Origin of the sequence: Pseudomonas sp. ES3-33 (assembly GCF_000952175.1) — a bacterium.
Lineage (GTDB): Bacteria > Pseudomonadota > Gammaproteobacteria > Pseudomonadales > Pseudomonadaceae > Aquipseudomonas > Aquipseudomonas gregormendelii.
On record NZ_JZRI01000074.1, the window covers coordinates 228,674 to 286,344 of the forward strand.

The 57,671-nt window shown below is 60.2% G+C and carries 48 protein-coding genes and 1 tRNA gene (2 of these 49 running past the window's edge); 20 read left to right on the plus strand and 29 right to left on the minus strand.

What is annotated here, in order from left to right; all coding sequences use genetic code 11:
* The 10 genes from bioB to UB23_RS14190 form a co-directional block, all read left to right on the plus strand.
* Positions 1-812, plus strand: partial view of a biotin synthase BioB gene (gene bioB, locus UB23_RS14145; protein ID WP_045059934.1) — the 3' portion only. It extends 244 nt beyond the left edge of the window; the window shows 812 of its 1,056 coding nt (coding positions 245-1,056); its start codon lies off the left edge, out of view; it ends in the stop codon at positions 810-812.
* A gap of 169 nt (positions 813-981) precedes the next feature.
* Entirely contained in the window at positions 982-2,160 is a 1,179-nt protein-coding gene (gene bioF / locus UB23_RS14150) for an 8-amino-7-oxononanoate synthase (RefSeq protein ID WP_045059935.1), read from the plus strand.
* Entirely contained in the window at positions 2,153-2,884 is a 732-nt protein-coding gene (locus tag UB23_RS14155; RefSeq protein ID WP_045059936.1) for an alpha/beta fold hydrolase, read from the plus strand. The genes bioF and UB23_RS14155 overlap by 8 nt, the downstream gene beginning before the upstream one ends.
* Positions 2,877-3,689, plus strand: coding sequence for a malonyl-ACP O-methyltransferase BioC (bioC, locus tag UB23_RS14160; RefSeq protein WP_045059937.1), 813 nt, complete (start codon positions 2,877-2,879; stop codon positions 3,687-3,689). Before UB23_RS14155 ends, bioC begins: the two co-directional genes overlap by 8 nt.
* A complete protein-coding gene (bioD, locus tag UB23_RS14165; RefSeq protein ID WP_045059938.1) occupies positions 3,686-4,366 on the plus strand; it encodes a dethiobiotin synthase in 681 nt (226 codons plus the stop codon). Before bioC ends, bioD begins: the two co-directional genes overlap by 4 nt.
* Positions 4,367-4,473: 107 nt before the next feature.
* Positions 4,474-4,770 (plus strand): hypothetical protein, encoded by a 297-nt coding sequence (locus UB23_RS14170; RefSeq protein WP_045059939.1) that lies wholly within the window; start codon positions 4,474-4,476, stop codon positions 4,768-4,770.
* A gap of 276 nt (positions 4,771-5,046) precedes the next feature.
* Positions 5,047-6,852: a phenylacyl-CoA dehydrogenase gene (locus tag UB23_RS14175; protein WP_045059940.1), complete on the plus strand. Its 1,806-nt coding sequence runs from the start codon at positions 5,047-5,049 to the stop codon at positions 6,850-6,852.
* 230 nt (positions 6,853-7,082) lie between these two features.
* Positions 7,083-8,372, plus strand: a complete 1,290-nt coding sequence (locus UB23_RS14180; protein ID WP_045059941.1) for a GGDEF domain-containing protein — start codon at positions 7,083-7,085, stop codon at positions 8,370-8,372.
* A 90-nt stretch (positions 8,373-8,462) separates the two neighbouring features.
* Complete coding sequence (locus tag UB23_RS14185) at positions 8,463-10,259, plus strand: acyl-CoA dehydrogenase C-terminal domain-containing protein (RefSeq protein ID WP_045059942.1); 1,797 nt, start codon at positions 8,463-8,465, stop codon at positions 10,257-10,259.
* 188 nt (positions 10,260-10,447) lie between these two features.
* On the plus strand, positions 10,448-12,226 hold the full coding sequence (locus UB23_RS14190; RefSeq protein WP_045059943.1) for an acyl-CoA dehydrogenase C-terminal domain-containing protein: 1,779 nt from the start codon (positions 10,448-10,450) through the stop codon (positions 12,224-12,226).
* A 238-nt stretch (positions 12,227-12,464) separates the two neighbouring features.
* Here the strand turns inward: UB23_RS14190 and UB23_RS14195 are convergent, their stop codons facing one another.
* A complete protein-coding gene (locus UB23_RS14195) occupies positions 12,465-13,361 on the minus strand; it encodes a LysR family transcriptional regulator (RefSeq protein WP_045059944.1) in 897 nt (298 codons plus the stop codon).
* 169 nt (positions 13,362-13,530) lie between these two features.
* Between UB23_RS14195 and UB23_RS14200 the strand changes: the two genes are divergently transcribed.
* Together UB23_RS14200 and UB23_RS28560 are read left to right on the plus strand one after the other, a co-directional pair.
* Positions 13,531-14,814: an aspartate aminotransferase family protein gene (locus tag UB23_RS14200; protein ID WP_045059945.1), complete on the plus strand. Its 1,284-nt coding sequence runs from the start codon at positions 13,531-13,533 to the stop codon at positions 14,812-14,814.
* Positions 14,815-15,008: 194 nt separating this feature from the next.
* A complete protein-coding gene (locus UB23_RS28560) occupies positions 15,009-15,167 on the plus strand; it encodes a YqaE/Pmp3 family membrane protein (RefSeq protein ID WP_033050408.1) in 159 nt (52 codons plus the stop codon).
* A gap of 90 nt (positions 15,168-15,257) precedes the next feature.
* On the opposite strand, the gene UB23_RS14210 is transcribed toward UB23_RS28560, so the two are convergent.
* From UB23_RS14210 to UB23_RS14250, 10 genes are all read right to left on the minus strand, one after another.
* Positions 15,258-17,087, minus strand: coding sequence for a S9 family peptidase (locus UB23_RS14210; RefSeq protein ID WP_045059946.1), 1,830 nt, complete (start codon positions 17,085-17,087; stop codon positions 15,258-15,260).
* The gene (gene pqqE, locus UB23_RS14215) at positions 17,053-18,195 is read right to left on the minus strand and encodes a pyrroloquinoline quinone biosynthesis protein PqqE (RefSeq protein ID WP_163019526.1); all 1,143 of its coding nucleotides are present in this window, start codon (positions 18,193-18,195) and stop codon (positions 17,053-17,055) included. The genes UB23_RS14210 and pqqE overlap by 35 nt, the downstream gene beginning before the upstream one ends.
* Positions 18,196-18,199: 4 nt before the next feature.
* Positions 18,200-18,475 carry a pyrroloquinoline quinone biosynthesis peptide chaperone PqqD gene (gene pqqD / locus UB23_RS14220; RefSeq protein ID WP_045059948.1) on the minus strand — a complete coding sequence of 92 codons (276 nt, stop codon included), beginning with the start codon at positions 18,473-18,475 and terminating at the stop codon, positions 18,200-18,202.
* Positions 18,472-19,224: a pyrroloquinoline-quinone synthase PqqC gene (gene pqqC, locus UB23_RS14225; RefSeq protein ID WP_045059949.1), complete on the minus strand. Its 753-nt coding sequence runs from the start codon at positions 19,222-19,224 to the stop codon at positions 18,472-18,474. Before pqqC ends, pqqD begins: the two co-directional genes overlap by 4 nt.
* Positions 19,225-19,325: 101 nt before the next feature.
* Positions 19,326-20,237 carry a pyrroloquinoline quinone biosynthesis protein PqqB gene (pqqB, locus tag UB23_RS14230; protein ID WP_045059950.1) on the minus strand — a complete coding sequence of 304 codons (912 nt, stop codon included), beginning with the start codon at positions 20,235-20,237 and terminating at the stop codon, positions 19,326-19,328.
* A gap of 76 nt (positions 20,238-20,313) precedes the next feature.
* Positions 20,314-20,388 carry a pyrroloquinoline quinone precursor peptide PqqA gene (gene pqqA / locus UB23_RS28565; RefSeq protein ID WP_009045898.1) on the minus strand — a complete coding sequence of 25 codons (75 nt, stop codon included), beginning with the start codon at positions 20,386-20,388 and terminating at the stop codon, positions 20,314-20,316.
* A 156-nt stretch (positions 20,389-20,544) separates the two neighbouring features.
* On the minus strand, positions 20,545-22,971 hold the full coding sequence (gene pqqF, locus UB23_RS14235) for a pyrroloquinoline quinone biosynthesis protein PqqF (protein WP_045059951.1): 2,427 nt from the start codon (positions 22,969-22,971) through the stop codon (positions 20,545-20,547).
* A gap of 48 nt (positions 22,972-23,019) precedes the next feature.
* Positions 23,020-23,814, minus strand: coding sequence for a carbon-nitrogen hydrolase family protein (locus UB23_RS14240; protein ID WP_045059952.1), 795 nt, complete (start codon positions 23,812-23,814; stop codon positions 23,020-23,022).
* Positions 23,815-23,825: 11 nt separating this feature from the next.
* Positions 23,826-25,523, minus strand: coding sequence for a flavin monoamine oxidase family protein (locus tag UB23_RS14245; protein WP_045059953.1), 1,698 nt, complete (start codon positions 25,521-25,523; stop codon positions 23,826-23,828).
* Between the two features lie 214 nt (positions 25,524-25,737).
* Positions 25,738-26,199 (minus strand): Lrp/AsnC family transcriptional regulator, encoded by a 462-nt coding sequence (locus UB23_RS14250; protein WP_045059954.1) that lies wholly within the window; start codon positions 26,197-26,199, stop codon positions 25,738-25,740.
* Between the two features lie 259 nt (positions 26,200-26,458).
* On the opposite strand from UB23_RS14250, the gene UB23_RS14255 reads away from it, so the two are divergent.
* Positions 26,459-27,112: a hypothetical protein gene (locus tag UB23_RS14255; protein WP_045060011.1), complete on the plus strand. Its 654-nt coding sequence runs from the start codon at positions 26,459-26,461 to the stop codon at positions 27,110-27,112.
* A gap of 79 nt (positions 27,113-27,191) precedes the next feature.
* Here the strand turns inward: UB23_RS14255 and UB23_RS14260 are convergent.
* The 5 genes from UB23_RS14260 to rpsU all read right to left on the minus strand — a co-directional run bounded on the left by UB23_RS14260 (position 27,192) and on the right by rpsU (position 35,743).
* Positions 27,192-27,268: transfer RNA gene (locus tag UB23_RS14260), tRNA-Ile, on the minus strand.
* A gap of 15 nt (positions 27,269-27,283) precedes the next feature.
* Positions 27,284-31,030, minus strand: coding sequence for an EAL domain-containing protein (locus UB23_RS14265; protein WP_045059955.1), 3,747 nt, complete (start codon positions 31,028-31,030; stop codon positions 27,284-27,286).
* Between the two features lie 122 nt (positions 31,031-31,152).
* On the minus strand, positions 31,153-33,000 hold the full coding sequence (rpoD, locus tag UB23_RS14270; protein WP_045059956.1) for an RNA polymerase sigma factor RpoD: 1,848 nt from the start codon (positions 32,998-33,000) through the stop codon (positions 31,153-31,155).
* Positions 33,001-33,067: 67 nt separating this feature from the next.
* Entirely contained in the window at positions 33,068-35,047 is a 1,980-nt protein-coding gene (gene dnaG, locus UB23_RS14275; protein ID WP_045059957.1) for a DNA primase, read from the minus strand.
* 480 nt (positions 35,048-35,527) lie between these two features.
* Complete coding sequence (gene rpsU / locus UB23_RS28570; RefSeq protein WP_002551877.1) at positions 35,528-35,743, minus strand: 30S ribosomal protein S21; 216 nt, start codon at positions 35,741-35,743, stop codon at positions 35,528-35,530.
* A 199-nt stretch (positions 35,744-35,942) separates the two neighbouring features.
* Between rpsU and tsaD the strand changes: the two genes are divergently transcribed.
* Positions 35,943-36,968, plus strand: a complete 1,026-nt coding sequence (tsaD, locus tag UB23_RS14285; RefSeq protein WP_045059958.1) for a tRNA (adenosine(37)-N6)-threonylcarbamoyltransferase complex transferase subunit TsaD — start codon at positions 35,943-35,945, stop codon at positions 36,966-36,968.
* Positions 36,969-37,002: 34 nt separating this feature from the next.
* Here tsaD and plsY read toward each other — a convergent pair whose 3' ends face one another.
* Positions 37,003-37,572, minus strand: coding sequence for a glycerol-3-phosphate 1-O-acyltransferase PlsY (plsY, locus tag UB23_RS14290; RefSeq protein WP_045059959.1), 570 nt, complete (start codon positions 37,570-37,572; stop codon positions 37,003-37,005).
* Between the two features lie 74 nt (positions 37,573-37,646).
* On the opposite strand from plsY, the gene folB reads away from it, so the two are divergent.
* Together folB and folK are read left to right on the plus strand one after the other, a co-directional pair.
* The gene (folB, locus tag UB23_RS14295) at positions 37,647-38,003 is read left to right on the plus strand and encodes a dihydroneopterin aldolase (protein WP_045059960.1); all 357 of its coding nucleotides are present in this window, start codon (positions 37,647-37,649) and stop codon (positions 38,001-38,003) included.
* On the plus strand, positions 37,994-38,512 hold the full coding sequence (gene folK, locus UB23_RS14300) for a 2-amino-4-hydroxy-6-hydroxymethyldihydropteridine diphosphokinase (protein ID WP_045059961.1): 519 nt from the start codon (positions 37,994-37,996) through the stop codon (positions 38,510-38,512). Before folB ends, folK begins: the two co-directional genes overlap by 10 nt.
* 89 nt (positions 38,513-38,601) lie before the next feature.
* Here folK and UB23_RS14305 read toward each other — a convergent pair whose 3' ends face one another.
* The 11 genes from UB23_RS14305 to UB23_RS14355 all read right to left on the minus strand — a co-directional run bounded on the left by UB23_RS14305 (position 38,602) and on the right by UB23_RS14355 (position 52,718).
* The gene (locus UB23_RS14305) at positions 38,602-39,825 is read right to left on the minus strand and encodes a multifunctional CCA addition/repair protein (RefSeq protein WP_045059962.1); all 1,224 of its coding nucleotides are present in this window, start codon (positions 39,823-39,825) and stop codon (positions 38,602-38,604) included.
* 63 nt (positions 39,826-39,888) lie between these two features.
* Positions 39,889-41,451, minus strand: coding sequence for a SpoVR family protein (locus UB23_RS14310; protein ID WP_045059963.1), 1,563 nt, complete (start codon positions 41,449-41,451; stop codon positions 39,889-39,891).
* Positions 41,448-42,719 carry a YeaH/YhbH family protein gene (locus UB23_RS14315; protein ID WP_045059964.1) on the minus strand — a complete coding sequence of 424 codons (1,272 nt, stop codon included), beginning with the start codon at positions 42,717-42,719 and terminating at the stop codon, positions 41,448-41,450. Before UB23_RS14315 ends, UB23_RS14310 begins: the two co-directional genes overlap by 4 nt.
* Positions 42,720-42,860: 141 nt before the next feature.
* Positions 42,861-44,783, minus strand: a complete 1,923-nt coding sequence (locus tag UB23_RS14320) for a PrkA family serine protein kinase (RefSeq protein ID WP_045059965.1) — start codon at positions 44,781-44,783, stop codon at positions 42,861-42,863.
* 296 nt (positions 44,784-45,079) lie between these two features.
* Positions 45,080-45,409, minus strand: a complete 330-nt coding sequence (gene glpE / locus UB23_RS14325; RefSeq protein WP_045059966.1) for a thiosulfate sulfurtransferase GlpE — start codon at positions 45,407-45,409, stop codon at positions 45,080-45,082.
* Between the two features lie 33 nt (positions 45,410-45,442).
* The gene (locus tag UB23_RS14330; protein WP_045059967.1) at positions 45,443-46,327 is read right to left on the minus strand and encodes a symmetrical bis(5'-nucleosyl)-tetraphosphatase; all 885 of its coding nucleotides are present in this window, start codon (positions 46,325-46,327) and stop codon (positions 45,443-45,445) included.
* Positions 46,327-46,707, minus strand: coding sequence for a Co2+/Mg2+ efflux protein ApaG (gene apaG / locus UB23_RS14335; protein ID WP_045059968.1), 381 nt, complete (start codon positions 46,705-46,707; stop codon positions 46,327-46,329). Before apaG ends, UB23_RS14330 begins: the two co-directional genes overlap by 1 nt.
* Positions 46,708-46,821: 114 nt before the next feature.
* On the minus strand, positions 46,822-47,640 hold the full coding sequence (gene rsmA, locus UB23_RS14340) for a 16S rRNA (adenine(1518)-N(6)/adenine(1519)-N(6))-dimethyltransferase RsmA (protein ID WP_045059969.1): 819 nt from the start codon (positions 47,638-47,640) through the stop codon (positions 46,822-46,824).
* Complete coding sequence (gene pdxA / locus UB23_RS14345; RefSeq protein ID WP_045059970.1) at positions 47,637-48,626, minus strand: 4-hydroxythreonine-4-phosphate dehydrogenase PdxA; 990 nt, start codon at positions 48,624-48,626, stop codon at positions 47,637-47,639. Before pdxA ends, rsmA begins: the two co-directional genes overlap by 4 nt.
* Positions 48,623-49,939 carry a peptidylprolyl isomerase SurA gene (gene surA, locus UB23_RS14350; RefSeq protein WP_045059971.1) on the minus strand — a complete coding sequence of 439 codons (1,317 nt, stop codon included), beginning with the start codon at positions 49,937-49,939 and terminating at the stop codon, positions 48,623-48,625. The genes pdxA and surA overlap by 4 nt, the downstream gene beginning before the upstream one ends.
* Positions 49,920-52,718, minus strand: a complete 2,799-nt coding sequence (locus tag UB23_RS14355) for an LPS-assembly protein LptD (protein ID WP_045059972.1) — start codon at positions 52,716-52,718, stop codon at positions 49,920-49,922. The genes surA and UB23_RS14355 overlap by 20 nt, the downstream gene beginning before the upstream one ends.
* Before the next feature lie 130 nt (positions 52,719-52,848).
* On the opposite strand from UB23_RS14355, the gene UB23_RS14360 reads away from it, so the two are divergent.
* From UB23_RS14360 to UB23_RS14370, 3 genes are read left to right on the plus strand one after another with little or no spacing between them, the layout of a single operon-like run.
* Entirely contained in the window at positions 52,849-53,868 is a 1,020-nt protein-coding gene (locus UB23_RS14360; protein ID WP_045059973.1) for an aminoglycoside phosphotransferase family protein, read from the plus strand.
* Positions 53,865-54,536: an N-acetylmuramate alpha-1-phosphate uridylyltransferase MurU gene (gene murU, locus UB23_RS14365; protein WP_045059974.1), complete on the plus strand. Its 672-nt coding sequence runs from the start codon at positions 53,865-53,867 to the stop codon at positions 54,534-54,536. The genes UB23_RS14360 and murU overlap by 4 nt, the downstream gene beginning before the upstream one ends.
* Position 54,537: 1 nt before the next feature.
* Entirely contained in the window at positions 54,538-55,305 is a 768-nt protein-coding gene (locus tag UB23_RS14370; protein ID WP_045059975.1) for a DnaJ domain-containing protein, read from the plus strand.
* 5 nt (positions 55,306-55,310) lie between these two features.
* Here UB23_RS14370 and UB23_RS14375 read toward each other — a convergent pair whose 3' ends face one another.
* Positions 55,311-56,297, minus strand: a complete 987-nt coding sequence (locus UB23_RS14375; RefSeq protein WP_045059976.1) for an alpha/beta hydrolase family protein — start codon at positions 56,295-56,297, stop codon at positions 55,311-55,313.
* Positions 56,298-56,370: 73 nt separating this feature from the next.
* Here UB23_RS14375 and UB23_RS14380 point away from each other — a divergent pair, with 73 nt between their 5' ends.
* Positions 56,371-57,671 carry the 5' portion of a PAS domain-containing sensor histidine kinase gene (locus tag UB23_RS14380; RefSeq protein ID WP_045059977.1) on the plus strand. The gene runs 1,096 nt beyond the window's last position, so 1,301 of the gene's 2,397 nt are visible here — the first part of the coding sequence; the start codon lies at positions 56,371-56,373; its stop codon lies off the right edge, out of view.

Genomic DNA, 57,671 nt, shown 5'->3' on the forward strand with positions numbered 1-57,671 from the left:
TGGAAGTGCAGAAGGTCCTCGAAGAGGCCGCTCGCGCCAAGGCCATCGGATCGACGCGATTCTGCATGGGCGCGGCCTGGAAGCATCCTTCGGCCAAGGACATGCCCTATGTGCTGGAGATGGTCAAAGGTGTGAAAGCCATGGGCCTGGAAACCTGCATGACCCTGGGACGTCTCGATCAGGACCAGACCGAGGCGCTGGCCCAGGCGGGCCTGGACTATTACAACCACAACCTCGACACGTCGCCGGAGTTCTACGGCAGCATCATCACCACCCGCACCTACGGCGAGCGCCTGCAAACCCTGGCCTATGTGCGTGATTCGGGGATGAAGATCTGTTCCGGCGGAATCCTGGGCATGGGCGAGTCCCTCGATGACCGCGCCAACCTGCTGATCCAGCTGGCCAACCTGCCGGAGCATCCGGAGTCGGTGCCGATCAACATGCTGGTGAAAGTTGCCGGCACGCCGCTGGAAAATGCCGAGGACATCGACCCCTTTGACTTCATCCGCATGTTGGCGGTCGCGCGCATCCTCATGCCGCAATCCCACGTGCGCCTGTCTGCGGGCCGTGAGGCGATGAACGAGCAGATGCAGGCCCTGGCATTTTTCGCCGGCGCCAACTCGATTTTCTACGGCGACAAGCTGCTGACCACTGCCAACCCGCAGGCTGACAAGGACATGCAGTTGTTCTCGCGCCTGGGGATACTGCCGGAAGCACGTGAAGAACATGCCGATGAGGTGCATCAGGCGGCGATCGAGCAGGCGCTGGTGGAGCAGAAAAGTAGCGAGCAGTTCTATAACGCGGCCGTTTGAAGATCCCGCTGCCGCTGATTGGAATACAAACCCTGTGGGAGTGAGCCTGCTCGCGATACGTTAGACCAGTCGGCATCGATATTGAGTGTTCTGGCCTCATCGCGAGCAGGCTCGCTCCCACAGGGGGCGTGCTCACATTGTTTTATGGGATTTGACCTTCGAGGCCTGCATGTCTTTTGATCTCGCCGCACGCCTGGCAGCCCGTCGTGCCGAAAACCTCTACCGCCACCGCCCGCTGCTCGAAAGTCCCCAGGGCCCGCAAGTGGTGGTCGATGGTCAGCCGTTGCTCGCCTTCTGCAACAACGACTACCTTGGCCTGGCCAATCACCCCCAAGTGATTGAAGCCTGGCGTGCTGGCGCGTCCAAGTGGGGCGTGGGGGGTGGGGCCTCGCATCTGGTGATCGGCCATAGCGGGCCGCACCACGCACTCGAAGAAGCCTTGGCTGACCTGACTGGTCGCCCCCGCGCCTTGTTGTTCACCACCGGTTACATGGCCAACCTGGGCGCAGTGACCGCGTTGGTGGGGCAGGGCGATACAGTGCTGCAAGACCGCCTCAATCATGCGTCATTGCTGGACGCCGGCCTGCTGTCCGGCGCGCGCTTCAATCGTTACCTGCATAACGACCCGACAAGCCTGGCCAAGCGGCTCGAAAAAGCCACCGGCAATACCCTGGTGGTTACCGACGGCGTGTTCAGCATGGACGGCGATATCGCCGACCTGCCCGCCCTGGCGCGTGAAGCCCGGGCCAAGGGCGCGTGGTTGATGGTCGACGATGCCCACGGTTTTGGGGCGATGGGTGCCAACGGCGGTGGGATCGTCGAGCATTTCGGCCTGAGCCAGGAGGATGTTCCGGTGCTCGTCGGCACGCTGGGCAAGGCCTTCGGCACAGCGGGAGCCTTTGTTGCCGGCAGCGAAGAGCTCATCGAAAGCCTGATCCAGTTCGCGCGCCCCTATATTTACACCACCAGTCAGCCTCCCGCCCTGGCATGCGCCACCCTCAAAAGCCTCGAGCTGCTGCGCAGCGAACACTGGCGGCGGGCGCACTTGAAGACGTTGATCGGCCAGTTCCGCCAGGGGGCGCAGCAGATCGGCCTGGAGTTGATGGACAGCTTCACGCCGATCCAGCCGATCATGATCGGTGACGCCGGGCGTGCGGTTCGCCTGTCACAGATGCTGCGCGAGCGCGGCCTGATGGTGACTGCAATTCGCCCACCCACTGTGCCTGCCGGCAGCGCCCGGTTGCGCGTGACCCTGACCGCTGCGCACAGCGAAGCGCAGGTGCAGCTATTGTTAAACGCACTGGCAGATTGTTTTCAACAATTGGGAGCTGAGCCAAGCCATGCGTAATCGACTGATTCTGCTGCCAGGCTGGGGCCTCGGAATTTCGCCCCTGGAACCGTTGGCTGCGGCGTTGCACGGGCTGGATGAACACCTGAATGTCGAGATCGAGCCGCTGCCGGAGCTGGAGTCGAGTGATCTCGACGACTGGCTGGATGAACTCGACTCCACCGTACCTCAAGACGCCTGGCTGGGCGGCTGGTCGCTGGGCGGCATGCTGGCGGCCGAGTTGGCCGCCAGGCGCGGTGATCGCTGTTGCGGCCTGCTGACGCTGGCAAGCAATCCTTCGTTCGTTGCCCATGAACAATGGCCCAGTGCGATGCCCGGTGAGACTTTTGATGCTTTTTTGGCCGGTTGCCGCGACGATCCGCGAACGACCCTCAAGCGTTTTTCGCTGCTGTGCGCCCAGGGCGCCGAGGACTCGCGCGGTCTGTCACGGCTTTTGCTGGGCGGTGCTCCGCACAGCTCGCCAGCAGTGTTGATGAGCGGCCTGGAGTTGCTGGCGCAACTGGATACCCGCCAGGCATTGCAAGCTTTTCGCGGTCCGCAGTTGCACCTGTTCGCCGGCCTGGACGGGCTGGTACCCGCTGAAGCGGCAGGCGACTTGCTGGCGCTGCTGCCGGATGTCGAAATCGGTCTGATTGAACAGGCCGGTCACGCTTTTCTTCTGGAGGACCCGCACGGAGTGGCCGGGGCGATCCAGGCCTTTTTGCATGAGAGCGGCGATGACTGATTTGTCCCTTCCCAACCTGTCTGGCGGTTTGCCGGACAAGCGCCAGGTGGCGGCCTCCTTTTCCAGGGCCGCGGGCACCTACGACAGCGTGGCCGAATTGCAGCGCGATGTTGGCAGCGAGTTATTGCGTCGCTTGCCGGAAGATTTTTCTGCGGGTCGCTGGCTGGACCTGGGCTGTGGCACTGGCTACTTCAGTCGTGCACTGGGCGAACGCTTTACCGGCGCGCAGGGTGTGGCGCTGGACATCGCCGAGGGCATGCTCGCGCACGCTCGGCCTCTGGGTGGTGCAACGCATTTCATCGCCGGGGACGCAGAGTGCCTGCCGCTGCAGGATGCGAGCTGTGACCTGATCTTCTCCAGCCTGGCGGTGCAGTGGTGCGCAGACTTCGCCTCGGTGCTCAGTGAAGCGCGGCGGGTGCTCAAACCGGGGGGTGTTTTCGCGTTTGCTAGTCTGTGTGTGGGCACGTTGTTCGAGTTGCGCGACAGCTGGCGCCGGGTGGACGGCATGGTGCACGTCAATCGCTTCCGCGAGCTGGGCATCTATCAGCATTTGTGCGCCGACAGTGGATTGCGTGTCGCGAGCTTGCAAACCCGTGCGCATGTACTGCATTACCCGGATGTGCGCAGCTTGACCCATGAGCTCAAGGCGTTGGGTGCACACAATATCAATCCGGGTCGGCCCGGTGGTCTGACCGGTCGGGCGCGGATCCTCGGCTTGATCGAGGCTTATGAGCAGTTTCGTCAGGCCGAAGGTCTGCCGGCGACTTATCAAGTGGTCTACGCGGTGCTGGAGAAACCCTTATGAGTGCAGCCTATTTCATTACCGGTACGGACACCGATGTGGGCAAGACCACCGTAGCCGCAGGCTTGCTGCATGCCGCGCGGTCGGCGGGCATGAGCACGGCAGCGGGCAAGCCGGTGGCCTCCGGCTGTGATGTGACACCCAAGGGGTTGCGCAATGCCGATGCCCTGGCATTGCTGGCAGAATGTTCCTTGCCGTTGACCTATGTGCAGGTCAATCCGGTCGCGTTCGAGCCCGCCATTGCCCCCCACCTGGCCGCCCGCGAAGCGGGCGTGGCGTTGACCGTGCAATCGCTGTTCATTCCCATGCAGCAGATTCTGGACATGCAGGCGGACTTCACATTGATCGAAGGCGCCGGCGGCTGGCGGGTGCCGCTAGCGGACCAGGATAATCTGTCGGACCTGGCGAAGGCGCTGAACCTGCCGGTGATCCTGGTGGTGGGTGTGCGCCTGGGCTGCATCAATCACGCGCTTTTGACAGCCGAAGCGATCGCCCGCGACGGCCTGCAGCTGGCGGGCTGGGTGGCCAATATCATCGATCCGAAGACTTCGCGCCTGGAGGAAAATCTCGCGACACTGGCCGAGCGAATCCCTGCGCCTTGCCTCGGCCGGGTCCCAAAACTCAAGCTGGTGAGCGCTGAAGCCGTGGCCGAGCATCTGCAGCTGGATCTGCTGGACTAGGTTTTGCCTATGACAAGGCACTGTGCCATTAGTGTTTTTGTCGGGTCTTTTGCCGGCAGGTCTGCTTCAATGAGGGTTGTTGATCCTTCACAAGGACGGATTCTGCGATGGAAATCTCAGGTAACAGCGCTTTTTATGCCGGGCTGGGTACGGTTCAAGCCGGGCAGAACCGCATCGACCAGGCTGCCGGGCAAATTGCCAACACCAGCCTCGAGCGGTCGGCGCTCAGTCAGTCTTCCGAACTCCAGGCCGGGCGCCTGCGTTCGGTCGATAGCAGTCAGCAGTCGGATGTGGCCAGCAACCTGATCGAAATGTCCCAGGGCAGGCTTCAAGCTGAGCTGGGTGTGAAGGTGGCCAAGGCTTCCGATGAAATGCTCGGAACGTTGATCGATACTTACGCCTGAATCGCCTCTCCTGCTACAAGCCTGACGCCGCGCCTCCGTGCGGCGTTTTTGTGCGTAAGTCCTTCTCCCTCAACTAATCTTTCATGTACCCCGCTGCATGCGCCAGCGGCCGGATTCGGCTGCGTGTTGAAAATGTCGCAGCCATGATGACGAACGGAAAAAGATCGGCGCTTGACAAGTTTTGGTCGTAAACGTATGTTTCAAACAACTGTTTGACCGCCACAAGAAATCAACGCGGTCGTTCATCCCCGGTTACATCAGCAGAGGTTTATCGCTATGCCTGACTACAAGGCCCCCTTGCGTGATATTCGCTTCGTTCGTGACGAGCTGCTCGGCTACGAAGCGCACTATTCGAGCCTTCCGGCTTGCGCAGACGCGACTCCGGACATGGTTGACGCCATTCTCGAAGAGGGCGCCAAGTTTTGTGAGCAGGTATTGGCTCCGCTGAACCGCGTGGGTGACACCGAAGGCTGCACCTGGAGCGAGTCTGGCGTTAAGACCCCGACTGGCTTCAAAGAGGCTTACAAGCAATTCGTCGAAGGCGGCTGGCCGAGCCTGGCTCACGACGTGGCGCACGGCGGCCAAGGCTTGCCGGAGTCACTGGGCCTGGCAGTCAGCGAAATGGTCGGTGAAGCGAACTGGTCGTGGGGCATGTACCCGGGCCTGTCCCATGGCGCGATGAACACCATTTCCGAGCACGGCACGCCTGAGCAGCAAGAGGCTTACCTGACCAAGCTGGTGTCTGGCGAGTGGACCGGTACCATGTGCCTGACCGAACCACACTGCGGTACCGACCTGGGCATGCTGCGCACCAAGGCCGAACCTCAGGCCGACGGTTCCTACAAAGTCTCCGGCACCAAGATCTTCATCTCGGCCGGCGAACACGACATGGCCGACAACATCGTCCACATCGTGTTGGCACGCCTGCCGGATGCACCGGCTGGCACCAAGGGCATTTCGCTGTTCATCGTTCCCAAGTTCATGCCGAACGCTGACGGTTCGATCGGCGAACGCAATGCTGTGACCTGTGGTTCCCTGGAACACAAGATGGGCATCCACGGTAACGCCACCTGCGTGATGAACTTCGACGCGGCCACCGGCTTCCTGATCGGCCCGGCGAACAAAGGCCTGAACTGCATGTTCACCTTTATGAACACCGCACGCCTGGGTACCGCGCTGCAAGGTCTGGCACATGCCGAGATCGGCTTCCAGGGCGGCCTGAAATACGCTCGCGATCGCTTGCAAATGCGCTCGCTGACTGGCCCGAAAGCACCGGAAAAAGCTGCGGACCCGATCATCGTGCACCCTGACGTGCGTCGCATGCTGTTGACCATGAAGGCCTTCGCTGAAGGTAACCGTGCAATGGTTTACTTCACTGCCAAACAGGTCGACATCGTCAAATACGGCGTAGACGAAGAAGAGAAGAAGAAAGCCGACGCACTGCTGGCGTTCATGACCCCGATTGCCAAGGCCTTCATGACTGAAGTCGGTTTTGAATCGGCCAACCACGGCGTACAGATCTATGGCGGCCACGGCTTCATCGCCGAGTGGGGCATGGAGCAGAACGTTCGCGACAGCCGCATTTCGATGCTGTACGAAGGCACCACCGGTATCCAGGCCCTCGACCTGCTGGGCCGTAAAGTGCTGATGACCCAAGGCGAAGCCCTCAAAGGTTTCACCAAGATTGTCCACAAGTTCTGCCAGACCAACGAAGGCAACGAAGCCGTCCAGGAGTTTGTCACCCCGTTGGCTGCGCTGAACAAAGAGTGGGGCGAGTTGACCATGAAGGTCGGCATGGCCGCCATGAAGGACCGCGAAGAAGTCGGCGCTGCTTCGGTGGATTACCTGATGTACTCCGGTTACGCCTGCCTGGCCTACTTCTGGGCTGACATGGCGCGCCTGGCTGCCGAAAAACTGGCTGCCGGCACGTCCGACGAGGCGTTCTACACCGCCAAGCTGCAGACCGCGCGCTTCTACTTCCAGCGCATCCTGCCGCGTACTCGTACGCACGTGGCAACCATGCTGTCGGGTGCTGGCAACCTGATGGACATGAAAGAAGAGAACTTCGCACTGGGCTACTAAGCCTCGGGCGGGTCCGACAAAACCGCTGCTTCCTCGGGAGCAGCGGTTTTTTTGTGCCTGTCATTTGCCGGGAGCAGCCAGGCGACGCATAAATATTTGCCCCGATCCATCAAGAAATGCACCTTTGGAGCCGTTATAGAAGATGGCCATATGACATCCCTTTCGGCGCTGTGTTTTACTGCAATCATTCACGCGCACTGCCATCAACCTTAACAGGCTGGAACTTACCCTTGCCGCGTCCATCCGCTGTACGTCTCAGCCATTTCCTGCCTTCATTGCTGCTCTTGATTGCGGGGCTCTCGGCTGCTTACGTCAAGGATCTCAACGTCTTTTTCACTTCGCTGTTCAATGTGTTGCCAACCCTGGTATTGCTGCTCGGCGGCGCCTATTGCGCGGTCTATCGGCGCCAGCGCGAATTGTTCCTGATGTTGACGGTGTACATCGCCTACTATCTGCTCGACACCCAGACCGACTTCTACCGCGACAACGGCAAAGTCCGCGATGATGCGGCGGTGGTGTTTCATCTGTGCTGCCTGTTACTGCCGCTGCTGTTCGCAGTATTCGCCGCCTGGCAGGAGCGCACTCATCTGTTCCAGGACATGCTGGCGCGCTTCGCGGTGTTACTGGCCGTTGGCAGTGTCGCGCTGGCGCTGGAGCAAAGTTATCCCCAGGCCCTGCTAATGTGGCTGGCGGAAATTCGCTGGCCCGCCGTGCACGGCGCCTGGATGAGCCTGATCCAGTTGGCCTATCCGGTGTTTATCGCGGCTTTCCTGCTGCTGGCGTGGCAATACTGGCGTCATCCCAGGCCTCTGCATGCCGCGCAATTGGTCGGCCTGCTCGGCCTGTTCTGGATGTTGCCGGAGACGTTCATCCTGCCGTTCACCCTGAACATCATGTGCAGCCAGGTGATGCTGATGATCGCGACGGCGGTGGCCCATGAAGCCTATCAAATGGCCTTTCGCGACGAGCTCACCGGCCTGCCGGGTCGGCGCGCCCTGAACGAACGCATGCAACGCCTGGGGCGCAATTATGTGCTGGCGATGAGCGACGTCGATCACTTCAAGAAATTCAACGATACCCATGGCCACGATGTCGGCGATCAGGTGCTGCGGCTGGTGGCCAGCAAGCTGTCCAGGGTCGGCGGAGGCGGGCGGGCGTATCGTTATGGTGGAGAGGAATTTGCCGTGGTGTTCGCCGGGAAAACCCTGGAGGAATGTTTGCCGCATCTGGAGTTCATCCGCGAATCCATCGCCACCTACAATATCCATCTGCGTAACCAGGACAGCCGCCCCCAGGATGATCAACAAGGACGCCAGCGGCGTGCGGGGGCGAGCGCGTCGAGTGTGTCGGTGACGGTCAGCATCGGCGTGGCCGAACGGCTGGAGCAGCGCACGCCAGATCGCGTGCTCAAGTCGGCGGACGAAGCGCTTTACAGCGCCAAGGGCGCGGGACGCAACTGCGTCGTGGTCTTTGGGCAGAACCGCCGGGGCGCGGTGCGCATGGAAGCCGCTACGGATTGAGTGATGATGGCGCATTCAGCGTCTGGACTGTGATTGTCCAGCGGGTTCGGCGGCAGTAGGTTGCAATGATCTGCTGCCGGAGAAATGACCATGCCCGAGTACAAAGCTCCCCTGCGCGACATGCGCTTTCTGATCGACCACGTCTTCGACTTTCACAGCAACTACGCGGCCCTCGGCGCCACTGACGCCAGCCCGGACATGGTCAGTGCGATCCTCGAAGAGGGCGCGAAGTTCTGCGAGAACGTGCTCGCACCGCTCAACCGCAGCGGTGACGAAGAAGGCTGTCATTTCGACAAGGGTGTGGTGACTACGCCGGCAGGCTTCAAGCAAGCCTTCGCGCAATACGTTGAAGGTGGCTGGCACGGCCTGGCGGCGGATCCGGCGTATGGTGGCCAGGGTTTGCCCAGCTCCCTGGGGCTGGTGATCAGCGAGATGGTCGGTTCCAGCAATACGTCCTGGGGCATGTACCCGGGGCTGACGCACGGCGCCATGTCGGCGATTCACGCCCACGGCACTCAAGAGCAGAAACAGACCTACCTGAGCAAACTCACCGCAGGCCAGTGGACCGGCACCATGTGCCTGACCGAAGCCCACTGCGGCACGGACCTGGGCATCATCAAGACCCGCGCCGTGCCTGCAGAGGATGGCGGCTATGCAGTCTCTGGCAGCAAGATCTTCATTTCGGCCGGCGAGCATGACCTGAGTGACAACATCATTCACCTGGTACTGGCGAAGCTGCCGGATGCACCCGCCGGCACCAAAGGGATCTCGCTGTTCATCGTGCCCAAGTTCCTCCCCGATAGCCAAGGTGAAGCCGGCGAGCGCAACGGCGTCACCTGCGGTTCTATCGAGCACAAGATGGGCATCAAGGCCTCGGCCACCTGCGTGCTGAACTTCGATGGCGCCACGGGTTACCTGATCGGCGAGCCGAACAAGGGCCTCAACTGCATGTTCACCATGATGAACCACGCCCGTCTAGGCACTGGCATGCAGGGGTTATGCCTGGGAGAAGCGAGTTTTCAGGGCGCCATCAAGTACGCCAACGATCGCCTGCAGATGCGCTCGCTGACCGGACCGAAAGCACCGGACAAGCCCGCCGATCCGATTATCGTGCACCCCGATGTGCGCCGCATGCTGCTGACCATGAAAGCCTTCAACGAAGGCAATCGGGCACTCACCTATTTCACCGCGCAGTTGCTGGACGCCGCGCACTTGAGCGCGGACGCAACGGCGCGACAGGACGCCGAGGACTTGCTGGCGTTCCTGACACCCATCTGCAAAGCCTTCATGACCGATACCGGCCTGGAGGTGACTAACCTCGGCATGCAGGTGTACGGCGGCCACGGGTTTATCCGCGAGTGGGGAATGGAGCAGTTGGTGCGGGACTGCCGCATTGCGCCGATCTATGAAGGCACCAACGGCATCCAGGCGCTGGACCTGCTGGGGCGCAAAGTGCTCGGCAGCCAGGGCAAGTTGCTGCGGGGCTTCACCAAGGTCGTGCACAAGTTCTGCGTCGCCAACGCCGCGCATCCTCAGTTGTCCAGCTACGTGGCGCAGTTGAACGATTTGAACCGGCAATGGGGCGAGGTGACCACCCAGGTGGGCATGGCCGCCATGAAAAACCCCGACGAAGTCGGCGCCGCCTCTGTGGATTACCTGATGTACAGCGGCTACATCATCCTTGGCTATCTGTGGTTGCGCATGGCGCTGGTCGCGCAGGCGCAGCTGGACGAGGGCGGCGGCGATGCCGATTACTGCCGGGCTAAACTGGCCACCAGCGAGTTCTACTTCAAGCGCCTGCTGCCACGAACAACGGCTCACCGGGCGGCTATCGAGGCGGGTAGCGACTGCCTGATGAAATTGCCGGCGCAATTGTTTGCGCTATAAGTCGTAAAGATCGCAGTCTTCGGTAGCTCCTGCGGGGGCCGGGTGGTGGCTGCGACGTGGTTTTCGGTGACCAAAAATTACAAAATAGTCACAAGCTGACGCTATGTGTCGTAAAAGTTGTTGGGGTACACTCGATTCAACCGAAATACTTTCCGTGAATCAACTGTAAAGATCCTGCGAGGTTTGCCATGGCTGACTACAAAGCGCCCCTGCGCGATATGCGCTTCGTTCTCAATGAAGTGTTCGAGGTCGCCAAACTCTGGGCCGAGTTGCCTGCGCTGGCCGACACCGTCGACGCGCAAACCGTAGAGGCCATTCTCGAGGAAGCCGGCAAGGTCACCAGCAAAAGTATCGCACCGCTCAGTCGTGCGGCCGATGAAGAAGGTTGCCATTGGGCGGACGGTGCTGTCACCACGCCGGTAGGTTTCCCCCAGGCTTATCAGACTTACGCAGAAGGCGGTTGGGTCGGTGTAGGCGGTGATCCGGCCTACGGTGGCATGGGCATGCCCAAGGCGGTGTCTGCTCAGGTCGAAGAGATGGTCAACTCTGCCAGCCTGTCTTTCGGCCTGTACCCGATGCTGACCGCCGGCGCCTGCCTGTCGATCAATGCCCATGCCAGCGAAGAGCTCAAGGCCGCCTACCTGCCGAACATGTACTCCGGTGTCTGGGCAGGCTCGATGTGCCTGACCGAACCGCACGCCGGTACCGACCTGGGGATCATCCGCACCAAGGCAGAGCCTCAGGCCGACGGTTCATACAAGGTCAGCGGCACCAAGATCTTCATCACCGGCGGCGAACACGACCTGACCGAGAACATCATCCACCTGGTGCTGGCCAAACTGCCAGACGCACCTGCGGGGCCCAAGGGTATTTCCCTGTTCCTGGTGCCCAAGTTCATGGTCAATGCCGATGGCAGCCTGGGCGCGCGCAACCCGGCCAATTGTGGGTCGATCGAACACAAGATGGGTATCCAGGCCTCCGCGACCTGCGTGATGAACTTCGACGAAGCCGTGGGTTATCTGGTCGGGGAGCCGAACAAAGGCCTGGCTGCGATGTTTACCATGATGAACTACGAGCGCCTGGGCGTCGGCATTCAAGGGCTGGCCACTGGCGAACGCTCTTACCAGAACGCCGTTGAATACGCTCGCGACCGCCTGCAGAGCCGCTCGCCGACAGGTGCGCAAAACAAGGACAAGGTGGCTGACCCGATCATCGTCCACCCGGACGTGCGGCGCATGCTGCTGACCATGAAAGCCTCGAACGAAGGCGGCCGTGCGTTCTCCACCTATGTGGCCATGCAGCTCGACACCGCCAAGTTCAGCGAGGAGGCGGTCACCCGCAAGCGCGCAGAAGACCTGGTGGCGCTGCTGACCCCGGTCGCCAAGGCGTTCCTGACCGACCTGGGGCTGGAGACTACCGTGCACGGCCAGCAGGTCTTTGGTGGCCATGGCTACATTCGCGAATGGGGCCAGGAGCAACTGGTGCGCGACGTGCGCATCACGCAGATCTACGAAGGCACTAACGGCATCCAGGCACTGGATCTGGTCGGCCGCAAGATCGTCGGCAGCGGCGGGGCGTTTTATAACCTGTTCGCTGACGAGATCCGTCACTTCACCGCGACGGCAAGCGCCGACCTTTCGGAGTTCACCAAGCCGCTCAACGATGCTGTGACAACGCTCGACGAGCTGACTGCCTGGCTGCTGGATCGTGCCAAAAGCAACCCGAATGAAATTGGCGCCGCCTCGGTCGAGTACCTGCAGGCATTTGGTTATGTGGCCTACGCCTATATGTGGGCGCTGATGGCCAAGGCCGCGTTCGGCAAGGAAAACCAGGATGATTTCTACGCGAGCAAACTGGGCACTGCGCGTTTCTACTTCGCACGTCTGCTGCCGCGTATTCATTCGTTGAGCGCTTCGGTGCAGGCGGGCAGCGAGTCGCTGTTCCTGCTGGATGCAGCACAATTTTAAAGATGTAACGTCATGTAAGCATTTGCTTACACGACGTGCTGCCGATCTGCCCTATGCGAAAATTGGATCCAGAGCTAATCTACTTCACATGGACGTCGCGCAGGAAGCGCAAAGCAACAACACGGACACGTAGGATTCTGCCAGGACGGCGGAGCGAAATGGATGTCAGGGAAACAGTCTGCAAAGCCCCGCTTCGGCGGGGTTTTCTTTGTCCGCAAGAAAATGCCGGCCTGCGCGCCTAACGCTCGGCCGGACCATTGATGACCTCTTCCAGCAGTGTACGCAACAAGGCCAGCGAGGCTTGTTGACGCTGCACATCGCGACACACCAAGCCTACTTTCAACGGCACCCGCGGCTCGGTCAACGGTTTCCATAGCAGTTCGTCGTTGCCCAGGGCCTTCTGTGAGCGTCCCGGAAGTACCGTGGCCAGGCGGGTGTGCGGCAGACTGTCGAGAATCCCCGCCATATTATTCAGTTCCGCCTGCACTTGCGGACGCCGCCCGAGATTGGCTAGCTGTGTCTGCCAGATCTGCCGCACCTGAAACTCCTCCCCCAGCAACAACATTGGCAGTTCGGCGGCCTGGCTCATCGAGACTTTCTTGAATTCACGCAACGGGTGATCCGCCGGGATGACCAGCGTCAGTTCATCTTCGTACAGCAATACCCCGTGCAAACCAGGCTGGCGGGGCGGCAGGTAGCTGATGCCGATATCCAGCGATCCATTGAGCAACCGTCGTTCTATTTCCAGGCCGGTCAATTCATAGATCTGCACCACCAGGTGCGGTTGGGCCTTGCGCACCCGTTCGAGCATCTGCGGCACGAGGCTGGTGTGGACGGTCTGCAATACGCCGATGGCCAGGGTACGCAGGGCCTGGCCCTTGAAGTTGCCCAACGCTTCGCGCGCGCGCTGCAAGCCATCGAGCAAGGGCAAAGCGTGGTTGTACAAGGTATGAGCGGCCAGGGTCGGCAGCAGGCGCTTGCTGCTGCGTTCGAAGAGGCTGACGTCGAGGTTTTCCTCAAGGTGACGGATCTGCTGCGACAGGGCGGGTTGGGAGATGGCCAGTCGCTCCGCCGCCCGGCCCACATGACCTTCTTCGTAGACCGCGACGAAATAGCGCAGTTGCTTGAAATCCATAAGTAACTCTTATCGAAAGTACTGCTAAATCGAAATGGTCGAATGTCGCCCATCCGCCTAGTCTAACCGCAATGAGAGGGCTTACAGGGCCAACGCGGACGATGAACACCGATTACATTGAAGTCATTTACATAGGCAATGCAAAAAACCTCCACCGAGGTGAAATCTGATGAATCTGTTCAAAATGCGTCGTGGTCTCCCGGACCTTGACGACCTCGCCCTGGACGCGATTGCGCCATCTACAACGGTTAACCCCTCCCGCGAGTACCTGATGCCCAGCGTCGAGCGCCCTCAGCAAGTATTCGTGCGCGGCCAGGGCTCCTGGCTGTGGGACAGCGCCGACCGTGCGTATCTGGATTTCACCCAGGGGCGAGGTGCCAACAGCTTGGGGCATAGCCCTTCAGCGCTTGTAAGTGCGATTGCCGAGCAGGCGCAGGCGCTGATCAACCCCGGCTTTGCTTTGCACAACCGCGGCATGCTCAGCCTGGCCGCACGACTGTGCCAGCTCACCGGTAGCGACCAGGCGTACTTGCTCAACACCGGCACCGAAGCCTGCGAAGCGGCAATCAAGCTGGCGCGTAAATGGGGGCAGCGGCACCGTGCCGGAGCCTCGCGCATCATCGTGGCCAGCAATGCTTGCCATGGCCGCAGTCTCGCGACTATTTCGGCGTCGGACAGCTCGACGCTGACCAATCGGTTCGAACCGCAACTTCCAGGCTTCAGTCACGTTCCGTTCAACGACCTCGCGGCTCTGCATGCGGCTGTCGACGCCAGAACGGTGGCGGTTATGCTTGAGCCGATCCAGAGCGAAGCAGGCGTCATCCCGGCCACCGCGAATTACCTCAAGGGCGTCGAGCGTTTGTGCCGCGAGCTGGGTATTTTGCTGATCTTCGATGAAGTGCAGACCGGTCTAGGCCGATGCGGCCAGCTACTCGTGGAACAATCCTGTGATGTCCGTGCCGATATCGTCGTGCTGGGCAAAGGCTTGGGCGGGGGAGTACCGCTGGCCGCTTTACTCGCCCGAGGTACTGCCTGTTGTTTCGACCGGGGTGAGCTGACGGGGACCCATCATGGTAATGCGCTGATGAGCGCTGCGGGCCTGGCAGTAATGGATGCGCTGCAGGAACGTGGATTTCTCGAGCATGTCGTCACGGTCGGCCAGCACTTGCGCGAAGGCCTGGCGCGTCTGGCGCACCGTTACGGCCACGGCGAACTGCGCGGGCAAGGGCTGCTTTGGGGGTTGGATCTGTCCGACGACTCGGCCGAGGCAGTGGTCAAAGCCGCGCTGTACGAAGGCTTGCTGATCGACGCCCCGCAACCGGCTTGCCTGCGCTTCACCCCGGCACTCACGGTGAGCAAAGCCAACGTTGACGAGATGCTCCTGCGCCTGGCCCGTGCGTTCTCTCGCGTGCGCACCGCGCAACTGCAGTGCCGCAAAGGGATTGCCGTCTGACCAGACCCTTCCTGCAGGAATTTCCGAACCGTCTCGCGGTATAACGCATCGCCCCAGGCCTGATTTTTTTGGCGTGGGGCGTTTTTTTTGCCTGTATGGATGCGCTAAGCGTGGGAAGCAGTGAACCCTGACGAACGGCGCGGGTCGATTAGGTGTGCGGCTCACCGGAGCCTACTTCAATCAGGAGCTGACCCATGGATATCATTCGAATCATCATCGCCATTCTGTTGCCGCCACTGGGTGTGTTCCTGCAGGTGGGTTTTGGCGGGGCATTCTGGCTGAACATTCTGCTGACGCTGTGCGGGTATATTCCAGGGATCGTGCATGCGGTTTATATCATCGCCAAGCGTTGAGATGTGTTGCGTCAGTTATATTGCAATCGCCAGTCAGCTAGCGCCTACAGGTGTAGGCGCTAGCTGGCTGGCGATGCTGGCACTGCGGTGTCAGCACTTGTCCAGCCCCAGCACCCGCCGATAGAACAACCACTCCTGCTCCAGCGCGTGCGCCTGGTTGCTCGCCTTGCGAAAGCCGTGGCGCTCGTCCGCGTAGTAATGCGCTTGCACCACAATGCCGTTGTCCTGCAACGCCTTGACCATGTCACGGGTCTGCTGCGGTACCACCACGGCATCCAGTTCACCCTGGAAAAAAATCATCGGCACACCAATGTTGCTCGCATGCAGCAAAGGGGTTCGTGCGGCGTAGCGTTCGGCATCCTGCACCGGGTCGCCAATCAGCCAATCCAGGTAGTCACCTTCGAACTTGTGAGTGGCGCGGCCAAGGGCCACCGGGTCGCTCACGCCGTAAAGACTGGCGCCTGCGCGGAAGACGTGGTGAAAAGCCAGCGCACACAGGGTGGTGTAGCCACCGGCGCTGCCGCCGCGGATGAATGCCTGGTCACCGTCAATCAACCCGCTGTCGGCCAGATGGGAAACGACGGCACAGGCGTCTTCGACGTCCACTTCGCCCCACTTCAAATGCAGCGCCTGACGATAGGCTCGTCCATAACCGCTGCTGCCACGATAATTCAGATCGGCCACGGCGAAGCCGCGTTGCGTCCAATACTGGATTCGCGGATCGAGCATCGGATAGCAGGCGGAGGTTGGGCCACCGTGGATGAACACTACCAGCGGCGGCTTCGCCTCAGCCCTCATCGCCGGATAGAAGAAGCCATGGGCTTCACCCGTTCCGCTGGGGTAACGCAGGGTTTGCGCAGTGCTGATCTGATCGGCAGGCAGTGGCGCGATGCCACCGGCCAGCACGTTGAACTCGCCGGTGGCGCGATCGATGGCAATCACGGCTGATGGGCTGACCGGCGAAGCCGCGATGCAATAGATGAATTGCTCATCAAGGGCGAGATGCCGAAAGCGACTGTAGCCGCCCGTGAAATCTTTATCTTGATTGCCTGCCAGGCCCAGTTTGCCAAAACCTTCTTCGGTCCAGCTTGCCAGGTAGCTGTCGTCGGCCAGGGGCAGCCATGTACAGCCACCGAGCTGCCACGGCGCGGGGGCGTGATCGGCAGCGGCTGCGGGAAGTGGGTGAAGCCCGTCTTCGGCCTCGACCCAGGGCTGCCAGTAGCCGGCGCGATCGGTCAGGCAGGACAGGCGACCACGGGTATCGAAGCGCGGTTGCTGGAGTGATTCGTCGTTGCGCTGACCAGCCACGCAGCGCGGGCTGTTGAAACCGCCATCACTGTCGCGCTCGGCGACCATCAATCGGGTAGCGGTCCAGGGTTGATGCGGTCGGCTCCATTCGATCCACGCCAGGCGCCGGGCGCCTTTGCTCAGAGTTGGCGCGGCGTAGAAGTCGGCACCTTCTGCCAGCAGGTGACGGCTGCCGTTGGCAATATCGATGGCGACCAGTCGATGGCGGTCCCGGTGCTCCTCGACGGCCAGGACCTGGCCATCGGCGAACTGCAGGTCACCGTAACGGCATTCACCTGAAGTCAGCCCAACCGGGGTTTCACCGGCCAGCGACTGTCGATACAGTTGCTGGTCAGCCTCGTTGACGAAAACAATCCCGTCATCGGTCAGGCAGAACGCGCCGCCGCCATATTCGTAGACACGACTGCGCACGCTGAACCCGGCAGGCGTCAGGCAGCGGGCCTGACTATTGCGCCAATGCCAAATGCGACACGCGCCATCCTCAGGACGGTACTCGTTCCAGAACAAACCCTGGGAGCCGAGCTGCAGCTCCGCAAAGTCGACACCGGCGGCGACGGCCCTGGCGGCGCTGAAAGGCTCAGCTTTTGGCGATGAGGCGTGAGTTTCGTTCATTGCGAAAGGCCAGTTGTTCAATGGTTTGGGTCGCGTGCTCGGCTTCTTCGCGGGCCTTGAGAATCACGCCGTGGTGTTGCGACTTGCTGCAAACCGGGTCGGCATTGCTCGCGTCTCCGGTGAGCATGAAGGCCTGGCAGCGGCAGCCGCCGAAGTCCTTTTCTTTCTCGTCGCACGAGCGGCACGGTTCAGGCATCCAGTCGTAACCGCGAAAACGGTTGAAGCCGAACGAGTCGTACCAGATGTGCTGCATGCTGTGATCGCGCACGTTGGGGAACTGTACAGGCATTTGTCGCGCGCCGTGACAGGGCAGGGCGGTGCCGTCCGGGGTGACCGTCAGGAAGATACTGCCCCAGCCGTTCATGCAGGCTTTCGGACGTTCTTCGTAGTAGTCCGGCGTGACGAAGATCAGCTTGCACGGATGCCCTTCGGCCTCCAGTTTGGCCCGGTATTCGTTGGTGATGCGCTCGGCACGCACCAGTTGTTCCCTGGTTGGCAACAGGCCGACCCGATTGAGCTGCGCCCAGCCGTAGAACTGGCACGTTGCGAGCTCGACGAAATCGGCCTCGAGGGCGATGCACAGCTCGATGATGCGGTCGATCTTGTCGATGTTGTGCCGATGGGTCACGAAGTTCAGCACCATCGGGTAGCCATGGGCTTTCACTGCCCGGGCCATTTCCAGCTTCTGCGCGAAGGCCTTTTTCGAGCCGGCCAGCAAGTTGTTCACTTGCTCGTCGCTGGCTTGGAAACTGATCTGAATGTGGTCCAGTCCAGCCTTCTTGAAGTCGCTGATTTTCTGCTCGGTAAGCCCGATGCCTGAGGTAATCAGGTTGGTGTAAAAGCCCAGTTTGCGCGCTTCGGCGATCAGTTCGGCGAGGTCCTGGCGCACCAGGGGTTCACCCCCGGAAAAGCCCAGCTGCGCGGCGCCCATTTCCCGCGCCTCGCGAAATACCTTGATCCACTGTTCGGTGCTCAGCTCTTTGCCCTGCTCGGCGAAATCCAGGGGATTGGAGCAGTAGGGGCATTGCAGGGGGCAGCGATAGGTCAGCTCGGCCAGGAGCCAGAGAGGCAAGCCGATTTCAGGCTTGGGCGGTAACTTGTCCGACACGCTGTCAGGCAAGTTCGATCCAGTGCTGAGCACGGGCGACCTCCATGAATTGCTCAATGTCTTCACTAAGCTCGGGCACACCCGGGAACTGTGCGTCCAGCTCGGCGATGATCGTTGCCACGTCGCGCTCGCCGTCGATCAGGCCGCCAATCAGGGCGGCGCTGTCGTTGAGTTTGATCATGCCTTCGGGGTAAAGCAGCACGTGGCCTTTCTGCGCGGGTTCATATTGGAAACGGTAGCCCGGGCGCCAGGTGGGGGTTTTGCTGCGATCAAAACTCATAAGATGATTCCTTTATGCCAGACCCGTTGTGCGGTCACGCTGTGATACGGCGGGCGGTTCAGTTCGTAGGCCATGCTCATGGCATCGAGCATGCTCCAAAGAATGTCCAGTTTGAACTGGAGAATTTCCAGCATGCGCTCCTGGCCTTCCCGCGTCGTGTAGTGCTGCAGAGTAATCGCCATCCCGTGCTCGACATCGCGGCGTGCCTGGCCCAGGCGGGTACGGAAATATTCGTAGCCGGCAGGGTCGATCCACGGGTAGTGCTGCGGCCAGCTGTCGAGGCGCGACTGGTGGATCTGCGGTGCGAACAGTTCAGTCAAGGAACTGCTGGCGGCTTCCTGCCAACTGGCTCGGCGGGCGAAATTGACGTAAGCGTCCACGGCGAAGCGCACGCCGGGCAACACCAGTTCCTGGGAGCGCAGCTGGTCCGGATCGAGGCCAACGGCCTGGCCCAGGCGCAACCAGGCTTCGATCCCGCCGTCTTCACCGGGGGCGCCGTCGTGGTCGAGCAGGCGTTGTATCCACTCGCGGCGGATTTCGCGGTCCGGGCAGTTGGCGAGGATCGCCGCATCTTTGAGGGGGATGTTCACCTGATAGTAGAAGCGGTTGGCGACCCAGCCCTGAATCTGCTCGCGGCTGGCGCGACCTTCGTACATCGCCACGTGGTAGGGGTGGTAGATGTGGTAGTAGGCGCCCTTGGCGCGCAGGGCGGCTTCGAATTCGGTGGGGGACATCGGGGTGTCGGGCATTTCGGTTCTCCGGTGTTCGGTGGTGTCCGGGCTGGCCTCATCGCGGGCAAGCCTTGCTCATCCACTGTGGGAGCAAGGCTTGCCCGCGATGGGGCCGTCAGCTACAGCACAATACTCATGCCGTCATAGGCCACTTCAACCTTGCGCCGAACCAGCTCGGCACGCTGCGGCGAATCTTCATCGAGAATCGGGTTGGTGTTGTTGATGTGAATAAGCACCTTGCGCTGATCAGGCAGCTGTTCCAGCACTTCGAGCATGCCCCCCGGGCCGTTTTGCGCCAGATGGCCCATTTCCCGACCGGTGCGAGTACCAACGCCGCGACGCTGCATCTCGTCGTCATCCCACATCGTGCCATCGACCAGCACGCAGTCGCTGGAGGCCATGATCTCCAGCAACGGCGCGTCGACCTTGCCCAGGCCTGGTGCATAGAACAGCTTGCCGCCGGTGTTCAGGTCTTCGACGATAAGGCCGATGTTGTCACCCGGATGCGGGTCGAAGCGGTGTGGCGAGTAAGGCGGTGCCGCACTGCGCAAAGGCAGCGGAGTGAAGCGCAGGTTCGGGCTGGAGGGGATACTGAAGCTGTGGTCGAGCTCGATGCGGTTCCAGCTCAACCCGCCGTTCCAGTGGGTCAGCATGGTGAACAACGGAAAACCTGTGCTCAGGTCCTCATGAACCATGTCCGTGCACCACACCTGGTGCGGGCAACCTTCGCGCAGGCTGAGCAGGCCGGTGGTGTGGTCGATCTGGCTGTCCATCAGGATGATCGCGCTGATGCCCGTATCGCGCAGTGCGCGGCCCGGTTGCATCGGGGCGAAGCTCTGGAGCTGGGCGCGGATGTCCGGCGAGGCATTGCACAGCACCCAATTGACGCCGTCATCGGATATCGCGATGGACGACTGGGTACGCGCGGTGGCCTTCAGGCTGCCGTCGCGAAAGCCTGCGCAGTTCGCGCAGTTGCAGTTCCACTGGGGGAAACCACCGCCAGCGGCGGAACCTAGAATCTGGACAAACATGGCCGCTCCAACATTTCAAATCCGAAAAATAAAAACGCCCCGGTGAACCGAGGCGCTGAACCGCGAGAACAACTTATTAGCGGCTGGCGAAGTACATGGTGACTTCAAAGCCGATACGCAGGTCGGTGTAAGCAGGTTTGGACCAGGACATGGGAGTGCTCCTTCAGGTGGTTGGGACAGTTGAGATCTATACATATAGTCCACCTCCAGCTGGAGATGTTCAGATAGTTAGGTGGCTATGTTACTCAAAATTACAGAACTCTTGCCCGTGAAACTTTGAGAAAGCTCTTTGCAGCCTCGGTAATGATCATTTTGCCACTTGCCAGGGCAGGCCGGGAGACACAGCGCTGGCCAGGCAGCGCCCCCCGCCGGTGGCCTCATCAACACTGCGGGCTGCATCTAGCAGGGCCTGTGAGTCTGTCGTTAAAAGTGCCCGCTGCAACTGCTCCAGGTAATCCGACGAGCGGCCGCCCAGTTTGCCCTGCCACAACAGTTCGCTGGCCTGGGACTGCTCCAGTGCAGTGATGTCGAACTGAGCCGCCAAGGCCTGGCGCTGGGTGTCGATGACTGCCTCGTCGATGCCCTCAAGCATCGCCGGCAGGTCGCTGATGAAGGCCTCGATGTGCTTGAGCAGCTCATGCGCAACGACGCTCGGCGATTGCACCCCGAAGACGATGCCCACCTGGCCATGCAGCTGCCGCAGCGCACTGAACACCGCATAACCCAGCTGCTGTTCCACGCGAAGGCGCTGGTAGAAGGGCGTCTGGCACAGGTGCGCGAGCAGGCGCCAGGCCGCCTCGTCAGCAATCTGCCGGGTAGCGACCGGACAGAACAGCAGCAGAGCGTGTTCACTGGAGGCTGTATCTATCTTCGTCCACAGGTGCTGGGTATTGATCGAAGCGGGTGCGGTCAATTGGGTGTCCGCCACGCCTGGCACGCGACTCAAGGGCAGGCCCATTGCCGCCTGGGTCTGGCTGGAAAGACCGGTGGCCAGCCCGTCCCAGCGCGCTCCCGCCCAGAGGTGCTGCAGGTCTGCCGATTCCTCGACTGGCTCCAGGCATTGCCCGGGCAACGCCTCGAGCAACTGTCGAATAGGCATCAGCGCCAGGCGCTTGGGCGGTTCCCGTGGAACATCGGTCTCGGCCTTTGTCAGCTCTTTTAGCGCATGCTCGAGGATGATCGGCATGGGGTCCTGCAGGCCGGTCATTTTCAGTAGCCATTGATTGCCGCAGGCACTGAAGGAGCAATCCACACCCGCCTGGCGCGCGTCTTCACGCAAGGTCAGAAGACGCTGTTCCAGGTTTGCCTGAAGCTCAGGCCGAGGGCTGGCTGCCAGCCGCCAGCGCAGATGGATCGCGCCTTCATCCGTATTGTCCGGCAACGCCTGGCTGAACTGCATGGGCGATTGTTCGCGGCGACTGCGCAAGCGATCCTGGGCAAAGGTACGCAGGCCGCGATGCTTGCTGGTCTGCCCACGAATCAGTCCGGCGCTGGGCGCTGCAGTTTCTGTTTGCAGGAACGGGTTGGGAAGTGGCAGTTGCCATGGCCCGCTGAACTTATCCACAGCGCCGATTTGAGCGAGGATTTGCTCAAGCGCGAGCGCTTCGTGGTCGCTTGTCCCGGCCTGTTCGCTGTCCAGTTGCGCCAGGCGCAGGGCGCTGCTGATTCGCTGCTGGCGTTGCAGCAGGGCGCTGAATTCGTCGCGCCATTGCGGCTGATGCTGCTGGGCGGCAAAAAAGCCCAGCCAGTTCTGCAGTTGCTCGCGAAGCACGAGCACCTGGTGCGGTTGAGTGGTCGTGAAGCCCAGGTGCAGCAACGCTTGTCCGGCGAATTGATACAGCGGCCTGGCGGTCAATTGTTCCGCCAGCCCAGCCTTGCGCAACTCTGCGAGGAACCCTGCGGGTTTGACCGCGTTTAACCAGTGACACAGGAACGCCAGCGCTTCGCGGGACGAACCAGGCAGTGCCTCGAGCGCGAACAGCAGATCCACACGTCCTTCACCGGCCTGTTGATAACTGTTGCTTGCTGATTGCATCAGGGCGGCAGGCGCTGTTTGCGGGGCTTTTTCACCTTTGGCAACAGGTTGGGCGAACACCTCGGCCAACGCCTTCAAATCCTCGAGACTTTGCGGCCCCGCCAGGCTCAATGTCATTTGCCCGGCTTGATAGAAATGCTGATGGAAGTCCTGCAGGGCGCGCTGAAACTCAGGCCGCTCGACCGCCAGGCTGTCGCGATTGCCCGCATGGAATCCCCGCAACGGGTGAGTGGCCGACAGTCCTTCGAACAGCGCATGTTGTTGTTGCGCCGTCGCGTCCTGGGACCAGGCGACATATTCCGCGTGCAGCACTTCGCGTTCGCGCAACTGTTCGTCCAGGTTCATACGCGGGTGAGCGAGCATGTCCGACAGGCGCTCCAGCCCACCGCTGAAAAGTGCTGGCGGCAGTTCGACGAAAAAGTCGGTGGTACGTTCGTTGGTGCGCGCATTGACCTGGCCGCCATGCCCTTGCACGTAGGCCATCAAGCCCTGGCCTGCGGGAAAACGCTCGGTGCCCAGAAAAAGCAGGTGTTCGAGAAAATGCGCCAGCCCAGGCCACGCCAGAGGCACGTCGTGACTGCCCGCATTCACCCGCAGCACAGCGGCGCAGCGCTTGAGATGCGGCGCGTGGCGCAGCGTCACCCGCAGGCCGTTGGCCAGGGTTTCAGTGTGGGGACGGGAGGGAGTCGACGCAGGCATGAGCACTTCCAGTACAGAGAAGCGCTAATGCTAGCGGATAACGGTGGATCAGCGCTTGTTCAGGTCGCCATAAAGCTCGGGACGACGATCGATCAGGTAACGATTGGCCGCCCGGGATTGGAGCATCAACTGGCGATCCAGCTCGCCGACGATCAAGGCTTCATCCAGACCGGCCTGGGCTACGCGGCTACCATCCGGTGCGGCAATGCTGCTCTGGCCGCAGTAGTGGATGTCGCCTTCTGCCCCGCAGTAATTGGCATAGGCCACGTAGCACTGGTTCTCGTAGGCCCGGGAGCGGACCGTGACGTCGGCGATGAAGTCGTAAGGAATCATGTTCGCCGTCGGTACCAGGATCAACTCGGCACCTGCCAGGGCCAGGCGTCGAGCATTTTCCGGGAACTCCAGGTCGTAGCAGATCAGAAAGCCGAGCTTCCAGCCGTTGAGCTCCACCACCGGGAAGTCGTTGCCGCCGGCATTGAACATCGAGTGATCGAGGTCGCCGAACAGGTGCGTCTTGCGGTAGTTGCACAGGCGCTCACCGTGGGCGTCGATCAATTGCACCGAGTTGTAGATCTGCCCGTCCTCGGTGCGCTCGGGATAGCCATACAGGATGGCAATGCCGGCGGTTTTAGCGATGCGCGCGATTTGCTGCGCCGATTCACCGTTGTGCACTTCGGCCAGTACGCTGACGGCATCGATGCCAATGTTGTAGCCGGTCAGGAACATCTCCGGCAATACCAGCAAATCTGCACCCTTGGCCTCCAGTGCCAGTTGATGCAGACGCTGCAGGTTGCCGGCGACATCCAGTGGCAGTGGCGGGCATTGGTATAGAGCTACGCGCATTTGAACTCCTTTTACTCGGGCAGGGCGATCGGACCGATCTCGTTGAACACATCTCCTGGACCCGGGTTCTCGGCGTGAGTTTCACCGCCGAAGTGTTTCATGATGCCCCACACCGCATTGAGCGAGGTCTGCACTGCCCCTTCGACCCACGCCGGCGTCCACGACACGTCATCACCGGCGATGAAGATTCCGCGCTGCTCAGGGGGCATGTCGTCCTGCATGAAATGGGCATACATGCGCTGGTTGTAGCGGTAGTGACCGGGCAGGGCGCCTTTGAATGCGCCGAGGAAATGCGGGTCGGCTTCCCAGGACACGGTAATCGGGTCGCCAATGATGCGCGCGGCAATGTCGACTTTCGGGTAGATCTTCTTCAGGGAGTCCAGCGCCAGCTTCACGCGCTTCTCCACCGGGTGCGGGAGCATCTTCAGGGCATCGCTCATCCATGAGTACGAGAGGCAAATCACCCCAGGCTTGTCGACGCCATTTTCATACTGGCCGTTGTCGAACAGGTAGGTGCCGCGGGTCAGGCGGTCGGTGAGCGTCATGCTCATCAGGTCGCGACCGGTCTGCGGGTCCTTGTCCTTCCAGAATGGCCGGTCGACCATCACAAAGGTTTTCGAGGATTGCATGTAGCGGGTGCGGTCCAGGGCCATCCACATTTTCTGCGAGAACAGGCTTTCGTCGCACTCGATCTGGGTGGTCAGCAGCCAGCTCTGGCAGGTGGTCAGCACCGCTGCGTACTCGCGGGAGTCGCCATAATTGTCGGTGACGGTGAAGCGCCCGTTCGGCGCGTGGGCAATCTTCTTCACCCCCGAACGCGGAGCGCCGCTGTGCAGTGAACTGAGGCTGGTGCCCTGGGGCCAGTGCACGCAGCGTTCCGGCACATGGCGCCAGATGCCCAGCGGTACCTGTTCCACGCCGCCGACTACCAGGTGCTGGTGGTCGTCGCAGTTGGTCATGACCACGCGGAAGATTTCCAGCATCGAGTTGGGGAAGTCCGAATCCCAGCCGCCTGTCCCGAAGCCGACCTGGCCAAACACTTCCCGGTGGTGGAACGACAGTTTGGCGAATGCCTTGGAAGTGGCGACGAAGTCGTAGAAGGTCCGGTCATCCCACAGCGGCACCAGGGTGTTCCACAGCTCCTTGAGGCGCGGTACGTCGCGGTCGCGGATGGCTTGCTGGATATCTGAAAACTGCGAGCCGGCTTCCAGCGCATCCGCCCAGGCGTCAGCCACTTCCTGGAACAGTGCAGGAAGGTCCGCGAGTTTCTGCGCGTAATGAGTTTTGCCTTCCAGATCGATCACCGTGCTGCCTGACGCCGGGGTCAGCGGGTTCGGGAACGGTTTGGTCTGCAGGCCGAGCTTGTCGACATAGTGGTAGAACGCCGTGGACGACACGGGAAAACGCATGCCGCCCAGCTCGGCCACGATGCCGTCAGCGCCGTTGAAAGCCTGGGAGCGCAAACGCCCGCCCATTTTCGAGGCTTCATAGACAACGGGCTTGAGGCCCAGCTTCATCAGCTCATAGGCCGCCACCAGGCCGGCGATGCCCGCACCGACGATCGCTACCTCGGCACCGTGATTGTCTTCAGGAATACTGCCCAGGCCGGCCGGATGTTCGATCCAGTCGTCAAAGGCAAACGGGAAGTCCGGGCCAAAGATGGTGACTGGTTTCTTACCGTCTGCAGGATGGCGATTGTTCTTGTTCATGGCTGACCTTGCTGGCGACCCGACGCGGAATGCGCATCTGAGTATAGGAAAAGATGCCGGCCATTCTAGAGCGCGTCGAATACGTTAATAAGACGCAATGTGTCGTCGTTTTGCTGGTTTACCGATCAGAATGACGAATTAAATAGGCATATCGACCATCGGTGCGGCAAAGATTGCCGGCGATGAGGCCAGCAGGATCACCCCTGTCCGAAACTCATACCGGCTGCCCGCGATCAATCTTGCTGCTCAAAATGATTGAAGTCGTGGTTTTCTCCACCCCATCCACACTGCCGATCTGATCCAGCAACTGATCCAGCTGCTCCGGCGAATCCGTCCGCAACCAGGCGACATAATCAAATTCACCACTGACCGCACACAGTTGCTGGACCTGCGCCATCGCACTGAGACGGCGCAGCACTTCCTTGCCCGAACGCGGTTGCACGGTGATCCCCACATACGCCTGAAGCCCGCCGTCAACCAATCGCTGGCCCAGACGCACGCCATAGCCGGTGATGACCTTGGCCTTCTCCAGCCGTGCCAGCCTTGAAGTCACTGTAGTGCGGGCAATGCCCAGTTGCCTGGCGAGCATGGCCACGCTTTCGCGGGCGTTGATCTGCAGCGCGGCGATCAATTGGCGGTCGATTTCGTCAAGGACAGGCGGGCGAATGTCGGGCAAGGGGCGTCTCCAGCGGCATGGATCATTGGGGCTGCATGTTACAGGCCCGCCACACATCGCGGATGTTTGATCCAGGCTCAACACTGTTCCGATGAAGACGGTGCAGCACACCGGCCCGCTGGTCATTCGCATGCAACTGCCGATCCCGCTCGGCGTGCCCACTCTGGGCGCCTCCCTGGCTACCCAATCCGGCCTGCTGGATGGACAGCTGCCGCCGCTCGTAGTCGAATGCACTGTCCAGGGATGCGAGGCGATGAAAATGACCAGCAAGTTGCCCCCGGTCATCCGGGAACGCGCACTGCAGATTGCGCATCACGAAATGGGGCACTACGTGGTGGCCCAAGCGTTGGGGTTTGCAACAGGTGGAGTGACCTTGTCCGTGACCATGGACTTGCGCCACCAAGGCGGTGCTTCGATCACCCTGGCGCGCCCGATTGCCTCCATGGAGGCGATGAAGACGCATCTGGAGGCCAGGGTGATGGTGCTTCTGGCTGGGGCCATGGGACAGACCCTGTCTTCAACTCATTCGATTGCCAGGCGGGTCGACAAGGCGCAAGCCGTAGGCATTCTCAAGGGTGCGCAGGGCGCTGAGCAGGACTACGCAAAAGTCAAAGAGCTTCAGCATCTGCTGCGCAATATAGCCTGCCCTGACACCCATCCAGCGTCATCCGACCAGGTAGCGGCGCAGCTCAAGGTGATAACAGACGACTTGTGGGTCCGGACTCAGAAGATCGTCGAAGAACGGGCCGAAACGATTTCCGGGTTAGCAAGCGTGCTGGTGGATGGCATGGCTATCGTGGAGCAGTGGGGCCGGTCGGCGGATACGTATGAGGTGGTGTTGCCTGCGGCGACGCTGGAGCGTTTGGGGTTGGTGCGGGGCATTCCATTGGTTCGGGTGGCACCACCACACTGACGTGTGCGGTGAGGTTCTGACTGGAATCAAGCCAGGAAGAGAAAAACGCAAAAGCCGCGCAAAGCGCGGCTTTTATGTTTGGTGGGCCCACACGGACTTGAACCGTGGACCAAAGGATTATGAGTCCTCTGCTCTAACCAACTGAGCTATAGGCCCTCAGTAGGTCGCGGATTATAACGATGGTTTCTCGGCTGTGCTATCCGAAAAGCTCGAAACTGTTGTACGAAGAAATGTCGCGGCGAATTCGTCGGGTGGCAGGGGCAGGCTGACGATGTAACCCTGGATCTGGTCGCAGCCTTCGGCAGCGAGGAATTGTTGCTGGGCCTGGGTCTCGACGCCTTCGGCGATCACGGTGAATTGCATGCTGCGGCCCAGGGCGATGATTGCGCGAACGATGGCCACGTCGTGCGGGTCGTCCGGCAGGCCGCGGACGAAAGACTGGTCGATTTTGAGGATGTCCAGCGGGAGCCGCTTGAGGTAGCTCAGGGATGAATAGCCTGTACCGAAGTCATCGATTGCCAGTTGCACGCCCAGGTTTTTGAGCTGGTGCAGCACTGCCAGCGCTTCTTCCGCCTGGCTCATGATGAAGTTTTCGGTAATTTCCAGTTGCAGTAGATCCGGTCTGAGACGGTTGTCCTTGAGCAGTTGTTCGATGCGCCCGAGCAGGTTGGGCTGGCGCAGCTGGGCGCCTGCCAGGTTTACCGACAGCGGGCCCATGCTTTGATAGAGCTGATTCCACTCCAGCATCTGGCGGCAGGCGGTTTCCAGTACCCAGTCGCCGATCTGCAGGATCATGCCGTTTTCTTCGGCCAGGGCAATGAAGTTCTCTGGTGGCACATCACCGAAAGTCGGATGGCGCCAGCGGATCAGTGCTTCGGCGCCGACCAGGCGATGGTCGTCGAGGCTGATCTTCGGCTGGTAGTGCAGGTGTAGTTCATTGCGCTCGATGGCGCGGCGCAACTCGTGTTCCAGCGCTACCCGCTCACTGGCCTGGGCGGTCAGGTCGCGGGTGTAGCTTTCGACGCGGTTGCGGCCCTTGGCCTTGGAGCGGTACATCGCGGCGTCGGCATTCTTGACCAGTGTGGCCACGTCACCGCCGTCACGGGGATAGAGGCTGGTGCCAATGCTGGCGCTGATGAAGAACTCATGTTCACCGGCCTGGAACGGCGCCGAGAAGCAATTGAGCAACTTGTTGGCGATGTAGTCGGCATCGCTGGGTTGTTGAAGGCCTGGAAGCAAAATGATGAATTCATCGCCGCCGAGTCGTGCCACGGTGTCGATGTCCCGCAGCTGCTCTTTGAGGCGCACGGCAATGCCCTTGAGCAGCAGGTCGCCGACCGGATGGCCGAGGCTGTCGTTGATGTGTTTAAAGCGGTCCAGGTCGAGAAACAGTACTGCGCCCTGGCCGCCGTTTTCCTGCTGGTTGTTCAGCGCAGTCAGCAGCCGGTTTTCGAACAATGTGCGGTTTGGCAAGCCGGTCAGTGGATCGTGGTGCGCCTGGTAGTCGAGCTTGGCCTGGGCGTGCTTGAGGCTGGAAATGTCGGCGAACACGGCAACAAAGTGGGTAATGAATCGGTCGCGGTTGCGCACTGCGCTGATGGTCAGCCAGCTGGGGTACAGCTCTCCGTTTTTACGGCGGTTGGAAATCTCCCCTTGCCAATGGCCTTCGGCGGTCAGTTGATGCCACATGGCGGCATAAAACGCGCTGTCATGCAGGCCTGATGCGAGCAGGCGAGGGGTGTGACCCAGTGCTTCGCTTTCGCTGTAACCGGTGATTTCGGTGAACGCGCGATTAACCGCGCTGATGTGCTGCTGGGTGTCGGTGATCAACACGCCCTCGGCGGTGCTCTCGAACACGGTAGCGGCCTGTTGCAGCTTCTCCTGCATCAGGTGGCGTTCGGTAATGTCCCGGGCGATGGTCAACATGCAATCTTCATTGCCGATTGGCAGCGGCCGGCTGGACACTTCGCAAAGGCGAATCTGCCCGTCGCTGCGGCGGATGTGGCAACTGAAGTCGCGAACAAAACCATCGCGGTTGAGCAGGTCGAGCATCTGCTTGCGCTCGTTGAGGTTGACCCAGATGCCCAGTTCCAGGGAGGAGCGGTCGACCGACATCGCGCTGTTGAAGCCGGTGATGCGGCTGAAGCCATCGTTGACCTCCATCAACAGGCCATCGCTTTGGCGCGACAGCAACAAGCCGTCCGGGGAAGCGTGGAACGCCTTGGCGAATTTCTCCTCGGAGATTTGCAGCTGCTGTTGGGTCTCCTTGAGCTGGCTGATGTCACGAACGACAACGACCAGCGCCGGGGTGGCATCCAGGTCGAAGGGTTCGGCGGAGATCAGGCCGGTGAACACTTGGCCGTTGTTGCGGCGAAAGGGCATCTCGAGGTTGCGGATGCTGCCTGCCTGCAAGCGCTGCAGCAGGCCCGGGCCGACGCCGGGGATGCCCCAGATGTTCAGGTCAGTGGCGGTTTGGCCGATGACTTCCTCGGAGCCGAGGCCGATCTGCTCCTCAAACGCTTCGTTGACCTCCAGCAGGCAGCCATCGGACAACCGCGCAATCACCAGAATGTCAGGGCACTGCTGGAAGACCGAGGCGAACTTCTGCTCGGACAGGCGTAGCGCTTCTTCCGTGCGTTTGGCGTCGCTGATGTCGATCATCAGGCCGCGCAGCACCGGCTCGTGCCCATGCTCGATCAGGCTGACGATGTCGCGTACCCACAGGCACCGACCGTCGGCGGTGATCACGCGGTAATCGACCGTGTGATCACGCCCGGCCAGGACTTCGTGGTCGCAGAAGGTTTGGGCTCGGGTCAGGTCTGCAGGGTGAATGATGTTGCGCCAGAACCCCGGGATCAGCCAATGGGAGAGCGGGTAGCCGAGCAGTTCTTCGGCATGCGGCGACACGTAGCTGTAGGTGAAGTCGCTGATACGCGCTTCCCAGGCAATGGCCGAAAGGCTCTCGACCAGGCCGCGGTAGTGATACTCGCTGCTGCGCAATTCCTGTTCGAGATCGACCCGGCGGGAAATTTCCGAGCTCAGTCGGCGATTGATCCTGATGACGACCGCCAGCACGGTGATCAGCAGCAATAATCCCGGCAGGCCGTAAACCAGCAGGTCGGACCAGAATGTACGGTGATCCAGCACGTTGCCGACCCAATGCTCCTGAATGGCGCTGATTTCAGCCGGGCTCATGTCCGCCAGGACCTTGTCCAGGATGCCAACCAGTATTTTGTTGTCCTTGGGCACGGCCATGGCCAGTTGATAGCGGTAGGGCGTCTCGCCGCTCACATACAGGCCGTCGAGCTTCAATTGGCGCAGGCTCCAGACGCTGGAGGCGAGATCGCCGACCACGGCGTCCACTTCATCCGTCGCCAGCGCCTGCAGCGCCGAGCTGACGTTGGGCATGGCCACCAGGTTCAGGTCGGGATGATGGGTGCGCAGCAGTTCATGGGGGGCGTAGTTGTCCACCACAGCGATTTTCAGCCCGTACAAGTCCGCGATTTTGCGCGGCTGGGCGCCCCCCACGTGGGCGAGGATGACGATCGGAAAGTCCAGGTAAGGGCGCGTGAAGGATAAATAAGATTGGCGTTCCGGGGTCGACATGATGCCCGGCAGCAGATCCAGCTTGCCTTGTTTGACCTGCTCCAGGACCACCGTCCAGCTGACGGGCTCGACCGGTTTGAGGTCGACCGACAGGCGTTGCCGAATCACGTCGATATAGTCTGCGGCAAGACCCTGGTAGCGGCCCTGATCGTCCCGAAACTCGAAAGGTGGCCAGGACGCATCGACACCCAGGCGCAGGTGCGGATGGGCGTCCAGCCAGCTACGTTCTTCGTCGGTTAGAGTCAGAGCGCCAGCCGTTGTGGTCCAGGTGATCAGCGACAGTAAAAAAAGCACGGTCGGCAGTCTGGGCATAACGCTCTCGTTATGGCTCGGGGGAATGTTTCGAGTGTAGACGGGCAATTCGGCGGGAGGGAAGTGCGGGGGATTTAATCTACATAAAGCAAAACCCCCGGCCTGGGCCGGGGGTTTTGTGATCACTCGTCGAGGAAGGAGCGCAGATGCTCGCTTCTCGTCGGGTGGCGCAGCTTGCGCAGCGCCTTGGCTTCGATCTGACGAATCCGTTCACGGGTTACGTCGAACTGCTTACCAACCTCCTCGAGGGTGTGGTCGGTATTCATGTCGATACCGAAGCGCATGCGCAGTACCTTGGCTTCACGGGCAGTGAGGCCGGATAGTACTTCGCGAGTCGCTTCTTTAAGGCTCTCAACGGTAGCTACATCGATTGGCGACTGCATGGTCGAGTCTTCGATGAAGTCACCCAGGTGGGAGTCTTCGTCATCACCGATCGGGGTTTCCATGGAGATCGGCTCTTTAGCGATCTTCAATACCTTGCGGATCTTGTCCTCAGGCATTTCCATGCGTTCGCCCAGCTCTTCCGGAGTCGGTTCGCGACCCATTTCCTGCAACATCTGTCGGGAAATACGGTTGAGCTTGTTGATCGTCTCGATCATGTGCACCGGAATACGGATGGTGCGGGCCTGGTCGGCGATCGAGCGAGTGATCGCCTGACGGATCCACCAGGTGGCATAAGTCGAGAATTTGTAGCCGCGACGGTATTCGAACTTGTCCACCGCTTTCATCAAGCCGATGTTGCCTTCCTGGATCAGATCAAGGAATTGCAGGCCACGGTTGGTGTACTTCTTGGCGATGGAGATCACCAGACGCAAGTTCGCTTCAACCATCTCTTTCTTCGCGCGGCGGGCCTTGGCCTCACCGATCGACATGCGACGGTTGATGTCCTTGATTTCGGCAATCGTCAAACCGGTTTCGGTTTGCAGCGCGATCAGCTTCTGCTGGCAACGAATGATGTCCGGCTGCAGGCGACCAATGGCTTCAGCGTATTTGCTTTTGCCTTTGGCCAGTGCATCGGTCCAGCTTTCGTCAACTTCATTGCCTGGGAACTGACGCAGGAAGTCGGCACGCGGCATGCGGGCATCACGAACGCACAGTTGCATGATCGCTCGCTCTTGCTGACGCAGACGATCCAGGGCACTGCGAACACGCTCGACCAGGCCTTCGAATTGCTTCGGCACCAGTTTGATCGGCATGAACAGCTCAGCCAGAAGCACCAGCTCGGCAATCGCCAGCTTGTTGCCACGACCGTGCTTTTTCAGGGCCTTGCGGGTGACTTCCATCTGGTCGGAGACAGCGCCAAAACGCTGTGCTGCGATGACCGGATCCGGACCGCTTTCGGCTTCTTCTTCGTCGTCAGTTGCTTCGGCGTCGTCGTCATCGGTGTCGTCATCCGCTTTCACGGCTTTCGGATCGACTGGCGGCGGCACTTCTGCAGCAGGCGGCGCAATACCGTCGTCCGGGTCGATATAACCGCTCAGGACGTCGGACAGGCGGCCACCTTCGGTGGTGACGCGAGTGTACTCGGAGAGAATATGGTCAACCGTGCCAGGGAAGTGCGCGATTGCGCCCATCACTTCGCGGATGCCCTCTTCAATACGCTTGGCGATTTCAATTTCGCCTTCACGAGTGAGGAGCTCTACCGTACCCATTTCACGCATGTACATGCGCACTGGGTCGGTGGTGCGACCAATGTCGGTCTCGACCGCTGCCAACGCTGCTGCTGCCTCTTCGGCCGCAGCTTCGTCGGTATCGGCGTCGGCCAGCATAAGGGAATCCTTATCTGGCGCAACCTCGAATACGTTGATCCCCATGTCGTTGATCATGCGGATGATGTCTTCCACCTGTTCCGGATCTGAAATATCCTCCGGCAGGTGGTCGTTGACCTCCGCGTAAGTCAGGTAGCCCTGCTCACGACCAAGTGTGATCAACTCTTTGATACGAGACTGCTGTTGCGCTTTTCCGGACATAACACCCTATCCACTGAAGGTCTTGGCGGGCAAAAAACAAGCCGAGGATTATACCTGAGCTATGACCTCACGCGCCAGTTGAGGTCGGGTTTGATACAGCCACATTACGTTTTAATAGGTCGCGCATCTGATTTGCGATCTGATTTGCTTCCTCGGCAGTCAATCCTGGCTGCCTTGCTTTCCTGATCAGAACTTCCAGGCTGTCTGTGTGTTGACCTGCTGATAACCTAGTAATGGTGTCTAAAAACTGTTGTTCAAGGTTGTCGCCGTCAATCAGCCACTCCTTTTCCGCCAAAGCCTTGAGCAGGCGACCCTGTTCGGTGCCGTGCCAGCGGGCCATCAACTGGATAGAGTTTAGCTTAGGATTTTTCTGCACGGCCTCGATAAGGGCGACCAGCAGTTGTGCGTAGGTATTGCTTTCATTGGCGAAATGGTCGGCGGTTTCCACCTTGCCGGCCAGTTGCGGATGATGAATCAGCGTGCGCAGTGCAATCAGTGTAGGGGCTTCGACAGCGATCGGCGTGCGTGGTGCGCTCTGCTGATCGCGATCACCGCCACGCTTGCCGTTCTTGTCCCAAGGCTTCTTGTCCCACTTCTTGCCGCCGGCGCCAGGCTTCTTCGGCGTCCACTCCTGCTGCGGCGTGTACATGTCGGGTGATTGCGGCTGATTATAGTCGCTGTAGTCGGGCATGGCGTCATAGTCGATGCCTGGATCGTAGGCCGGCGGCGCATCTTGCGGAGCGCTTTGCACCAACTGGCTGACGGCTTCGCCACTCAGGCCGGTGATTTCACTCAGGCGCTGGCGCATCAGGATACGCAGGTTGGCGCCGGGCACCTTGTCGATCAGCGGTGCGGCCAGCGTGGCCATATGGGCCTTGCCTTCGAGCGAGCGCGGGTCCGATTCTTCAGTCAACTGCTGGAAAAAATAGTCGGCCAGCGGTTGTGCGTGCTGGTTGATCCTTGCGCGGAAGGCATCGGTGCCCTCCGAGCGGACCAGGGTATCCGGGTCCTCGCCTTCGGGCAGGAACAGGAACCGCGCACGCCGCCCGTCCTGCAGGCACGGCAGCGTCGCTTCGAGCGCGCGCCAGGCGGCATTGCGGCCGGCCTGATCGCCGTCAAAGCAGAACAGCACGTTGGGCACGACACGAAACAGTCGCTTCAAGTGTTCTTCGCTGGTGGCTGTGCCCAGCGTTGCCACGGCGTTGCGCAGGCCTTGCTGCGCCAGGGCGATGACATCCATGTAGCCCTCAACCACGATGATTTCATCGAGATTGCGGTTGTTCTTGCGTGCTTCGTAGAGGCCGTAGAGTTCCTGGCCTTTATGAAACACCGGGGTTTCCGGCGAGTTCAGGTATTTGGGCTTGTCGTCGCCCAGCACCCTGCCGCCAAAGGCAATAATGCGGCCGCGGCTGTCGCGGATCGGGAACATCACGCGATCGCGGAAGCGGTCATAGCGTTTGCCGGTTTCGGCGTTCTCGATCAGCAGGCCGGCATCGACCATGGCTTTCTGCTGCAAGGTGTCGCTGCTCAAGTGCTTGAACAGGTTGTCCCAGCCAGGCGGAGCGAAACCAAGGCCAAAGTCCCGGGCTATTTCGCCGGTCAGGCCGCGCCCCTTCAGGTAATCCACGGCAGCCTTGCGCGACGGATGGCTCTTGAGCGCCTGGCGATAAAATTCGGCGGCGGCAGTCAGCAGGGGATATAGCGGGGAGTCGGTGGGCTGTCGTGGTTTGTGCGGCCGGCCACTTTCTTCCCTGGGGATTTCCATGCCTGCGGCTTTGGCAAGCTCTTCGACGGCCTGGACGAAATCCAGGTTGTCGTGGTCCATCATGAAGCCGAGGGCGTTACCGCCAGCACCGCAGCCGAAGCAATAGTAGAACTGCTTGTCGGGGCTGACACTGAAAGACGGGGTTTTTTCTTTGTGGAACGGGCAGCAGGCAGTGTAGTTCTTGCCGGCTTTTTTCATTTGCAGGCGCGAGCTCACCACATCGACGATGTCGGTGCGGTTCAGAAGGTCGTCAATGAAGCTCTGGGGAATTAGCCCGGCCATGGCGTTCTCGTCATCTGCGCTGAATGGATCCAAAACCTGCGGCGAGCGAGCGCGGTCCGTTGCTTGAGGCGCGTGTTAAGGCGGCTCGAACCTGTCGTTTGCGTAATCGCCGTAGGGAAGTGTATCTGTCGAAAATCAACTGACGTTAGTACCCATCAGTATTCGACCATTTGAAAATATTGCGCTGAAATCCGCTACCGCCAGTCGGTGGCCTCGGATAGCTCATAAGCGGGCACGCAAGAGGGTGCCTTGGGCTGATCGTCGTGAGAGGAATCAGTGGGTGTGCTCGTCAGTAGCCTTGGAAGGCTCGTCAGAAAAGACGTGCACCGCTGGCAAAAGAGCCAGGTCTGACGCTGTGAAGCGGATTTTGTCTAGGTCGCGTCTGCGGCTTTGACGGTGAAGCATCAAGCGTTTTCCGCAAATGCCATAAGCCCGGCTGAGGGCCGGGCTTGGCAGAAGCTTGCTACGAACGTCTGTGTATTAGTACAGACGAACGGCGCGGCGCTGTTCGCGCTGTACTTTCTTGGCGTGACGCTTAACAGCGGCTGCTGCTTTACGTTTACGCTCAGAAGTAGGCTTCTCGTAGAATTCGCGGCTACGAACTTCAGCCAGTACACCGGCTTTTTCGCAGGAGCGCTTGAAACGACGCAGAGCTACGTCGAAGGGTTCGTTCTCTTTTACTTTGACGGCTGGCATCCAGAGCTACCTTCATTCATTACCGGGGTCAACATCCTCGTGGCAAAAGAGCACTTGAAGACGTCGGTTTTTAAGGGTTGCGGATGTTAACCCCTCATCGCTCGGAATGCAAAGCCTCTGATCGAAAACCGCTGGTCGGGGCATCGCGTGGCGACTATTATGCGCGCCTTCGAATTCAGCCTAAACAAGGCGCAAACCCATGCTAGTACTGGGATTAGAGACTTCTTGCGACGAAACTGGTGTCGCATTATACGACAGTGAGCGCGGTCTGCTCGCCGACGCGCTGTTCAGCCAGATAGACCTGCATCGCGCCTATGGCGGGGTGGTCCCGGAGCTGGCCTCGCGTGACCATGTCAAGCGCATGCTGCCCTTGATTCGTCAGGTGTTGGCCGAGGCTGACTGCGTGCCTACCGAGATCGACGCGATCGCCTACACCGCAGGTCCCGGGCTTGTCGGTGCATTGCTGGTGGGGGCGTCTTGTGCCCAGGCGCTGGCCTTTGCCTGGGGCATTCCGGCCCTCGGCGTGCATCACATGGAAGGCCACTTGCTGGCGCCCATGCTGGAGTCGCAACCGCCGCAATTCCCGTTCGTCGCTTTGTTGGTGTCAGGCGGTCATACGCAGTTGGTTCAGGTCGACGGGATCGGCCAATACACCCTCTTGGGCGAGACGCTCGACGATGCTGCCGGTGAAGCTTTCGACAAGACCGCGAAGATGATGGGGCTCAACTATCCGGGTGGTCCTGAAATTTCGCGCCTGGCTGAGCAGGGCGTCGCCGGACGTTTCACCTTTCCGCGGCCAATGTGCGACCGCCCGGGCCTGGCCTTCAGCTTCAGCGGCTTGAAAACCTTCGCGCTGAACACCTGGCAGCAGTGCGTGAGCGCCGGGGACGACGGTGATCAAGCCCGTTGCGACATCTCGCTGGCGTTCCAGCAGGCCGTGGTGGAGACTTTGACCATCAAGTGCAAGCGCGCCCTGAAACAGGCCGGCATGAAGCGCCTGGTGATCGCTGGGGGCGTCAGCGCCAACAAGGCACTGCGCACCTCGCTGGAAAAAATGCTCGGCGAAATGCAAGGCGATGTGTTTTATGCGCGTCCGGAATTCTGCACTGACAACGGTGCGATGATCGCGTTTGCCGGTTGTCAGCGTTTGCAGGCTGGCCAGCATGAGAGCCTGGCAATCAGTGTGCAGGCCCGCTGGCCGATGGAACAGTTGTCGGCGCTTTGAGCCGCCTGCGATGCACGGCGCTCACAGCGCTGAATTAGAAATGCCGTTCGCGCCCGGCAAACAGGTCGCGTAGATTGCCACGGTGACGCCAGACAATCAGGCCGGTAAGCGCGCTCATCGGTAGCAGGGCAGCGGGCTCTTGCCACGCCAGCAGTGGCAGGGTCAGAGGGGTGGCAATCAACGCGGCGAGCGAGCTGGTGCGGGTCAGGTAGAACGTCAGCAGCCAGGCGCAAACGGCCAGTAATGCCGCTGGGGGGTAAAGCCCCAGCAGCATCCCGGCAGCGGTGGCGACACCCTTGCCGCCGCGAAATCGGAAGTATAACGGGAACAGATGGCCGATCACGGCGCAGACGCCGATCCAGGCTTGCTCCTGCAGTGAAAGGCCGGCAACACCCGCGATCAATACGGGCACCAGGCCTTTGCAGAGGTCTCCGATCAAGGTCAGGACCGCCAGTTTCTTGCCGGCCAGACGCAACATGTTGGTGGCGCCGGCATTGCCCGAGCCACTCATTCGCGGATCGGGATTACCGGTCAGGCGGCTGAGCAAGATGGCAAAGGACAGCGAGCCGAGCAGGTAGGCGAGAGTCGCCAGTAACCAAAACATGCTAACTATTCCGGGCGAGGACGCCCTGATTCTAACGGCGCATTGCGCCCTTGTCGTGCAGCGGAGAAAAGTGCTTGGACAGAGTGTTTATCGAGGGCCTGGAAGTCGACACCGTCATTGGTGCCTACGACTGGGAGCGAGGCATCCGGCAGTGCTTGCGTCTGGATCTGAGTTTTGCCTGGGATAACCGCCCGGCTGCGGCGGGAGACGACCTGACCCTGGCACTCGATTACGCCAGCGTTTCAGCGCGCATCCAGGCTTTTGCCGAGCAGGCGCAGTACCAACTGGTCGAGACTTTTGCCGAGCGTCTGGTGGAAGTCCTGATGAGCGAATTCGAGATCACCTGGGTTCGGCTCAAACTGACCAAGCCAGGTGCTGTCCCCGCGGCGACCGGGGGTGTGGGTGTGGAGATCGAGCGCGGATGTCGCTGACCCAGGTTTATCTCGGGCTCGGTAGCAATATCGAGCGCGAAGCCCATCTGCAGGCGGGCCTGGAAGCCCTTGCGGGTTTTCTGGTGGATATACGCTGCTCGGCGGTGTTCGAAAGCCAGCCGGTGGGCATCAAGAGTGGGCCGTTTTTCAATTTCGTGGTATCGGCCTGGACTGATCTGCCGTTAATCGAGCTGGACCGTCGGCTCAAGTTTATCGAGGCGGATAACGGTCGTTATGCGCCAGATCGCCGAGGTTTGCCCCTGGATATCGACGTGTTGCTGTTCGGTGACCTGGTGGGCAACTTCGATGGCCTGGTACTGCCGAGGGCAGAAATCCTTAAAAATGCCTTTGTGTTGTGGCCGTTGTCGCTGATTGCCCCGGACCGTGTGCATCCGGGTGTACGAAAAAGCTTTGCGACCTTGTGGAGTGAAGCTCAGATTGATCAGGTGTTGGCCCCGGTGGCGTTTGAGTGGCGCGGTGAGCAACTGACGCCTGCTGAGCTGCTGTAATAGCAAAAGATCGCAGCCTTCGGCAGCTCCTACAGAATTTGCGTCAATCCATGTAGGAGCTGCCGAAGGCTGCGATCTTTTGATCTGCTCTACGCGTGCTCCTTATAGGCTTTGATTGCTTTGAGCCTTTCGCGCTTGATCGCTTCTCCCAGTTCAGGCCCTTTGAATCCCTGCTCCAGCAGCGGCTGAACTGCCACACCGCGGGCTGCCGCTGCAGCCCCGCGCAGGTAGTCCGCCTGCGGATAACTTCGCTGCTCCAGCCCCTTGCGCCCGCGCGCATCCATCTCGCACGCCGCAATAAACTCCTCAAACCGCTGTGGCCGGCGGTACACATCGAAACTCTGCAACAGTTCCAGCAAGGTCGAGGGCTTCAGCTCCAGGGCGCGGTGGCCATGGGTGTGGTATTGCCCCACCAGCAACGCCAGTTCCTGACAGTCCTTCGGTGCCTTGAAGCGTTCGTTGACCGCCTTGATCAGCTTCAGCCCGGTGTGCTCGTGGGCGATATGGCGTGGCCATTCCTCCGTGGGGGTCAGCCCCTTGCCCAGATCGTGCAGCAGGCAGGCCCAGCGCACGGTCAGGGGGAGCTTGTGCAGGGCAGACTGCTGCAACACGCTCAGGGTATGCACCCCGGTGTCGATTTCCGGGTGATGGGCTTCCGGTTGCGGTACCCCGAACAGGGCGTCGACTTCAGGCATCAACACCTTGAGCGCGCCACATTCGCGCAACACCTCGATAAATATTTGCGGCTGGTCTTCCATCAGTGCGCGGGAGATTTCCTTCCAGCTGCGCTCAGCCGTCAACGCCTGCAATTCACCGGAATCGGCGAGCTGGCGCATCAATTCCAGCGTTTGCGGAGCCACCGTAAATCCGAGCCCGGCGTAGCGAGCTGCAAAGCGGGCAACGCGCAGTACTCTGAGCGGATCTTCGGCGAACGCAGGTGAAACATGGCGCAGAAGGCGATCCTTCAGGTCCTGCTGGCCGTGGTAGGGATCGGTCAGATTCTGCTGATCGTCCTCGGCCATGGCGTTGATCGTCAGGTCGCGGCGGATCAGGTCTTCTTCAAGGGTGACTTCAGGGCTGGCATGGAAGGTGAAGCCACCGTAGCCGCGCCCGCTTTTGCGCTCGGTGCGGGCGAGGGCATATTCTTCACCGCTTTTGGGATGCAGGAACACCGGAAAGTCTGCGCCCACGGGCCGGAAACCCTTGGCGAGCATCTCTTCGGTGGTGGCGCCTACCACTACCCAATCGATATCGGTGACCGGAATACCCAGCAGGCGATCGCGCACTGCACCGCCGACTTTATAAATCTGCATAAAAAACCTCCGTTAGCTCGACAGAATAACCTTTGCGTCGAACCACCGGAGGCACAAACGGGTTCAAAGATGAATGACAGCCAGGTCCAGCCGGCCGTAATCACCTTCAGCGTGTTCGCCTTTGGGAGGCACATGTTGGGTCTTCATCACCTTCTCCCCTTGCAGGGTTTCCAGATGAATATCGAAGCCCCACAGCCTGTGAAGATGTTTGAGAACCTCGTCGGTCGACTCGCCCAGCGGTTTGCGATCGTGCTGCTGATGGCGCAGGGTCAGGGAGCGGTCGCCGCGCCGATCGATGCTGTAGATCTGCACGTTGGGTTCACGATTGCCGAGGTTGTACTGCGCCGCCAGGGTCTCCCTGATGGTGCGGTAACCGCCTTCGTCGTGAATGGCCGGAACCAGCAGATCGTCCTTTTGATCATCGTCGAGAATGCTGAACAGCTTCAGGTCACGTATCACTTTGGGTGACAGGTACTGCAGGATGAAACTCTCGTCCTTGAAGCTGCTCATGGCGAATTTGATGCTCGAAAGCCAGTCCGTACCAGCAATGTCTGGAAACCAGCGGTAATCCTCCTCGGTAGGGCTTTCGCACATGCGGCGGATGTCGCGGTACATCGCAAAGCCCAGGGCATAAGGGTTGATGCCACTGTAGTACGGGCTGTCGAAGCCCGGTTGCATGACCACGCTGGTGTGAGAAGTCAGGAACTCCATCATGAAACCATCGGTGACGAGGCCTTCATCGTAAAGGTCGTTCATCAGCGTGTAATGCCAGAACGTGGCCCAGCCTTCGTTCATGACCTGGGTCTGGCGTTGCGGGTAAAAATACTGGGCGATCTTGCGCACGATGCGCACGATCTCACGCTGCCAGGGCTCCAGCAGCGGTGCATGTTTTTCGATGAAGTACAGGATATTTTCCTGAGGTTCGGCGGGGAAGCGCGCATTGTCCTTCTCGCTGTACTTGTCCGCGCCTTTGGGAATGGTGCGCCACAGGTCGTTGATCTGTTTCTGCAGATGCTCTTCGCGATCCTTCTGACGGCGGCGTTCTTCCTCGGCTGAAATAGGGTAGGGGCGCTTGTAGCGGTCGACCCCGTAGTTCATCAGCGCATGGCAGGAATCCAGCAGGTCCTCCACCGCGTCGATGCCATGCCGCTCTTCGCACTGCATGATGTACTGCTTGGCAAACACCAGGTAATCGATGATCGAACTGGCGTCGGTCCAGGTGCGGAACAGGTAGTTACCTTTGAAGAAGCTGTTGTGGCCATAGCAGGCATGCGCTACCACGAGTGCCTGCATGCAGATGGTGTTCTCTTCCATCAGGTACGCAATGCACGGGTCGGAGTTGATCACGATCTCGTAGGCCAGCCCCATCTGGCCGCGGCTGTAGGATTTTTCGGTGCTGAGGAAGTGCTTGCCGTAGGACCAATGGTGATAGCCCAGCGGCATGCCCACTGATGCATACGCATCCATCATCTGTTCGGCGGTGATCACTTCTATCTGGTTGGGATAGGTATCGAGTGCGTAGCGAGCGGCGATACGACTGATTTCGCGGTCATAGGCCTGGATCAGCTCGAACGTCCACTCGGAGCCGGTGGAAATGGGTTGGCGCTTCTGCTCTTTGGCGGTCATGTCACTAACCTGCGCTGGAAGAGTTCACGGAAGACCGGATAGATATCCCCGGCCGAGACCAGTTGTTGCTGGGCAAAAGTGTCAGAGAAGGCTTCGGCAATGCGTTCGTATTCGAACCACAGGGCCTGGTGCTCCCGAGGGGTAATCTCGACATAAGTGTAGTACTGCACGAACGGCATGATCTGATTGATCAGGATGTCGCGGCAAATCGGTGAATCGTCGTTCCAGTTGTCCCCGTCGGAGGCCTGTGCCGCATAGATGTTCCACTCATTGCTTGGATACCGCTCCTGCATGATCTCCTGCATGAGCTTCAGGGCGCTGGAAACGATGGTGCCGCCGGTTTCGCGAGAATAGAAAAACTCTTCCTCGTCCACTTCTCGTGCGCTGGTGTGGTGGCGAATGAACACCACGTCGATCTTGTCGTAGTTACGTTTCAGGAACAGGTACAGCAAGATGAAAAAGCGCTTGGCGATGTCCTTGGTCGCCTGGGTCATGGAGCCTGAGACATCCATCAGGCAGAACATGACCGCCTTCGAACTGGGGTTGGGTTGCTTGATCAGCAAGTTGTACTTGAGGTCGAAAGTGTCCAGGAAAGGCACGCGATGGATGCGCGCACTGAGTTTTTCGATTTCTGCCTCTATTTCCTGGATATCGCCGAAGTTGTCCGGTTCATCCCGCTTCAGTCTCAGCAACTCCTCCTTGGCTTCACGCAATTTTGCCCGGCTGCTGCCAGACAGGGCAATACGCCGTGCATGGGCCGAGCGCAGGGTGCGGATGATGTTGATCCGCGACGGATTGCCTTCGTTGCTGATGCCCGCGCGGACGGTCTTGAAGGTGTCGGTACCGGTCAGGTTGCGCTTGACCAGGTTGGGCAGTTCAAGATCCTCGAACATGAATTCGAGGAATTCTTCCTGGGTGATCTGGAAGACGAATTCGTCCATGCCCTCACCGGAGTTGCCGGCCTTGCCGGGCCCTCTGCCGCCGCCACCGCCCGGTGGACGGGCAATGTGCTCGCCGCTGGTGAACTCCTTGTTGCCCGGGTGCACGACGGTCTGCTTGCCACCACGGCCGTGGTGAAGCACTGGCTCATCGATATCGCGACCAGGGATGCTGATCTGCTCGCCGTGTTCCATATCGGTAATGGAGCGCCGGCTCACCGCCTCTTCGACGGCTTTCTTGATGTGGTCACGGTAGCGCCGTAAAAACCGCTGGCGGTTTACCGTGCTCTTGTTCTTGCCATTGAGACGTCGGTCGATCACATAGCTCATAGGCCCTCCGGGGAGCTTCGAGTCATAAGCTTCAAGCTGCAAGACAGAAGCTTCAGAAACAAGCGGCGCGCGACATATGGCCACAAATACGCAAACACCGCGTATCTGTGGAGGGTTCGTTGTTTGCCGCCTGCAGCTCCCTTACTGGGACTTTCTCACCCGCAGATACCACTCGGATAGCAGCCGTACCTGTTTGTCGGTATATCCACGCTCGACCATTCGTGTAACGAAGTCGTTGTGTTTCTGCTGGTCCTCTTTGCTGGCCTTGGCATTAAAACTGATGACTGGCAGCAGGTCTTCGGTGTTGGAGAACATTTTCTTCTCGATGACCACCCGCAGTTTTTCGTAGCTGAGCCAGGTCGGATTCTTGCCGTTGTTATTGGCACGGGCACGCAGTACGAAGTTGACGATTTCGTTGCGGAAATCCTTCGGATTGCTGATGCCTGCCGGTTTTTCGATTTTCTCCAACTCTTCGTTCAGCGCTACACGGTTGAGGATCTCGCCGGTTTCCGGGTCGCGATACTCCTGATCCTGGATCCAGAAATCCGCATACAGCACATAACGATCGAAGATGTTCTGCCCATACTCGCTGTAGGACTCGAGGTAGGCGGTCTGGATCTCCTTGCCGATGAATTCGATGTAACGCGGGGCCAGGTATTCCTTGAGGAACCGCAGATAACGTTCGCGTGTTTCGGCCTGGAACTGCTCCTGCTCGATCTGTTGTTCCAGCACATAGAGCAGATGCACCGGGTTGGCGGCGATCTCGTGCGGGTCGAAGTTGAAGACCTTGGACAGGATCTTGAACGCGAAGCGGGTCGAGAGGCCGTTCATCCCTTCATCGACGCCTGCATTGTCACGGTATTCCTGGATCGACTTGGCCTTCGGATCGGTGTCCTTGAGGTTTTCGCCGTCGTACACCCGCATCTTCGAGTAGATATTCGAGTTTTCCGGCTCTTTGAGGCGCGAGAGCACGGTGAACTGGGCGAGCATTTTCAGGGTGTCAGGTGCGCAGTGGGCTTTGGCCAGCGAGCTGTTGAACAGCAGCTTGTCGTAGATTTTCACTTCGTCGCTGACGCGCAGGCAGTAAGGCACCTTGACGATGTAGATCCGGTCGATGAAGGCTTCGTTGTTCTTGTTGTTGCGGAAGGTGTGCCATTCCGATTCGTTGGAGTGGGCGAGCAGGATCCCGGTAAACGGGATCGCGCCCAGGCCTTCGGTGCTGTTGTAGTTACCTTCCTGGGTAGCGGTCAGCAATGGGTGCAGCACCTTGATCGGCGCCTTGAACATTTCGACGAATTCCATCAGGCCCTGGTTGGCCCGGCACAGGGCCCCCGAGTAGCTGTAGGCGTCGGCGTCGTTCTGCGGGAATTCTTCCAGTTTACGGATATCGACCTTGCCCACCAGCGCCGAGATGTCCTGGTTGTTCTCGTCCCCAGGTTCGGTCTTGGCCACGGCGATCTGGTTGAGGATCGACGGATAGAGTTTCACTACACGGAACTGGCTGATGTCGCCACCAAACTCAGCCAGGCGCTTGGTGGCCCATGGCGACATGATGGTATTGAGGTAGCGCCGGGGAATACCAAAGTCTTCCTCGAGGATCGCGCCATCTTCTGTGGCGTTGAACAGACCCAGGGGTGACTCGAAGACCGGCGAGCCCTTGATCGCGTAGAAGGGCACTTTTTCGATCAGCTGTTTGAGCTTCTCGGCCAGGGACGATTTACCGCCACCGACGGGGCCGAGCAAGTAAAGAATCTGTTTCTTCTCTTCCAGGCCCTGAGCGGCATGGCGGAAATACGACACGATCTGGTCGATGCATTCTTCCATCCCGTGGAAGTCTTCAAAGGCCGGATAGCGACGGATCACCTTGTTGGAAAAGATTCGCGACAGCCTCGAGTTGGTCGAGGTGTCCAGCAGTTCCGGTTCTCCGATGGCCAGCAAAAGACGCTCGGCGGCAGAAACGTAGGCACTGCGGTCCTGTTTGCACAGCTCAAGATACTCTTGCAGCGAGAGTTCTTCCTGGCGTGTGGACTCGAAGCGTTGTTGGAAGTGGCTAAAGATACTCATGACGTCACCTCGCTCGATACGTGGAGCCGACGCCGGATCACTCAGTCGATGCTGGCAGCAACCGAACAGGCGGTCGCTGTTTACCCCCCAGAACTCTTTCAGAGCTGACGACTCCGAAAGCTACTCCCGATGACCCGCGCGCCGGTGTACCGGCTCTCCCCTGTTTTGGATGGCCTGGGCTTAAGGATAGTTGGGAATTCGGGAGGTAAAGGCGAGATACGCAATTAGTTGTGGCAGACCGTTCGTCTGCCACGGCGCTAGCCCACAGTGGCTGGGGCTTACGCGTTACAAAAATATTATTCCGAGGTGCCTTGCGCGGTTTGCGCAGGATAAGTCGTACGCCACAGCTCAAAACCGCCATCCATGCTGTAGACATCGGAGAAGCCCTGGCTGATCAGATAAGCGGCCGCGCCTTGGCTGGAATTGCCGTGGTAACACACAACGACCGTCGGTGCATCAAGGTCGGCGCCCTGGATGAACGCGTGCAGGGAGTGGTTATCCAGGTGCCTGGAACCTGCGATGTGCAGCGCGGCAAAAGTAGCGGGGTCGCGGACGTCGACCACTACAGCGCCTTGTTCGCGCAGGGTTTGTGCCTGCTCTGGGGGGATACGTTTGAATTCGCTCATGGCGGGCTCCTGTGGCTCGGCTGAAAGCGTAGCCTAGCGCTGAATGCTGGCTGACGATGATGCGGTGAGTGTGGGGGCGATGGGCTCAGCGGCGACATGGCCGTGCGCGTCGCATTTGCAAGACAGGCGTTCGCCGGTGTCGACGTTCATCAGGGTCAGGGCGCCGCCCCAGACGCAGCCGGTGTCGAGGGCCGAGATGCCCGGCTCCACAACGTTGCCCTCCAGCGCTGCCCAATGGCCGAAGATGATCTTCAAGCCTTTGGTCTTGCGTTCTTTGTGCTGGAACCAGGGCTTGTAGCCCGGTGGTGCCGAGTCCAGGCCTTCCTTGCTCTTGAGGTCGAGCTTGCCTTCGGCCGTGCAGAAACGCATGCGGGTGAAATAGTTGGTGATTACTCGAAGGCGCGTGATGCCTTTGAGTTCGCTATCCCATTTCGCTGGTTCATTGCCGTACATGCCGTCGAGAAAGGGTGGCAACAGGTTGTCGTCGCGCAAGGCTGTCTCGACTTCGGCGGCACATTTCAAGGCTTTGCGCAGCGACCATTGTGGCGGGATACCCGCATGCACCAGCGCCATGTTGCGCTGTTCGTCGTAATGCATGAGCTTTTGCTGGCGTAACCAGTCCAGCAGGTCTGCGCAATCGGGCGCATCGATGATCTCACGCAGGGTGTCGCCTTTTTTCAGGCGCTCGATGTTCCTCCCGGCTGCCAGCAAATGCAGGTCGTGGTTGCCCAGTACGCATACCAGCGACTCGCGCATGCCGTAGAGGAAGCGCAGGGTTTCCAGCGACTGCGGGCCACGGTTGACCAGATCACCGACCAGCCATAGCCGGTCATGAGTCGGGTCGAAGACAACTTTTTTGAGCAGGCATTGCAGTGCGTCAAGGCAGCCTTGGAGGTCTCCGACGGCGTACGTTGCCATCAGTGCAGGGCTCCGGGCACCGCCAGGCGGAACGGCGCAATGACGGCGTCGAAGTGCTTGCCGTCGTCGGCAATCATTTCGTAGGTGCCCTGCATGGTGCCGACCTTGGAGGTCATGACCGTGCCGCTGCTGTAGGTGTGGCTCTTGCCTGGATCGATCAGCGGTTGCTGGCCGACGACGCCCGCACCGCGAACCTCCTCGACATGCCCGTCGCCATCGGTGATCACCCAGTGCCGCGACAACAGCTTGGCCGGTAGCTGGCCATTGTTCTGCACGGTGATGGTGTAGGCGAAGGCAAAGCGTTCGTGCTCGGGTTGCGATTGTTCTGCCAGATAGCGGGTGACGACGCTGACGTCGACCTGATAGCGAGGATCGGACATGCAAGAGGCCTTAAAAACGAAGCGGGACGCGGGGCGTAGCTGAGGGAGTCAGTCTAGGCCAAGTACCGGGTAGTAAACCAGACTGGCGTCCTACCCGATAGCGCTCATCGCTGGTCAGTCGGCAGCAGGTGCCTGGGGTACCTGCTCGCTGAGCTTGTCGGCCAGGCGCACGAAGGCGGCCAGGTCGAGTTGCTCCGGACGCAGGCTGCCATCAACGCCGGCGGCTTCGATTTCGTCATTGCTCAGCAGCAGCTTGAGGGTGTTGCGCAGGGTCTTGCGACGCTGGTTGAAGGCTTCGCGAACCACGCGCTCCAGCAGCTTGTGGTCTTTTGCCGGATGCGGGAGCACCGCGTGAGGCACCAGACGCACGATCGCCGAATCAACCTTGGGCGGCGGATTGAACGCGCCAGGGCCGACATTGAACAGATGCTCGACCCGGCAGTGATACTGAACCATGATCGACAAACGGCCCCAGTCTCCGCCCCCCGGGCCTGCCGCCATGCGCTCGACCACTTCTTTTTGCAGCATGAAGTGCATGTCGCGGATCAGGTGGGCGTTGTGTAGCAGGTGGAAGATCAGCGGGGTAGAGATGTTGTAGGGCAGGTTGCCGACCACACGCAGACTGGCAGGCGCTGCGTTCAGGCTGTTGAAGTCGAACTTCAGTGCATCGCCCTGGTGCAGGTTGAAATTGCTCTTGCCGGCAAACTGCTGGTTGAGGATCGGGGTCAGGTCCTTGTCCAGTTCCACCACGTCGAGCTGGCCGCCGCTGCTGAGCAGGCCTTGGGTCAGCGCTCCCTGGCCGGGGCCGATTTCCAGCAGGCGATCTTCAGCCTTGGCATGGATGGAGCGCAGGATGCGGTCGATGACGCCGGCATCGTGCAGGAAGTTCTGGCCAAAGCGTTTGCGCGCCTTGTGTTGGTAATGCTCGGTCATATACGGGTCTCGGCCATCTGGTAGGCGGTTTCCAGGGCGACTTGCAGGCTGCCGGTGTCGATTTTGCCGCTGCCGGCCAGGTCCAGGGCAGTGCCGTGGTCGACCGACGTGCGGATGATCGGCAAGCCGAGGGTCACATTGACTGCCGCGCCGAAGCCTTTGTACTTGAGCACCGGCAGGCCCTGGTCGTGGTACATCGCCAGCACTGCGTCGCAGTGCTCCAGATATTTGGGGGTAAACAGAGTGTCGGCGGGAAGGGGACCGCGAAGGTCCATACCCTCACCGCGCAAGCGCTCTAATGTAGGTTCGATGATGTCGATTTCTTCATGGCCCAGGTGACCGCCTTCACCGGCGTGCGGGTTGAGCCCGCAAACCAGGATGCGTGGCTGGGCGATGCCGAATTTCTCTTTCAGGTCGGTGTGCAGGATACGTGTCACGCGCTCCAGGCGCTCAGGCGTGATTGCGTCGGCAATCTCGCGCAGCGGCAGGTGAGTGGTGACCAGCGCCACGCGCAGGCCACGGGTCGCGAGCATCATTACCACTTGTGCCGTGTGGGTCAGGTCAGCGAGAAATTCCGTGTGCCCGGAAAAGGCGATGCCCGACTCGTTGATGACGCCCTTGTGTACCGGGGCGGTGATCATGCCGGCGAAATCCCCGTCCAGGCAGCCTTGGCCAGCGCGGGTCAGGGTTTCCAGGACGAAAGCGGCATTGGCCTTGTCCAGTTGCCCGGCAGTGACCTTGGCATTGAGCGGGGTGTCCCACACATACAGGCTGTTGGCTGGCGCCGGGGCGTCTGGCCAACTGTCCGGTGTCACTGCCAGCAGATTAACGGCCACACCCAGTTGCGCGGCCCGCTCAATGAGCAAGTCGCGGCTGGTGATGGCAATCAGGGGGTGTGGCTGGGCTTGCGAGGCGAGTAGCAGGCACAGGTCAGGACCTATGCCCGCCGGCTCGCCGGGTGTCAGCGCGAAACGTTTGGGGTTCACTGCGCTGCCTGGTCTGCACCAGGGAGTTTGATCTCGACGTACGCTTCGTCACGGATCTGACGCAACCAGGTTTGCAGCTCTTCGTCGTATTTGCGGTTACGCAGTACGGTCATGGCTTGCTGTTCGCGCGCCTGGTTGGTGCTGTCGGTAGCGCGGCGGCCCAGGACTTCCAGGACGTGCCAGCCATATTGAGTCTGGAACGGCTTGGACAGCTTGCCTTGTGGAGTATTGGCCATCACTTCGCGGAACTCTGGCACCAGGGCGTTCGGGTCGATCCAGTTGAGGTCGCCGCCGTTGAGGGCAGAACCCGGATCTTCCGAATAGCTTTTTGCCAGCTCGGCGAAGTCTTCGCCCGACTCGATACGGGTGTAGAGCGACTCGACCAGCGCCTTGGTCTTCGCTTCGTCACGGATCGGACTTGGCTTGACCAGGATGTGGCGTACATGCACTTCGTCACGCACCTGAGCTTCACCGCCACGCTTGTCGAGGATCTTCAGGATGATGAAGCCCCCTGGTGTGCGCATCGGCTGGGTCACGTCGCCCACGGCCATGGTGCTCAGCATGCGGTCGAACGGTGGTGGCAATTGAGCAGCTTTACGCCAGCCCATGTCGCCGCCTTCCAGTGCGGTTTCGCTGGCGGATTTGGCGATGGCCAATTGACCAAAGTCAGCGCCTTGCTTGAGCTGCTGGTAAACCGAGTCTGCCTGCTTGGCAGCATTCTGAATCGCTTCAGAGTTGGCGCTTTCCGGTGTAGGAATCAGGATGTTGGCCAGGCGGAACTCTTCGGACAGCTGCATCTTGCCCAGGTCGGAAGCGAGGAAGTTCTTCACTTCCTGCTCGGACACCTGGATGCGCTCCGCCACACGGCGCTGACGCACGCGGCTGATGATCATTTCGCGACGAATCTGCTCACGTGCGTCATCGTAGGACAGGCCGTCACGTGTCAGGGCGGCGCGGAACTGATCCACCGACATGTTGTTGCGCTGTGCGATGGTGCCGACAGCCTGGTTCAGTTCTTCATCGGTAATGCGGATGCCGGAGCGTTCGCCGATCTGCAACTGCAGGTTTTCGACGATCAGGCGCTCAAGAACCTGCTGGTCCAGCACACCAGGCGGCGGCGCGGCGGCGCCACGCTTGGCGATGGTTTGCTGAACTTCATGAACCCGTTGATCCAGCTGGCTCTGCATGACCACGTCGTTATCGACGATGGCCACCACTCTATCGATGGACTGCACCGCGGCGTTGGCCGCGGTACCCAGGAACAGCGCGCCCAGCATGAGCGGGCGCAGACAATCAGAAAGCTTGGTCTTCACGTTCACGATAACCTTGGATGCCTTTGTCGAGGAAGCTCTCTACTTTGGCGCCGGTGAGGCCGCCGAGTCCCTTCAGAACAATTTGGAGGAAGACGCCATGGTCGCCTTTTTCGTTTTGCGGAGCGTCTTGACTGGTTTCGTCGTAGTCAACCCAGTAACGGTTGATCACGCGCAGTTTCCAGCAGCAGTTGTCGTACTCAAAGCCACCAAAGGCTTCCAGGGTACGGTTGCGGTTGTAGTCATACTGCCAGCGGCTGATAGCGTTCCATTGCGGCACGATCGGCCAGATAACCGAGAAGTCGTGCTGCTGGATCTTGTAGTAGTCCTTCACGTAGCCCGGCGTGCCAGGGGTTCCGTAGTCACCGCCACCAACCTGCCATTTACCGGAGGTTTGGTCGTAACGAACCTGGTCATTGCGATAACGATAACCGGCGTTGATGACCTTGTTCGGGTTGTCTTCAGGCTGGTAATGGAACATCGCGCTACCCGAGCGAGGGCTGCGGCTGTCCGGGTCCCAGTTGTAATCGGCAGTGGTGCGCCAGTCACGGTTCCAGCGGTATTCGTATTCCAGTGCGTAGGGCGAAACATTGGATCTCGCGTCATCACGGGTCTTGGCATCGATACCCGGCAACTGGACTTCACGGTCCTTGAAGTAGAGCGCCTGGCCGACGCTGATACGCTGACGTTCAAAGCCGTTTTCTTCGATCCAGCGGCTGGTGACGCCCAGGGACAGTTTGTTTTCGTCGCCGACCCGGTCGGAGCCGGAGAAGCGGTTGTCACGGAACAGCGACGAATAGTTGAAGGTATATTCGCTGGTGTCGAAGACAGGAATATCTTCCTGATCCGTCTCAGGCACATATAGATAGAACAATCGCGGTTCAAGAGTCTGGTTGTAGTTCTTGCCAAACCACGTGGTTTTGCGATCGAAATAAAGGCCGCTGTCAATACTAGCAATCGGCACGCCACGGTTCTGATTGGTGTCGAAGGTGCCGTTGAGCTTGTCCTGTTCCGCATTCTGGGTGGCAATTTGAGATTTGCCGATACTGTCCAAGTCAAGTTGATACTGGGTGTACTGATACTTCAGCGTTGGCTTCAGGAAACCGTATGACCAATCCAGTGGCAAGCTGACGGCAGGCGCCAAATTTAAACGATCGCCGGTAGCGCGGGCGAGGCCGGTAACATTATTGTCCAGACGGGGAGTCACAACGCCATCTTCGTCCGAGAAATCGCCGTTTTTCAAATCACGGTCGAATCGCACGAGTTCAGTGTCATAGGTGAAATTCAGGCCGCCTGGAGTATAGGGCAGCGCACCGTTGAAGGTGATCTGCGGCAAACGGTCGTACGGAGTGATGTCCGACACAGTAGCAAGTTGATAAGCCTGAGCGTTCACGCGAGCGGTATAGCTATCACCGCGGTACGTCACCGACCCCTGCTGATTCACATAATCCGCGCTTTTCACGCCAATCTGGTCAGTCTGCAGATCCTGGAAGTAATAAGGATCGCTGATCTTGGTGTAATCGACCTGCGTGAGAACACGCGAGTCGAGGCCACCCTTGTGCTGCCAGTTGTACATGTAGCGGGTTTTTTCGTAGTCGGTCTGTTTGCTGCGCTCGGTGTCGTCGTCGTTCAGGTACGCGGCGCCGAACTGTCCTTCGCTGGACGGCGTCAGGTAGCGGAACTCGCCTTCCATCAACAGGCCGCGCTTGCTCATGTAGCGTGGGTACAACGTGGCGTCGTAGTTCGGTGCCAGGTTGAAGTAGTACGGAGTTACCAGCATGAAGCCGGTATCGGTGCCCGTGCCGATGGTCGGCGGCAGGAAGCCGGACTGGCGACGGTCGTCGATCGGGAAATAGATGTACGGCGTGTACAGGACCGGAATGTCCTTGACCCGCAAGGTCACGTTGGTCGCGGTACCGAAGCCGGTGGCCGGGTTCAGGGTGATGTTATTACCCTTGAGCTGCCAGGCATTGCTGTTCGGTTCGCACGTGGTGTACGTACCGTCCTTGAGGCGGATGATCGCGTTTTCGGCACGCTTGGCGTACAGGGCGCTACCGCGGATACGGGATTTGTGCAGAACGTATTCGGCGTTGTCGACCTTGGCTTCACCGGTGTCCAATTGTACATCGGCGTGATCGCCAACGATCAGGGCACCATTGTCGCGAATGCGCACGTTGCCGCTCAGCTCACCGCGGCTCTCGGCCTGGTACAGGTTGGCTTCGTCGGCTTCGACCTGCATGCTGCCCTGGCGCATGACGACGTCACCGGCCAGTGCTGCAACCTGTTCTTCCTGCTTATAGCGAGAGGCCTTGGCGCCGATAAAGGTCGGGGCGTCACTTTTATTCGTCTTGTCATTCATGCCAGGACGAGTGGGTTCGATATAGGAACCCGAGCAGTAAGGGCCGGTTTCAGCCAATTGCGCTGCGGTGAGGTTCTCGCGCGGAACCCAGTCGAGGTGACTGTAGTCTGCACTGCGAGACTTCAGGCCGCGGCCCTTGGCTTCGGTCACCAGTGCCGGTTTGGCGCCGGTGTCGTCGCTCGTACCGCTGTCGGCAGGCGTCTCGCCGCTTGCACTTACCGCGCTGCCGTCATGGACGGGGCGAGGTGGCAAAGCAGCGGCTGGGGATTTTGGCGCACAGTCCCAGGCACCCGAAGCAGAGACTGAGCAGTCATACTGTTCCGCGGCGACCACGAACGAAGTGGCTAGAGGTTGAAGGGCCAGCAGACTGCCGGTAACCAACAACGGAAATTTTTTACGAAACGCGGGGGATTTCAATGCCATCTTATTAGTCCGGGCTTCCTGCGTGCCATCTGCCCGCGGTGTGGGCCGCACGCCTCTCGATGGTCTGAAAAAGATGCTGGATAATAAAGCATGACCCGCTTGACGGCTAGCGCCGTCGGAGACCCTTGCAATGCCTGACCAAGATGTACGTTTGCAACACCTGAAAGTTTGGCTCGAAGAACAGTTGGCCACCCTCTTTGCAGAGCAGGGCTGGGGAGCCGTACCCCCAGCCACGTTGACTGCGGCCAGTAGCGATGCGAGTTTTCGGCGCTATTTCCGCTGGGAGGGCGCGGGCCGCAGCTTTATCGTGATGGATGCGCCGCCGCCCCAGGAAAACTGCAAACCCTTCGTTGACATCGCTTTTTTGCTGGCGAAATCCGGCATCAATGTGCCGAAAATTTACGCCGAAGACCTGGAACGCGGTTTTCTTTTGCTCAATGACCTGGGCAACAAGACCTACCTGGACGTGATCGACAGCGAAAATGCCGACGATTTGTTCAAGGATGCCTTGCAAGCCTTGCTGGCCTTTCAGCAACTGCCAATGGTGGCGCCGCTGCCAAGTTATGACGTGGCCTTGCTGCGCCGTGAGCTGGAGTTGTTCCCGGACTGGTATGTGAAGCACGAACTGGGCGTCGAATTCGACTCCACCCAGCAGGCACTGTGGCAGCAGGCCAGCGACCTGTTGATCGACAGTGCGCTGGCGCAGCCAAAAGTCCTGGTGCATCGCGACTATATGCCGCGCAACCTGATGCTCAGCGAACCGAATCCCGGCGTGCTGGATTTCCAGGATGCGGTCTACGGCCCCGTCACTTATGACGTCACTTGCCTGTTCAAAGACGCTTTTCTCAGCTGGCCCGAAGAACGCGTACGCGGCTGGCTCGAAGATTACTGGCAGCAGGCCGGTGCCCTGGGCATTGCGGTGCAATCGGACTTCGAAAGCTTCCTGCGCGCCAGCGACCTCATGGGCGTGCAGCGTCATCTGAAGGTCATCGGCATCTTCGCCCGCATCTGTCACCGTGATGGCAAACCCCGCTACCTGGCCGACGTGCCGCGCTTCTTTGCTTATATAGATGCTGTGGTCGCTCGCCGGCCGGAACTGGCGGATCTGGGTGCATTGCTTGATAGCTTGCGTGCCGGAGTTCAAGCATGAAGGCGATGATTCTCGCGGCAGGCAAGGGCGAACGGATGCGCCCGCTGACGCTGACCACTCCCAAACCGCTGGTGCGTGCCGGCGGCATACCGTTGATCGAATATCATCTCAAGGCGCTGGCGATTGCCGGTTTTACCGAGATTGTGATCAACCATGCCTGGCTCGGCCAGCAGATCGAGAACTACCTGGGTGACGGATCGCAATACGGCGTGCGGATTCACTACTCGCCTGAAGGCGAACCGCTGGAGACCGGCGGCGGCATGTTCCGAGCGCTGCCATTGTTGGGTGACGACGCTTTCCTGGTGGTCAACGGCGATATCTGGACCGACTATGACTTCAGCGTGTTGAAACACCCCATCGACGGGCTGGCGCACCTGGTGCTGGCGGACAACCCCGCGCATCACCCTGCCGGGGATTTCAGCCTGCGCGACGGGCTGGTGCGCGACGGGCAAGCAGATGATGCGACGCTGACCTACAGCGGGATTGCGGTGCTGCACCCGCAGTTGTTCAAAAATTGCTCAACGGGTGCGTTCAAGCTGGCGCCGTTGCTGCGCGCGGCCATGACGCAGGGGCAGGTGACTGGTGAACGCCTCGATGGACGCTGGGTAGATGTCGGCACCCACGAGCGCCTGGCAGAAGTGGAAACCTTGATAGAAGCGAGTCGCTGAGATGCTGTGGCCAGGGACTCTGATTGGAGCCGGGGCGGGCTTTGCCATCGCCAGCATTCCGGGGGCCATGCTCGGCGCGCTATTGGGGCAGGCGCTGGACCGGCGTCTACAGCTGCAGAGCTGGGGACACTTGCGGGAAAAGCTCGGCGGCCGGCCAGTCCTGCGCAACGATGAACTGCTGTTCATCCTGCTCGGGCGGTTGGCCAAATGCGATGGACAGGTGGTGGCAGGTCACATTCAGCAGGCCCGAGAGGAGATGCGATCGCTGGAAATGACCGAGTCCGCGCAACGCCGGGCGATTGTCGCATTCAATCGCGGCAAATCAGGACATGACCGGCTGCGCGGATACCTGCAACGCCTGAGCGCCCAACCTTTCGCTGCCGAAGGCGTGTTGCGCGCCTGTTGGCGCATGATCTGGGCGGATGGGCGTGCCGGTCGCAGTGAGCTGGAGCTGATTGCCCAATGGGGTCGTTGGCTGGGCTGGACGCCACAGCAGGTGCAGGCCCTGGCGAGCGAATATGAACCGCAGAAACGACCTGCGATCAGCAGCGCGCTGACCTATCAGGACGCGATGCGGCTGCTGGGGGTGTCGGCTACCAGTGAGCCGGCGCAGATCAAGCGCGCCTACCGTCGTCTGCTGAGTCGGCATCATCCGGACAAGATCGCCGGCAGTGGGGCAACCACGTTGCAGGTGCGCGAGGCGACGGACAAAACCCGCGAGTTGCATAACGCCTACACGGTAATCCGTCAGCGTCGGGATTTTCGCTAGCGTTTTCATCCCGCCGGCTGAGGGCTCAACCAACCCCGCACCCGGCGGACCAGCTGCTCTTGTTGATCCTTGGCATTTCCTGGCAAGGCTTTCAACGAAACCTGGCTGAACGCTGCCGTCTTCAGCCGCTTGCTCGCCTGCAATCGCTTGAGCGCTTCATCGCGGTCCAGCGGCTTGTCCATGTAGAAAATATCTGCGGTGGGCAGTTTGAGCGTCGAGGTCAGCTCGACCAGCTCGGGCTTGGTGGATGCCGGCGTCTTGACCGCGACCATTACCAGCTTCTCGACCTGCGGTGGCTGCTTCTCGCTCAGGTATCGGGCTGCCCAGTAGCCGCCGGTGCCATGTCCCAGCACGACGATGCTGCGAGCGCTTTGCCCTTCGGCGTAGGCCACTGCCGCGTCTATTCGCGCGAAAATCCGTTCGGCATCGACCCTTCGCTGTTCGTCGACGCTTTCGACCACAGCCTTGTCTGCCACATCGGCCTCGCCGCCGGCGGCCTGTTCGATGGGCGTGGAAGTGGTCGAATCCTTGGTCCCTGTGTCAGGGGCCTTGATCGCCGGGGGCACTTCGAGGACGCGAGGGGCAATGGCGTCGCTTTGCAGGTCTGGCAAGGTGATACTCAGGCTGCTCCAGCCGGCATCCGGTAATTTACGACGCAATGGGCCGATCGCTTGCGGTGAGTCAGCTGTCTCGCCGACGCCCGGGACGATAATCACCGCACCTTTGGGCTCTGCAGTATTCGCCGGCTTCCACAGCGCCAGGAAGGTCTCGCTGCCCGCTTGCAGCTGTTGCTGTTCCTGAGCGGGCAAGGTGCGTTCGAGTGCGGCCGCGTCTTCCTGACTACGCTCAAGCAGCGGTTGGCGTTGCGTTGGCGCAGATGCAGCAGGGGAATCAGCAGCAGGGGCCGGGTCGGCCGCCTTGACGGAAAACGCGCAAGGCAGGATCAGCGACAGGCACAATGCTGGCAGTGCCAGGTGGTAGACAATGGGCATCGGATATTCCAGGCCAGAAGTGATTCCGGCAGCCTAATGGGTTAGTCAGTATTTGTCAGTGTGTGGGGCTTTAATGATGGTTGTGCGCTGCCTGTTAATGATTGCCTGTCTGTGCTTTTCCCTGGCGGGTTGGGCGGCCTCCGCGCCTTCCGAGCATCTTGCGCAACTGTCGCCGGCGCAGCGCCAGTGGTTGGCCAGTCATGGCGAGTTGCGCGTCGGGGTGGTGCTGCAAACGCCTTATGCCCAATACGATCGGCGCTTGCAGCGGCTGTCCGGGGTCAATGTCGAGCTTATGAAGTGGGTGGCCAAATCCCTCAAGGTCGAATTGAGCTGGCGCAATTTCCCCGACCTGGCGCAACTGGAGGCGGCGGCCCGAGAAGACGAAATCGACATTGCCCCTGGGCTGACGCAAACCCCGGGAGGTCTGCGGCTATGGCAGTTTTCCGACCCTTATATGCGGGTGCCCCAGCTGGTGGTCAGTGATCAGAAGAGCGCTGGCGTGGTAGAGCTGGAAAAACTCGATAGCCAGACCCGGGTGGCGGTGCGCATGCCAGGTGCGACTGCTGACTATCTGCGCGGCAATTACCCGCATCTGAATTTGCAGGGCGTGCCGATCGAGCGCCAGGCCTTGCAACTGCTGCTGAGCCAGCAGGCCAGCTACGCAGTAGTCGATGAGGCGCAGCTCGGTCGATTGTCCGCCGAACCGGAGTTCGCCGGACTGGTGGTGGTGGGTGACATTGGCTTGCCGCAGTTGCTGCGGGTTGCGACCCGCCGTGACTGGCCTGAACTGGCAGGCATCGTCGAGGCGGCGTTGCGGGCGATTCCGGCCAAGGACCTCGAACAGTTGCACAACCAGTGGCTGCAGCCCAAATACCCTCGGCTGGCCGAGTCGCCAGGCTTCTGGCAAAACCTGTGTCTGTTGTTTGCGGTGCTGATGTTCAGCAGCATGGCCATCGTCTTCTGGCAACGGCGCCAACAGCACAGTCTGGAGCAGCGGCTGGTCGCGGCACGTGAAGACATTGCCTTGCGTGCAGCCAGCGAAGAAGCGCTGCGGCTCACGCAGTTTTCCATCGATCAAAGTACGGTCGGCATTCTGTGGGTGAATTGGGACAGCCATGTGCGCTATGCCAACCGTGCAGCCGAGACCATGCTGGGTTATGCCGCCGGCGGAATCATTGACCGGCCATTGATCGATTTCGAACCCGGCCTGCACATGGATCGCTGGCTGAACCTGTGGAAGCGAGCCCGTGCCAGCGAGGAGGGGCCGCAAAGTTTCGAAACCAACTGCGTGCGGGCGGACGGCAGTATCTTGCCAACGGACGTGTCGTTGAGCTTCCTGCGATTTCGCGAAGGCGAGTACCTGGTGGTTTACCT

What these genes read in the sequence shown, in the direction of transcription:
- bioF (WP_045059935.1), top strand. Translation starts at nt 982, where the DNA reads ATGTCTTTTGATCTCGCCGCACGCCTGGCAGCCCGTCGTGCCGAAAAC.
- UB23_RS14155 (WP_045059936.1), top strand. Translation starts at nt 2,153, where the DNA reads ATGCGTAATCGACTGATTCTGCTGCCAGGCTGGGGCCTCGGAATTTCG.
- bioC (WP_045059937.1), top strand. Translation starts at nt 2,877, where the DNA reads ATGACTGATTTGTCCCTTCCCAACCTGTCTGGCGGTTTGCCGGACAAG.
- bioD (WP_045059938.1), top strand. Translation starts at nt 3,686, where the DNA reads ATGAGTGCAGCCTATTTCATTACCGGTACGGACACCGATGTGGGCAAG.
- UB23_RS14170 (WP_045059939.1), top strand. Translation starts at nt 4,474, where the DNA reads ATGGAAATCTCAGGTAACAGCGCTTTTTATGCCGGGCTGGGTACGGTT.
- UB23_RS14175 (WP_045059940.1), top strand. Translation starts at nt 5,047, where the DNA reads ATGCCTGACTACAAGGCCCCCTTGCGTGATATTCGCTTCGTTCGTGAC.
- UB23_RS14185 (WP_045059942.1), top strand. Translation starts at nt 8,463, where the DNA reads ATGCCCGAGTACAAAGCTCCCCTGCGCGACATGCGCTTTCTGATCGAC.
- UB23_RS14190 (WP_045059943.1), top strand. Translation starts at nt 10,448, where the DNA reads ATGGCTGACTACAAAGCGCCCCTGCGCGATATGCGCTTCGTTCTCAAT.
- UB23_RS14195 (WP_045059944.1), bottom strand. Translation starts at nt 13,361, where the DNA reads ATGGATTTCAAGCAACTGCGCTATTTCGTCGCGGTCTACGAAGAAGGT.
- UB23_RS14200 (WP_045059945.1), top strand. Translation starts at nt 13,531, where the DNA reads ATGAATCTGTTCAAAATGCGTCGTGGTCTCCCGGACCTTGACGACCTC.
- UB23_RS28560 (WP_033050408.1), top strand. Translation starts at nt 15,009, where the DNA reads ATGGATATCATTCGAATCATCATCGCCATTCTGTTGCCGCCACTGGGT.
- UB23_RS14210 (WP_045059946.1), bottom strand. Translation starts at nt 17,087, where the DNA reads ATGAACGAAACTCACGCCTCATCGCCAAAAGCTGAGCCTTTCAGCGCC.
- pqqD (WP_045059948.1), bottom strand. Translation starts at nt 18,475, where the DNA reads ATGAGTTTTGATCGCAGCAAAACCCCCACCTGGCGCCCGGGCTACCGT.
- pqqC (WP_045059949.1), bottom strand. Translation starts at nt 19,224, where the DNA reads ATGCCCGACACCCCGATGTCCCCCACCGAATTCGAAGCCGCCCTGCGC.
- pqqB (WP_045059950.1), bottom strand. Translation starts at nt 20,237, where the DNA reads ATGTTTGTCCAGATTCTAGGTTCCGCCGCTGGCGGTGGTTTCCCCCAG.
- pqqF (WP_045059951.1), bottom strand. Translation starts at nt 22,971, where the DNA reads ATGCCTGCGTCGACTCCCTCCCGTCCCCACACTGAAACCCTGGCCAAC.
- UB23_RS14240 (WP_045059952.1), bottom strand. Translation starts at nt 23,814, where the DNA reads ATGCGCGTAGCTCTATACCAATGCCCGCCACTGCCACTGGATGTCGCC.
- UB23_RS14245 (WP_045059953.1), bottom strand. Translation starts at nt 25,523, where the DNA reads ATGAACAAGAACAATCGCCATCCTGCAGACGGTAAGAAACCAGTCACC.
- UB23_RS14255 (WP_045060011.1), top strand. Translation starts at nt 26,459, where the DNA reads ATGACCAGCAAGTTGCCCCCGGTCATCCGGGAACGCGCACTGCAGATT.
- UB23_RS14265 (WP_045059955.1), bottom strand. Translation starts at nt 31,030, where the DNA reads ATGCCCAGACTGCCGACCGTGCTTTTTTTACTGTCGCTGATCACCTGG.
- rpoD (WP_045059956.1), bottom strand. Translation starts at nt 33,000, where the DNA reads ATGTCCGGAAAAGCGCAACAGCAGTCTCGTATCAAAGAGTTGATCACA.
- dnaG (WP_045059957.1), bottom strand. Translation starts at nt 35,047, where the DNA reads ATGGCCGGGCTAATTCCCCAGAGCTTCATTGACGACCTTCTGAACCGC.
- rpsU (WP_002551877.1), bottom strand. Translation starts at nt 35,743, where the DNA reads ATGCCAGCCGTCAAAGTAAAAGAGAACGAACCCTTCGACGTAGCTCTG.
- tsaD (WP_045059958.1), top strand. Translation starts at nt 35,943, where the DNA reads ATGCTAGTACTGGGATTAGAGACTTCTTGCGACGAAACTGGTGTCGCA.
- plsY (WP_045059959.1), bottom strand. Translation starts at nt 37,572, where the DNA reads ATGTTTTGGTTACTGGCGACTCTCGCCTACCTGCTCGGCTCGCTGTCC.
- folK (WP_045059961.1), top strand. Translation starts at nt 37,994, where the DNA reads ATGTCGCTGACCCAGGTTTATCTCGGGCTCGGTAGCAATATCGAGCGC.
- UB23_RS14305 (WP_045059962.1), bottom strand. Translation starts at nt 39,825, where the DNA reads ATGCAGATTTATAAAGTCGGCGGTGCAGTGCGCGATCGCCTGCTGGGT.
- UB23_RS14310 (WP_045059963.1), bottom strand. Translation starts at nt 41,451, where the DNA reads ATGACCGCCAAAGAGCAGAAGCGCCAACCCATTTCCACCGGCTCCGAG.
- UB23_RS14315 (WP_045059964.1), bottom strand. Translation starts at nt 42,719, where the DNA reads ATGAGCTATGTGATCGACCGACGTCTCAATGGCAAGAACAAGAGCACG.
- UB23_RS14320 (WP_045059965.1), bottom strand. Translation starts at nt 44,783, where the DNA reads ATGAGTATCTTTAGCCACTTCCAACAACGCTTCGAGTCCACACGCCAG.
- glpE (WP_045059966.1), bottom strand. Translation starts at nt 45,409, where the DNA reads ATGAGCGAATTCAAACGTATCCCCCCAGAGCAGGCACAAACCCTGCGC.
- UB23_RS14330 (WP_045059967.1), bottom strand. Translation starts at nt 46,327, where the DNA reads ATGGCAACGTACGCCGTCGGAGACCTCCAAGGCTGCCTTGACGCACTG.
- apaG (WP_045059968.1), bottom strand. Translation starts at nt 46,707, where the DNA reads ATGTCCGATCCTCGCTATCAGGTCGACGTCAGCGTCGTCACCCGCTAT.
- rsmA (WP_045059969.1), bottom strand. Translation starts at nt 47,640, where the DNA reads ATGACCGAGCATTACCAACACAAGGCGCGCAAACGCTTTGGCCAGAAC.
- UB23_RS14355 (WP_045059972.1), bottom strand. Translation starts at nt 52,718, where the DNA reads ATGGCATTGAAATCCCCCGCGTTTCGTAAAAAATTTCCGTTGTTGGTT.
- UB23_RS14360 (WP_045059973.1), top strand. Translation starts at nt 52,849, where the DNA reads ATGCCTGACCAAGATGTACGTTTGCAACACCTGAAAGTTTGGCTCGAA.
- murU (WP_045059974.1), top strand. Translation starts at nt 53,865, where the DNA reads ATGAAGGCGATGATTCTCGCGGCAGGCAAGGGCGAACGGATGCGCCCG.
- UB23_RS14370 (WP_045059975.1), top strand. Translation starts at nt 54,538, where the DNA reads ATGCTGTGGCCAGGGACTCTGATTGGAGCCGGGGCGGGCTTTGCCATC.
- UB23_RS14375 (WP_045059976.1), bottom strand. Translation starts at nt 56,297, where the DNA reads ATGCCCATTGTCTACCACCTGGCACTGCCAGCATTGTGCCTGTCGCTG.